This window comes from Paenibacillus germinis (assembly GCF_013141785.1).
GTDB classification, from domain to species: domain Bacteria; phylum Bacillota; class Bacilli; order Paenibacillales; family NBRC-103111; genus Paenibacillus_E; species Paenibacillus_E phytorum.
On record NZ_WHOC01000070.1, the window covers coordinates 1 to 57671 of the forward strand.

Here is a 57671-nt window from a genome sequence, read left to right on the forward strand (position 1 = left end):
CACCTTATGCGAACATGTATTCGTTTTTAATATTATATACCGAACACGTATTCGTTATGCAAGTGAATTTTATGGAAACGAACAAATTACCGAACGTAGGATAAATGTAAAATTTATGAAACTGTTTGGTAGGATTTGGCGTAGGTATTACAGAATCTTATGAGGATACGAAATGAGGAGGAAATTACTTGAAGAAGAAATTATTGATTGCTCTTGGTCTTACTGGAATTATCGCAACATCTCTTGCCGTTGGTGCATATGCGGCATCGGATATTAAACTTTTCGTGAATGGTAAAAAGACGACTGCGAGCATTGAAATTATTGATGGATCCAGTTATGTGCCATTGCGAGTTGTGGCTGAGGCTTTGGGGCAAGAGGTAAAGTGGGATGAGAACAAACGTGAAATTCATATTGGTAAAGAAGTTGATACCTCAGTCATTGGACTTTCAAGAAACAATCCAGCTCCATTAGGTACGAAAGTAGTTTTTAAAAAGGAATCCATCATTGATAATTATGAAGGTGAAGTAAGTGTAAATGAGATAATTCGTGGAGATGAAGCGTGGAGATTGATACATGCTACCAATTCATTCAATAAAGCACCGGATGATGGTAAAGAATTCATTTTAGCTAAAGCAACAGTTAAAATCACAAAAAATGAAAAATCTGATTCGAAGGTTGACCTTTCTAAAGTACATTTCACACTGGTATCAACACAAGGTAAAGACTACGAAGTTCAAATGGTGGTCGATCCTGAGCCGACCATTGGAACTAGTCTATATGTCGGTGCTGATCATACAGGATGGATTGCATTCCAAGTTGATAAATCCGATGTTGCCCCTTTAATTACTTATTCGAGAAAATATGACGGCACTGGTGGAGTTTGGTTTAAAACAAAATAAACAAAAAAATCCCCCGCCAGCTAATACGACCAGTGAGGGATTTAAAACATAGAGATGAGTGATAGTTTTGTCGCATTTTAATACTATTTTCCCAAATGTTAGTGTTTTAGCCTCCTATAATTCACTTGATCAGGTTATAAGGTTTGAAGAACTAGAAAGAAGTGAGTTTGATAAAGCAATTGCTGACCCATTTAATAGGTCAAACGTCGATAATGCAGCTCTTATTATTCACGAAACTTCTCACTATATAGATCATTTAGCTACACTAAATGGACAAAGATTTTTGTTAGAAACTTATAATGCTTACCACGGAATTTTATCAGGAGACGAACAAAATTATTGGCACGTTGCTAAATTGCATAAGGCTATTAAAAAGTTGAAATTTCAAGATTATTATAAGGAATTCACCACGGAATCATTAACTACAGGAAAAAGACATTCTGATTGGTCCTTTGCTAATACATTTGGTCAACGATTTGATGCGGATGGCATTTCCGACCCAAACAGACCTATTATTTTCAACAATTTTAAATACATGGATAATTTTGTTGCTAGGATTCCTTTATCAGTTGAAGCTCTTTGGGAGGCTAATGCTGTCGCAGCAGAAATCCAGCTTCACATGGCGTCAATAATGCAAATTAAAGACCAAGGAGAAAGGAAAGTTAGTGAAAAATTACTTGAAAACCGTTTTAAGGAGTGGATTTATACCCCTGAACTATTAACTTACTCCTGTGCAACCCAATTAGTCTCTGCGCGGCTTGGTCTCGAAGATATATATTTCGCTTTTGTCGTTACAAAGGCTCTTTCGAGTATTTGTCTAAATTTACCCGATATTTATTACCATCGTATTAAAATGCCACAATCTCTAGCCATCCCTGCAGCAAGAAAAAGAGGGCTTAAATACTCACAGGATCCGAGTATTATGTTCTATTTAATGGTTGTAAATATTCAAGAGTCTGGTGAAAACATTTTAGTCAATGGGAGAGTCGACACTGAAAAAGTATTAAGCATTAACGGACTACCTTCAAAAAAAGTTCTTGAGTCAGAAATTGAATCAGAAATTCATCAATTCGCTAGTAGGAAACAACTTATTGGAGATTTTATCATCCAATATCAGTCCCTTGTGGCAAATGGACTAGCATTGTTCCGAAAAATTGGTATAGACAGTTCAAATTCAAGCTTAGATTACATTGATGCTGCCAAGGATACTTTCAATTTATGTGGAATAGATGAATACATGAATGAAGATAGCGGCATTATACGACGGATTAATATTTATGAAGGTATAAAAGAGAGATTAGATAATTTTATACTTGCATGCGGGTACTGAAAAAAAATAGCTCAAAGAACATCGGAAACACTCCCGAAGTTAATTGACGCCGGGAGTGTTTCCTTTCCCATTATTTTTGGCAATATTAAGTTCTCTAAAATATGATGGTCATGTTTTTTTTAAACTCTCTTGATACTCCCAGCATATCATTGAGTTGTTTTATAATTGATATGTAATCCTTACCTGCATGACCATAAAAAAACTTAAGGTCTTGCAACAACTCTTTGTTAGTAGGAATCCCTACTCGCATGTTATTGTAAGATGCACACACCAGGGAAACCCTAGTTTGAGGCATGTACATTTTTTGAGTCGATCCAGGTTTCGAATAGTTTAACGGGCTGTTGAAATTTCTTTGTTAACAAAACACTAATGAAGTGTTCAATCATCAAAAATCCTCCATACCCACAAATAAGCGTTCACCAATAGAGTGAACGCCCAATTACTTCATTACTTTATTTGTTACTCCTAGGTGTTCTAGTTTCAGAATTAGTCGCCATTAAACTAGGTTGTTGTCCCTACAATGCAGCAATGAGGTTGCATCAGGTAGTGTAAACTTAGATCAAACGGAGAGATAATTATTTGGGATCATCTTCTTCCTGAATAGAACGCGCAACAGCCACCTTAGGTTCCAATAATTCTTCTATGGTTATTAATTGTTTAAGCTCTTTATACAATTGCTTCAAATGATGATCTGAAATATCTAAAATGGGCTCATACATAAATGAATTTAAATGAATATTCTCTGGAGTCATCAAATTAACTTTTTCAAGGATTTGAATACTATTAAAATCATTCTGAAAATCAATTTTATATCTTCCAAACAATTTTCCGGTTTGGCTACTTTTAATGCTAGAAACGAATTGAGTATCATTTATTTTTTTAATCATATATATTTCTGCATTTAATCTTATAGCGATTGATAGTACAACTTTATTTTCAAGATTAAGCCCCTGTTCTGTGTGCGTATCACACAAATTTTCAGCAACCTCGAAAATAATATCAATTATTCTTTTGTAATGATTATCTAATGTTAGGTTGTTCAAATCCTTAAATATGTCTTTAAAGATATCTTCAAGATTTTTTACTGTAAGTTTTCCAGTATCCTGTTTCATATGTAAAAGCGAAGTTAATTTATTGAAATTATCATTATCTCCAGTATATTCCGCAATATTACGTGCAAAGGTAATTGAAGCAATTAACTTTGCTTTGTTTTGGAGGTCCTTTTTCCATTCTTTTAAAGGACTGCTTAAGTATTTATATTTTACCTTCTCCAAAAACAATTCCTCAATGTTTTTTGAAGCCATATAAGAACTGGTGTATTTGTTATTACCAATGATTCTTTCCTGAACTGTTCGAAAGAAATCAAAGTTATGAGTCAGAATAATTGAAAAGAAATTTGTTACTCCAGATATCTCATTAAGATATTCTATAATTGCGTACTTATTTTTATAATCAAAAGAATCAGCAATATCATCAATAATAAACAAAGTACTTGTCCCTTGTTTTTTTCGTGATTCGATCTCAAAAATAATATTCAAAAGATAAAGTGCTCTTCCTTCTCCTTGGCTCAATATCCTAACCAACAAATCTTCATCTACGTTATTGGCATCTCCAAAAGTGTAATGAATACTAGGTGCTTCGTCTCGTAAAACTGTATCCTCTTTATTTTTCATACTTAATCTGTATGGTACATAAAATCTTCGATTAAAAATTTCAATTACTTTTTCCCACTCCGTCTTTTCACTTTTTGCTTCCTCTAATATTGCCTTTATTTCAATTTGCCCTTTTTTATATTCTTGTAAAAGTATTTGATATTGTTCTTTACAATTTTGCAAATAAGTTATCCATAGTTTCCTTTTGAAATTTATTAAATTTTCCAATTCCTGTAGAATTTCTTTATTCTCGAATAAATAATCTCTAAAATCTCTTAATTGAGCATTTGTTATTTTTTTATCAATCGCTTCAAAAATCGTTTTTAATCCTTCATCATTTAGTATTTTATCTTTTTCATTTAGTATCATTTTTGATAGTTCTTTTTCGTCCGTTACTTCTGTTTTAATTCCATTTAATTTAAGATTTAAAGTATGTTCAGCTAAGAAAAAACCATTTTCCTTGAGATTTTTATGTATAGTGGAAGCATTATAATGATTGAATCCTTTTTTTAGAAATGTCGAAGCTTTAAGTAATTCATCATATTTATCTATGTATTCCCTTATCTGATTTCTAACATCTCCTGTTTCTAGAAATGCTAAGACCTTTTCATCAAATATTCTAACATAAAGAATATGGGCTAATTGTGCTTTATTTTCATCATCATAGACCTTCTTTTCAATAGATTCTAATGCGTGTAAAAAGTTCTTTTTTTCTCCAAGAAAAGCATCAGAAATTTCTTCATCAATATCATTTTTCAGCCCCGACATTTTCTTTAATTCTTTGAGAAGCTTTTCTTTTTCAATATCAATTTTTTTATGAATTTCAATATACTTACGTCTTAACTCTTCATTTACTAATAGAGTTGCCATTTTATCTGATTTAAAGTTTTTTTCATATGATCTGATTACAAAAATTGATTGTGGATCAATTTCTTCATCATTAATATTTGATATTTTTCTACTTGGTACTCTATTTGTATAAATTAAATCTCTAGATTCAATTCCCTTACTATAATCATCAAAGACATTTGCAAAAGATGTTTTCATAACTCCATTTGGTGCATAAATAATGTGAGTTGAATTATTGTTTGTAAAGTCAAATTCTGATTCCAATTTACTGATTCCATAACAATTCATTAACAAAACTTTAATCCTGTCCATATTGTTCCCCCAATATTATATTGTAATGAAATCAATTCGCTTTTTGGAATTAATTACCTTCTTTTGAGTAAAGCAAAGAGACATGTTTCACTCAAAACATGCCCCTCTATACTGTTATTTATCTAGTTAGAGTTTCTTTTTATTAGAAATATCTCCTTTAGTATGTTGTATACACTCTCGATATCTTCATGGCTTTTATCAAAAAGTAATAATTGAATTTTTTCTATATCCTCTCTGTTTCCATACTTACTATTCTCCATTTCAAATAATTGTTTCGGATCAATCTCCAGAGCGGATGATACTTTCTCAATGGTTTCTAAAGTAATATTAACAGTGCCTCTCTCGATTCGTACCAGATGGGCTTGATCCATTGGAATAAATTCAGCTAATTGTTCTTGAGTAAGATTTTTTGCTTTTCGATAAAATCTTATTTTTTTACCCACATGCTGAAAAAGACTGGACATTTAACCACCTCACTACAAGAGTAGGCTTGTCCAACTCAGTAATGAAGATCAATACACTACATAATACCATTTGATTTTATGTGTTATAATACATAAAATGAATGTAAATACTACAAATGGGGAGATAGGACATGAGCACATTACTAAAACAGCATGTTATTGAAAATGTCCTTCAATATAAAATGCGAGGCAAGGTCGCATACCTTGGTCATGTCGCTGCTTCAGATGCTCTACAGATCACTTATGTGAAGCCATATGATCTTCCATCTGGAAAAGGGTATCAACGACCTGTGGACTCCAAAAGAGCCAATGATTTTGCCCTTTATTTATCTAAGGGAGATAATTCTTTATTCACACCGATTCTGCTTAATGCTGAATCAAAATGGGACTTCGTTCCTTATGATAAATATAGACCTTCGTACGGTAGGTTAATCTGCAAAGATAAAGCATCACTAATGGATGGACAGCACCGTTTAGGAGGAATCAAGAGATATATACAGGAAACCAATTCTGAAATAAGTATCCCTTTTCTTGCACTTCACTATTTAGACGAAGATGAAGAGATCCAACTCTTCGATACGATTAATACAAAAGCAAAGGGAATAGGTGTGTCTCTTAGTCGCTATTTACGAAGGCATTCTGATGATCTAAGCTGGGTTGCTACAGAGTTGATTTTAAGAAATGATAGTCCCTTCTACAATATTGGTACCATAACAGGAAAGAGAAATGCTGGACGTCATGTAACACTTCAAAATCTATATAAAGTCCTAGAGCTTCTTACAAAAGACATTCATGTCTCCAGCCTCACCAAGGAAGAAAAATTGATGCTTAGTTTATTTTACTTTAATGCCCTGAAGGAAAATTTCAATCAAGAATGGATGGACTATCAAGACCATCGCCTTACTCACATAGTTTGCTTAAATGCATTAGCTATTGCAGGTTCAGAGATTTTTTCTAACGTGGTTTCTACTGATAAAAAGCAAATAGACTATAATCGTATTTTGAAATATGTGAAAAGACTAAAAAGATTCGATTGGTCATCCCATGGTTTTCTCAAATATATCAAGGGTTTAAGTGGTTCAAAGACATTAGCTTCAGATCTAATCGCGCAAATGATACCAGAAAAAACAGACTAATTGGTCCTGCCAAATTAATAGTAGAAGAAATTCGCTTCCTAAATAAGCAAAGCATAAATAGCCTCTACCAGCCAAAAACCGGTATGAGGCTTCACTTTTTTTCGAGTATAGACTTTAAACTCATTATTACTTTTTGTGAAAACATTAATTTTTAAAATATCTTATATTAAAAAAGATCAGGAAAAAGTTCTCTAAGTTTGTCTTCTTTCTCAGTTTCATTACGAGTATCCTTAAACATGCTTTTCAATTGTTTTTGATCAATACTTACACTCTCATTCAGATCTTTTTTAAAATCCAAAACATTATGCACTATACTATTTTCTTCTCTCAAATGAGGGAAAACGCTTGATATTGTTAATGACTTATATTTATTTTCATAATGTAGAACTTGTCTTTTTAACATATCAATTTGGAGGACATACTGTTCGATCAAGGCTTCTTGCTTATTAAAGTTATTTGTCCGATTCTTCATTTCTTGATTTTCAATGTATAAATCACGTAATGTTTCCTCGATAGTGTAGAGCTCTTGAATGATCTTTTTCTTATTGTTACCATTCCTTTCGAAAACCTCTTCAATATTTGGAAGATAGATCTCTTCATTTTTCAATTCAGTTTCTTGAAAAAGAATGGGTTTATTTAGCTCATTAATGTATTCTGAAATTCTTCTTTTCCAAGTTTGTCGACCAATCCCAGTCTCCTTCTCCAACAAAAGAAATGATACTTTCTGGCCTTTCAATTTAGATTTTATCTGAAACGCCATTTCTTTTAGAGTTAGGTCGTCCACAACTTTAGGCCTTCCTTTAGTGTTCCCCATACTTATCCTCCTAAGATCCGCGAGTTAACCAAAGCAAGATGGTCCATCATTTGCACTAATTTTTGAGAAGCGGCTTTTAATTCTGAATCTCCTGTTTTCTGATGTGTTAAATTTTGTAGATCATAATACATATGCTTACTAAGTGTGAACATAAATTCAGTAGTTTCTTTAACTTTTTGATTTAATATGTCCGAGTAATTCTTCAACCAACTGACACCATCTTGAAAATCATTAACTGCCGGCTTAAATATATAATGAGTGCAGACTCTGCAATCCTCAGCACATCCTATCGGGAAGTCTGGTTCTGTATATGTGCAGAAACCATAATCAGTTGTACGAAATCCAGCAAGGTCCTCATACTCAAAGATCCTCCCTTTATCGACCATGGATCTAGTTTTGTTCAGTAAGAGATCCCCTGTTTTCTTGCTGAAGGTCTTTCCAATTTTATTCTGGGCCAATAAATAAACCTGAGATTGTACGTAATGATCAACATGTGAATAATAGTTTTGCTGTATTTCAAGATTTTCATGTCCAGCCATACGCGCAATTGATAACATGTTAAAACCTTGAAGAAACATATTCATTATGGCAAAGTGCCGCGTGTCACCAGAAGTAATTCTATCTATAGAATCATTTTCTATAAATTCGTTGTAAAAATCATCTATTAGCCTCTGAAGATATTTATCTATTAATCTATTCTGACTACCCTTACGTTGCCCTTTCGTTTGATAGGGCCTGATCATATACTTGACATAGGCATCAAAAGGAATTAGAAATTCAGAAATTATATTAAGACTTTCAAGTGCTTCGATATAACGATTAATGATCGAATACATTTCATAATTAATTTCTACAGTATCGGTCACATCAATTTTAAAAGGTGAATCAGCTTTTTTCTTTTCACGAGGTATGCAAATCCAATACGTTCCATCTTCTTTCTTTTCAACACAATGCTTTCGTAATTTTAGAAATTCGATGACTCTCATTGGTATTACATTCGTTAATTTCCACCAAATATAAACTGGGAAAAATCGAACTTGATCTTCACCAAACGAAATATTTTTAAAAAATTCATTTATGGATTCATCAAAAGTAATTATATCTTTAAATTCGGGTAAATCTCTATTTTTTCTAACAGGTTTTGGGATCGAGAAACAAACATTCTCAATATCAGTTGTTTTGGGATGATAATAAAATGAAAAGAAGTTTTTAATTATTGATGCATATTCATATGCAACATAAGAAGTTTGTTGTATCAAATAGCTTTCCAAATCTTCAATATTGTTAAATGCATTAGAAGCAAGCGCGGAATACCTTATTGTCTGAAGGATTCTATGACATGAAGAAACAACAGTGCCGCTCATTCTCTTTAGAAGAATATAGCCTTTCATTGCAAGATTTAATTCTTTAGAAACCTCCAAATCGAATTTAAAAATAATTTCTCTATCCTTATGATAGTCAGGTAGAAGCCATATCGGATCATCGAATGAAGATGAAACAATAAAACCATTTTCTTTTAAAAAATTAAAGTGCTCCTTAAAATCAGTCTCAGACATATCTTGGAAAAATAAATTTTCTACGGAGCTTAAAATATTAGTTTCGGACAACTCCTTAAGTCTCTTCTTGACAAACAAATCAATCACCTGCTTTAATTTTTATCTAAAAATAGCTTATCCTTAATTTCTAATACCCTCTTTCGAATATCGATAAGGTCAATAAAACTGTGTATATATGTTTCTCCATAAGATAAAACGGCTTCATTTAATAGAGTAAGGATTTTTTTTAGAAACTCTGAATCCCTTATAATGATGGCTTGGTGCTTGGATTCCTTTAAGGAATTAACCAATCGAAATATCTCATATTTCAACTGAATTAACAAATACACTTGAGGAATAAAATTTTCGCAATTATAACATGACCGTATATGCGTTTTCTCACAGTTTGGAAATGTAAAGCATTGCCCTTGAGAGTCCTTAGATGGCCGTTCACCTCGTAATATTTCACCAAACAAATCCTTAACTTCACTTTTTGAAAGTGAAGAAAGCTTAGAAATTAATGTTTCTCTGCTTTGATTGTTTTTACTAATGAAACCTGCCCAATCTTCTAATTGCCTTGGGGACAGGTCCTTGCGAATACCAGAGATTAGTTTTGACCGTTCTTCTAGAGAAGAAGGGCTGATATCCAGGTTTGAAAATATCAGCTGAATCATGAAATTAAAAAGCCAACCAAATTGTCCGCGATTAAATAAATTTAAAGAGACTCGATTAATTGAGCCATCCCTGTTAGTAGACTGCACATAAATTGAAGTTGTACTTTCCTTTTCATGGGATCGAGTGGCCATTGTATATGAGAGTGCTAATTCAGGGTCGGGAGCTTCCTCAACAATACTGTTAAAGAGATAGGTCATTGTAGAGCGAATCATAACAATACTTTTAAAATCCTTAAGTTTTTCGTTATATTTAAAAAAAGTGAGATGTTGGTATGTTGGAGTTTTTGCACTAGAATTTTGATTTATTAAAGTTTGCAATAAGAAAGAGTTTTGATTTCTCGATCTATGTATCTCGTTAATAAGGAAAGCAGTCCCTGCAGCTAAAACCATATCTAAAGGGACAAGAAAAGTAAGTAATGCTTTAGTTTTAGAAGCAGAAGAATGCCTTGTTTTAATATATACTTGATTAATCACTTGTTGGGCTTGTTCAATGCTAAGAACGTTTGTCAAAAACCAATCCATTTGTTTAACTTCCAATTCATCTGTACTTATGTCTGGGAGCTCGTTAACAATATCAGAAGGACGCCATGCATCCATTAAATGCATCATGGTAAACAACCACATATTTGAGTAATGTTGGCTCTTTATTGCTTCTGACGTATGAATTGAAACTTTTTTAACATAATCCACATATTCTAAATAAATTTCTGGTGTGTACATTTCCTTATCTGTAGACTTTTTGATTTTCGGAACGATAATGAATTGTTTTTCTCGTTTTATCCCCATCTCTCGAAAGGAGAAGTGGAAAAACCAATTTACAAGAGTCCTATGGCTAACACCTAATGAATCATTCTGTAGAAGACTCTTGACCTCTTCATCTGATAATTCAAAGCAATTTTGTGATAAATTCACTATGATTGTCTGATATGCTTTAAAAATTCTGTTGCATTCATTTATTATAAAATTTGGTCTTCCCTTTAATGATGCAATCCGAAATCGGGAAAACTTTATGTACATTTCTTTGGTCCTTGATAAATGAACCGGTGTTGAGATATCAACAATTTTTGTTAATAGCTCAGATATCATTTCCTGCTTGGACAATACTTTTGCTTGGATATTTTCATCATATGTTTGCAGATTATTCGATTTTCTTTTCGGCAATAAATTTAGTGCTTTAAGTCTAATATATTCATCCAAATCTACCTGCGGTATCAAATATTTCCTATTCTCATTAATTGCATTAGGAAAGTATCCATTTTTAACCATTGCGCTCACTGTAGTGTATTGTCTTATATTTAGATAAGTTGCTGCCTCACCTGAAGTGAACATCTTGCCGTTCAAGTTCCTTTTATTCAAATAGGATTCTACTTCTTCGGTTCGAATTAATATATAACGTTTTCCCTTGATGATATACAACTTTGTATTAACGATCTTTCCACTTTGTATAAGCTTCTCAATCATAGATCTACTAATGTTTGCGGTTCTACTGAAACTACTAATAGTGACGTATCCATCCGGCATACGGTAGTGCCTTTCTGCATTATCCCAAATAAAAGCAGATTTACTATTGCCCCTTTTAGGTGAGTGATTTTTTAAAGCATTAGCCAGTTCTTCCCGATCTAAGAGTTTTTTATCGTTAAATACTTTATATTGTATTTCCCCTTTTTGAACAAGAGACTTTATCCTTTTTAGAGAAATACGAAATTCTTGGCACATCTTAGTCAAAGAAAATAGATCCTTTTGGGAAGCCATTTCTTCCTTTAATTTCTCTATACTTTTAATCGGTATATAACTTTTGTTAAGCCAGCGAATTACTCCATCAAATTTCTTATTAGCGATCCAGTTATTAATGGTGCTTGTAGTTACGTTAAAGACTCTCACAGCATTTTCAACATCAATATAATTAACTTTTAAACTAATTATGAATTCTTCAAATTCATGAACGGATTCTTTGGGGATTATAAAAGAATTAAACTTGTTATAGGGACCGCTTTTTTTGTATGTATTTTTAAATCTTCCTTGATTTATCCAACGTACAATTTCCATACTTGGTACTTTAAAGCGTTCGGCCAACATTTTTGTATTAAAGAAATTCTCTGACGTTTCATCTGTATGAATATTAATTAATCCTTCATAATCTTGTTTCATTTTTTCAAGATTAGCTTTCGACAACAGATATGACTGTCCTCTAATAGATGAAACTCGATAATTTTTTGATATTTTTGAGATTATTTTACTAGGCAGTCCTAATAACTTTACTGTTTGAGGTAACGTAACCATTTCTTTTTCTTTCTCTAGTTCTTGAAGTAAGCGATTAATCTCGTTTAAAGGCAAGTAAAGTGATCCATAGCACTTTAATATTCCTGTAATCTTGTGTTCCTTTATCCACCGTTGGAGTGTTCCTGCGTTTATCTTTAATAATTGAAGTGTTTCTTCAACTCGAATATAAGAACACTCAATTTCTTTCATCTTATTTTCATATTCGATGACAGAAGATAGAGGAACTACCCTGAGTTCTCCGACAGGCAGTCCAGTAAGTTTAGTAACATCTTTAAATCTACCTTGTTTAATCCAGTCCTTTGCAAGGAAATCCGGGATATTAAGTCGTTTAGCAATCATTTTTCCTGATAAATATCCCTCTGGAGCACCTAAAAGATAATACTCCATCAGAAGCTTATTGTTTTCTCGAAAGTTATCCAAATCCCTTTTGGAAATAAACACTCTACACGTTTTGCCCGAACCATGCTTAACTGCATTCAATTTCCCTTGAGTTATAAAATAAGAGAGTGTGTTAACTGTTAATCCGAGATACTTGGAAGCCTGAGATTTTGTTAACATTTCCATGACATCAACTATCCTCGTTTCTTCGTTCCACGAGCCGCGGAATATATTCGCCATGCATGTGATTCATTCTCTCTTCAAGTTTTAATCGGAAACGCGAGGTTTTTTTGAGATAAGAGAGTGCTGAAAGCAATGAATCATCCCCCCTAGGTACAGATATGTCATATGGATTAGAAGCATTTTCAGCCAACATATTACTAAATATCCCTCTTCCAATATGGGTTGACCACTTCGAAACGTTTAGATGGTAAGCCAATAACTTATCATGAATGTTAGGGCTTTGTTTTAAAAGATTGATAAATTCCTTCTTGACCTTATCAAAATATTGTCTATAGCTTTTTGCTGACAGAGCTCTTCCATCTCGATTGACAAATAATGCACCTGAACCATCTACACACTTATATAGTTCTAAATGATCCCCATAGATGCTTTCAAACCAATCTTTTTTGATATAGACCTGCTGTTTCCTACTTTTCTTAACATAATTAGCGCCATCCAAATCTTTAATATCAGTTCGTAATTGCTTTTCTTGAATGCTCAATAATACAACATCGCCATCCACTCGATGTCGCACTCCTGCTCTTATTACATTTACCACTTCACCAACTCGTAGCCCTCCAAAAATCTGAAAGTAGAGTCCAAGAACAATGGGTTTAGCTAAAATGATTGCTGTTTCGAATAACAAAGGGAGATACCGTGATGGAAAGTTATGTTCAATTGATGTATTAATTTTAGAAGGAAATATAACGTTTCTAAAAGGGGAAATATGAACAACTTTCCCATATTCATTTAGATACGTTTCAAACTCAGAGGAAGAGACTTTCGGAAGACTCTCGTGCTTATTTAAATAACGATAAAAAGCGGAAAGAGTCCGCTCAACACCTTTTATGCTTTCTCTAGCATTTCCTCGCATGTTTAGATCATTTAAGTAGCGTTCACCATGAGCAATTTCCAGATCTACTAGCGAGTTAATATGTCTGTCATTTCTGTCTTCTAAAAGGTGGTTCAAAAATGCAACAACGTTGACTGTGTGTTTACGTTGCGTATTGTAGGAATTATAACGCCATTTTGAATAAATAAAATCTGTCAAAGGGTGAATGACATCTGTTTTATTGGTTACATCATAAACACAAATCATTGCAAGTTGTCTTTTACTATTTCGATCCCAGTTAACCCAAATGGAATCAGCTTTAAATTTATATTGAATTTGTCTTCCAAATTCAATAAGTTCAGTAGACATCGCTTGTCCCCCATTTCGACACAGACAATTAACTTATAACATTATTTAACAATAAACTAATATATTTGTACAGTAATTCGACGTTTTATATTATTAAGATCTCTATTTATGCTATAAATAAGTTGAATAAAAGTGTACAATCTTGAATTTTATCCATGTAAAAAAGAATGCCTATTTTATGGGCATTCTCAGTATTATTTATGTACAACTAGATATTAGTCCAATATTATATAGATACTCGCTACAATGCCTTCCATATGTCGTTCTTTCATTAACTCAAATAGCCCCTTACCTTGTCCTCCTACGAACATGGTTGGCATGATAACCGGGGTAGAATCGACGATGTCTCCAAGCCTCTGTTTACGCTGCGTCAAAGATTCAGCCAAATGATCTCTATCTGTGTAAAGGACATCAAAGACAACAAATGTTACGGGATGCGTGTTTATAGCGCGATTAATCCTTGCAGAATTACTCAACCGGCCACGATAAGAAAAATCATCAAATACCGGTCTGCCACCACGTAAAACAATGCCCTCACAGTCAAAAATCGCCGTATGAGCCTTGATTGCCGATGCTGCTTCCTTTAATTCGGGAAATTTACTAGAAATCAACATACCGTTACGTGTAAAAGCTTCAATGCGATTCCCCTGCTTATGTATGAGGATTCGCCATCCGTCCCATTTGGGTTCAAATATATAATTCTCGTCATCAAAAGCTTCTTTACCAATACTGACAATCATTGGTTTTATTGGCTCAAAGAGCATTTCTAACCACCCCATAACACCAGTGTGGCACTTTCGTATCCGATCTAAACAGCTTTCATCCGTTCACACCGGTTGCTTCTCTCATTTTCACATCCAACCACTGGAATGCTCTCCTAAGCTCATCTTTGGGTATATTCGCAAAGCGATCACCGATATTTACTTCATAACAACAAGTTGTCTCGCTGCTCTCTCTTACATAGTGGGTTAAGCCCACACCCGTCTCCTCATATAAGGCTACTAATATAGGTTCAAGCTTCTCTTTCGGCAGATCAACATGCACATGAAACATGTTAGTCATAGGTTCTAACGGTTTTGTCACAACGCCATGGCATTGATTATAGTATCCAGCAAGCACTTTGGCTTCTTGATAATACTGGTTCATTTTAGGCAATCTCCGTTTGAAATAATAGCTGCTACTTAAGATATACGGATAAAGGCTAATTAAATCGCCTCCGTATCGTCTTTTCCAAACTTTAGACTCTTTTGTAAAAGCTTCATTTCCTGCAAGTATGGCTCCTGCGATTCCGCCAATCCCTTTGTAAAAAGAAATATATACACTATCAAACAGCTCACAAATTTCTGCTGCTGTTCTTTGATAATAGGGTAGAATCTCGTACAATCTAGCTCCGTCTAGATGCAGTTTAATCCCTTTTTCACGACAATAAGTACAAATGGCAACAAGCTCCTCGTAGTCCGGCAGCTGTCCGCCAATTTCACGTTGAGGTAATTCTATCAATAGGCAAGCTATATCGTCCTTCATCTGAAGAACATCTTCCAGTCGGATCAATCTGTCCTTATCCCCAAGCAAAATAGTTTCAATATGATGCAATTCTTTTAAGCCATCTTCTTCATGTATTTCCAAGTGACTCAGCGGATGATAAGCCACTTTCTTACTACCTTTGCTGTCACACCAGATTCTTAAGGCAATTTGTTGGGCCATGGTCCCACTAGGGAAAAATACAGCTGTTTCTTTACCCAAGAAAGTAGCCATTTCCTCTTGAAAATTTTCGATAAGTTTACCTGAACCATAAACATCACTGTCCAGATTCCCATCACTATCATTCAAAACCTCTTTCAAAACCTGAATGTTTCTTTTACTATGGCTGCCTACTGGATAAATAGCTTTATTAAACGCTTCTAATAATACGTTATTCTTGCTCATTTGTATGATCCTCCATTGTCATTTTTTCACTTGGTGAAACAACAGCCGTGACTTATAATCAAACTAACCTGGTTGAAAAGGAGCATAACGATGAAAGAAATCATCATTGGAACAAAGGATCAATTCACATCATTTCCTGTAGAGGTTCAAGTAGAGGATACCCTGTACTTCCTTACGGAAATGGAAGGTATTTATACCCTACTGTCTAGTGTTTGTCCTCATGCCGGTTACACCGTTGACCTTGAAGATGGAGAGCTCGTGTGTCCGCTGCATGGATGGACGTTTGAAGTACATACTGGTCGTTGCCATAATGTGCCAAGTGCTAGACTTCACTCGTATGAAGTCATACTAAGAGACGGCACTCTATTAGCTCAGATGGGTTAATCTCTAAGTATATTTTACCAATGGACAAGCTATACTAACAGCTGTTATTTCTAGACGAACGGCATTAGGAGGCTATATGTCCACAAAAGCAAAGAGTGATAAGTCCGGAACTATGAAGTGGTGGCAGCTGTCCTTGCTTGGAGTTGCCTGTACGATTGGTACTGGTTACTTCTTAGGCTCTGGGATTGGTATCAAAATGGGCGGTGGATCCGTCATCCTCATGTTCATTCTTGCAGCCTTGGGCACTTATATTGTCTTTGATGTTTTGGCCCGAATGACGGAAGCGGATCCACAGCAAGGATCTTTTAGGGCATATGCCAAAAAAGCATTTGGACGCTGGGCAGGCTTCAGCAGCGGATGGGTCTATTGCAGCTCAGAGCTTTTAATTATGGGGAGTCAATTAACAGCTTTGTCCCTCTTTACCCGATTCTGGTTTCCAGCGATACCTATGTGGATTTTTGCAACGGTTTACGCCTTGATTGGACTGGGTGTTATTTTACTCGGGACAAAAGCATTCGAACGCACAGAGCATATTTTTGCCATTATCAAAGTATCCGCCATCGTTATGTTTCTCCTAATCGCAGGCGCCGCAGTCTTAGGATTTATCACGGGGGGAGCTCATCAACCGAGATTCCCAACTTCCAAAGAAACCTTTTTGCCAGCTGGGTTAATGGGCTCTTGGTCCTCTTTTATTTATGCTTTTTACGCCTTTGGCGGTATTGAAATTATGGGCTTATTGGCTACACAATTGAAGCGGCCCGAAGAGGCACCTAAAGCAGGGAACATCATGATCCTACTTTTAACGACGATCTATGTCGCATCTCTTATTCTTGCTTTAACCTTGATCCCCTTGAATGCCTTACAAGGAAAGGAAAGCCCGTTTCAGGTTGCTTTGGGAAATTATAATCTACCTTTTGTCCCACATGCGTTTAACGCGATCCTCATTATTGCTGGATTTTCGACGATGGTTGCTTCTTTATTTGCGGTGACAACTATCCTTATCACGTTAGCCCAAGATCACGATGCCCCCTCTATTTTCGCAAAAAAAACAACAGGGAAAAGACAAATGCCTTTATTCGCCATCGGTTTTACGACTGGAGGTATAACTGTAGCTGTGCTGATGGCACTCTTGTTGCCTGAAGAGCTCTATGAATATGTAACAACAGCCGCAGGGATTATGCTGCTCTTGAACTGGCTCTTCATCCTACTATCATCAGGACGCTTATTACAACTATCCGCATGGGGAAAGATCAAACGATATCTGGGCATGGCTCTCATCCTTACCGCTATAACGGGTACAGTCTTTCATGAAACGAGCCGACAAGGATTCTGGATAAGCCTCCTATTTGTCGTGATTATAGGCTTGGTTACATTAGGTATGAGTTTCAAATGGAAAAAGAGTTCCCAAGGAGCATCTTACAAATCGAAAAAACCACTAAATCCTAGCCACGATAATCGTGAAGGAGCGACTTAAGGTTATCCAAATAGGGCATGGAATGCTTTTATCCCAAAATGCAATCCAAAGACGATCAGGGATAGTCCTGATGCGATGGATATGATCGTGAGTGCGCGAGTCGTAAGAAATCTTCGAAACGTACTGGCTAACGATGCCATTAAAACATCCCACATACAAATCCCAGTGAACATAACACCCGTATACAATAATACGTGGTTTCTATCGAAATCAGCAATTGTTTCAGCTAAAACCGACCCATAGATACCAAGCCAGAAGAGGATGGATAAGGGACTAGTTATAGCCATGATAAAACCGGAGAAAACCGATTTCGTTAGCTTCTCTACGTTCCTATACCTATCTCCCTTAATTTCCCCTGTACCAATCAAACTCTCGATACCTGAGTAGAGCAAAATAAAACAACCAAATAACCAAAGGAACGTTTTCATAAAGGGTGTTGTCAGAAAATGAACAAGTCCGAAATAAATGAGTATCAATAACAGAGCATCAGCAACCATCGCCCCAATTCCTATTACCCAAGCATGAAGAAAACCTTGCTTAATCCCTTTGTCGAGCATTGCTGCATTAATGGGACCAATTGGTGCTGACAACGATAATCCTAAGAGAAAAAAACTAAGAATCGTATACACTTTCCTCACCCATTCATCGGTTTGTATGTACATGCTTCAAGGCTCGTATCATCCTATTCCTAGAGTAAGACTTGTATTACCTGCAAAATTAAATTTCAAAAAAGCATTTGACATTCACGCTACGTAAAGCAGTACAGTTAAGTTGTCAGGAGGTGAACAGATGGAATACACCGTGCAGCATCTAGGCAAATTGGCTGGGGTCAGTACCAGAACGCTTCGATATTATGATGAGATTGAACTTCTTAAGCCGGCAAGAATCAATTCGTCAGGATACCGAATCTATGGTCAAGCGGAAGTGGATAGATTACAACAAATACTGTTCTACAGAGAACTAGGGGTCAGTCTGGACAGTATTAAAGAAATTCTTACCGCCCCTTCCTTCAATGGAGCCAATGCCCTGAGAGAACACCATGAACAACTCCTCGACAAAAGAAAACAATTAGATTTACTGATTGCAAATGTTGAAAAAACAATTGCTTGTACCGAAGGGAGAATTACCATGACAGATACCGAGAAATTTGAAGGCTTCAAACAAAAGATGATTGATGATAACGAGGCAAAATACGGGAAAGAAATTCGCGAGAAGTATGACGATGATATCGTAGATAAGTCCAACCAAAAAATCAAAAACATGACACAAGAACAGCAGGACGAGGTAACGCGATTGGCGAATGAAGTACTAGCTGCATTGGCGGAAGCTTTCAAAAATGGGGACCCTGCCAGCGAACTGGCTCAAGCAGCCGCGGATTTGCATAAGCAGTGGTTAAGCTATTACTGGAGCGAGTATAGTAAAGAGGCACACGCTGGCCTAGCCCAAATGTATGTGGATGACGAACGGTTTAAGGCTTATTATGATGAAAAACAGCCCGGTACGGCTGAGTTTCTGAGAGATGCCATCCAGATCTACACAGGTTTGAAGAAGTAATCTATTGAATGGGACACTAGCACTTTTTCTATTATCTAAGTTAAACATCCAGTTCTTTTACAAGAAACTGAATATACTAGTATTGCACCAGTCACCAGCAGCGACCGTGCATGTCACTCCAACGAAAGAAGCACAGAACCCTTAATGGGCCTGTGCTTCTTTACATTCTTTTCGCATTCTATTCTATTTGGCGACTGTTCCTACATTTGGCTTCACGAGTGCCTTACTTTGCCATACACGACTCTTCCACCGTAGATACATGAGCAGACCTCTCACCCATTCATCTACCGCAAATGCGACCCACACGCCAAGCAGGCCCATTTTCATCACAATGCCAAGCCAATACGCAAGCGGCACTGCGATCCCCCACATGGATAGAATCCCCATGAACACAGGAAATCTCGCATCTCCAGCAGCACGAAGGGAGTTAATGACAACTAGATTAAATGTCCGACCAGGCTCTAAGATAACGGAGAGTATTAAAATACTAGAACCCATCGCAATAATTTCCGGATTGTCGGTGAATAACCCTATCAGATCCCTGCGGAAAATAGATGCAATTCCCACAACTACAAAGGTCACAAGAAGACTAATCCGCAAGCTGCGAATTAACTTATGATAGGCTGCCTTGAATGCCCCAGCACCTACCATATGACCCACAATGATTTCGGTCCCCATTCCTATTGCCATGGCCAGCGCCATAAAATAGTTGGTTATATTCATCATGTAGATATGCGTACTCAACGCCGCTTGACCGATGATATTAATAAAACTGACGATCATCATATGCTGAGACTGCCAAGACAGGTGCTCGCCGGCAGACGGTATGCCAATGCTCATGATTTGCTTCACAATACGGCTATCGAAGGTGACATAGTGCTTCAGACGAATCTGTACCGGAATACGGCGATATAAGATAACAATCAGAACAATAAGCCCAATAAGACGGCTTACCACAGTGGATACTGCGGCTCCAGTTACTCCCCACTCGGGAAAACCAAGGTTTCCAAAGATAAGAAGGCTGTTACCGGCTACATGGATCAGGTTCACTCCCAACGTAACAAACATGACGTCTCTCGTTTGACCATTAGAACGAAGCACAGATGAGATCGCATAGGACAACGCCTCAATCCATATAAAAGCGCCAATGATATTTAAATACCTTTTGGCGATCTCAATCTGCTCCGGCGCCAAATTCATTAGCCGCATCAGCGATTCACCAAATACAACCAATAAAATGCTAATGATAATTCCAAATATCAAATTTATCGTAATCGCGAGAGCTGAAATGCGGCTGGCTTCTTTCGCCCTACCGGCACCAAGATTTTGTGCGACTGCTACACTCGTTCCAATCCCAACGAAGCCAAACATCATAATGCAGAAAACGATGATTTCATTTGCTAAGCCGACTGCTCCAGTCACTTGATCCGAGATCAGACTGAGCATAAACACATCAGCCGTTCCCAGCATCATCCGCAGGACGGAATCAACGAATATCGGCCATGTAACCGCGAATAGACCAAGCTTTTTCCAAGAAGCTACCGATTCCATGTCTTTCAATCCCTACACTTTCTCCATTCAAATGCTATTAGTTTAGGATACGTAAGCGATTGCAGTCAAATGCTACTTACTCCCATTTTAAAATCAATGAATAAGAAGCGTTGGACTGCTCACAATAATGAAGGTTTTAAAATACAACCAAGGGACGTGGGCTAATGTCGAACCAACAAAAAAGTCAAAACAATCCACAAAACAAAGGTAAAAACAGCAACAAGAATAAAAACAACAGTAATAACGGCATTGATGATGCAAATAAACATCCAGGCAACTAAAAAACTCACAAAAAACCTTGGAAATCATAATGATTTCCAAGGTTTTTCATACATACCAATCTATTTAACGCTAACCCATGCACCACGGTTGTCCGCAGATTCGATTTCAGCCACTGCAATTTCAATGCTATCCATCGTACTGGACGGAGTCGCGATAGAAATACTTTCACCTGAAAGTAACGTCTCAATAAAATATTTAAGCTCGTTATAGTAGCCCATTTCCGCGGATAATTCTGGACTGAAGCCTTTTCCTTCATTCACATTTACTTGTAAGGAATTATCTTTGAAAACGATATTGCCTTTTTCAAAATTAACTCGGAACTGCATATCGAAGCCATAATCGCCTTCAAGAGTCCAATCTGCTTGAGCATTGATGACTTTGCCATCTTCATACAGATAGTTGGCAGAAACCACATCATATCCGCTGCCGGGAACGACATTTCGTGCCAAACAGGATACGGATTCAGGCTTACCGAACAACCAATTAATCATATCAATGTCATGAACGTGCATATCTAGCAAGGCTCCGCCGCTTTTCTCCTTCTCTATAAGCCATGGCCCCCAGGTCGGAGTTGCTCCCCCGCGGTAGAAATAACCACCAAGTGCCTGACCAAACGTGTTCTCTTCAACCACCTGCTTCAGATATACATAGGCCGGCCAGAATCTCAAGCATTGACCTATCATCAGCTGCTTTCCATTGGCTTCGGCTGCTTGAATCATATCTTTACATTCCGCAGCATTCAGCGCCATCGGTTTTTCACACAAAACATGAAGACCATGATTCAAACATTGAACCGCAATATCTCTGTGTAGATAAGTAGGAAGTGCAATATCCACGTAATCAAGCTGTTCCTTCTCCAGCATTTCGGTTACACTTGTATATTTATTGTAACGACCGAAGTCAATGCCAGATGAACCCGTATCGATGTTGCCTGCAGCCGCGCGACCTTCGAGCTTCTCATTGTCAATATCGCACAAAGCCACAACTTGAATGGGAACTCCTTCTGACTCCAGTCGAACGTAATTTTCCAGATGAGTTCTACCCATAAAGCCTAATCCAATTAATCCGATTCTTAGCATGTTGATTACTTCCTCCCTAGGATGGCGTCCATAGCACCCGATGTATTATAAATAATCTGTTCACCATGATGCGTATAACCTGGAATCATTTCGGCAATGACATAATCGTCATACCCGATAGCTTGAAGAGCTTTCATAACCTCTGGATAATTCACATCACCGGCAAGAAGATCAACAAAACCATGCAAGCCCCCTGCGGCGCGGCGGTAATCTTTGAAATGCACTTTTTTGATACGATTATTTAAAATGGAAATCCAATGCTCCGGATAACCGCTGTACAGGACATTTCCTACGTCAAAATAAGAACCTACATAAGGGGAATTAACTTTATCGATAAAATCCCTCATTTCAAGCGGCGAAAGTAGAAACTTGTTCCATACATTTTCTATACCGATGGAAACTTTCAAGGATTCAGCTAATTGAGAAAGCTCACTTATGCCTTCCAAAGCGTAGTCATAAGCTTGATCATATGGAACCACTTCAGAATCAGGAATGAAATCAACGCCAACAGCACCTGGCACAACCAGAATTGTATCTACGCCCAAAATAGCAGCGCTCTCCAATTGTTTCTTGACAATATCTTTCGCTTTCTGACGCGTTTGTGCATGTCCGCTTGTTAAAGAATATGACCAGTATAATCCACTGGCTAAACTCGAGAGCGCAATGCCCTGATCTTCTGCAATTTTACGGTATTCCTTGATTTCGCTTTCATTGCTTTCCAAACTTAATTGACCTGTCTCGTTCAAAGCCAGTTCGATACCGTCGAATCCAGCATCCTTGGCTACTGTGATACATTGTTCTACCTTCATGGAGCCTGGAAATGACCAAATATTAATCCCTTTTTTCATTGTTATCTCCTCCGTCTCTTCCCTTTATTATAAAAGAGCCACGCTCGATAAGATTTATCCAAAAAGCCGATTTATTTGCACTTTTGCAAAAACGGATATGGTAAAATGAGATTAAAAATGAGTTTGGAACAAGAACCACCCTGAGAGAGGACGAGCAGCATGGATTTCCCAAGTATACAACTACAGGAATCACTTACCATTCAAACCCTCTTTTCCTTTCATTATTTCGAGTATGCAAAGGGATTTGTATTTGACGGAGAACAGCATGACTTCTGGGAGATTCTTTACGTGGACAAAGGAGAAGTTGAAGTTCGAGCCGATGATCACATTCATACCCTACATCAAGGAAATATGATCTTTCACAAACCAGAGGAATTCCATACGGTTAGCGTTAAGCACGAGCATACACCGCCAAACCTTATTGTCATATGCTTCGAATGCACGTCTCCTGCCATGACTATTTTCGAGAAAAAGATTCTGGCATTAGGAGACCGGGAAAGAAATATCCTATCCCTCATTATCCAAGAAGGGTTTCAGGCGTTCCTCCCCCCTTTTGACAAACCAACCGTTCATCATTTGGAAAGAAACCCGCATGCGCCTTTTGCCAGCGAACAAATGATCAAATCCTATTTAGAGGTTTTGTTAATCACACTCATTCGGAATCAAGAGCAGGCTTCCACGCCAGATTCTATGAAATACAAGCAATCATCGCTTCAAAAAGAAAAAGCCGAACAACGAATCGTTCAGCAAATCATGGAATATTTGAAAGCCAATCTCTCTCAATCCTTCACGCAAGACCATTTATGCCAAACGTTTCACTTGGGTAAAAGTCGATTAAAGGAGCTTTTCCAATCTCAGATGCAGACCGGCGTCTTGGAAGCCTTCAAGTCCCTCAAAATTGAACAAGCCAAAACATTTATTAGAGATGGGCGTTATAATTTTACAGAGATTGCAGCCATGTTGGGGTACGCCAGCATTCACTATTTTTCAAGAGATTTCAAGAAAACCGTAGGTATGCCGCCTTCCGACTATGCAAAGTCCGTTAAAGCTCGTCTGTAGCGATGAATAGAAATAAGCACCCAGTAGGGTGCTTATTTTCTTATTTGGCTGGATGAATTTATTTGATTACTTTCAATAAGCGTTTAGCCGTTCCATTCTGCGTTTCGATTGTTTCATACACATTTACCGTGAAAGGATAGCTGAATTGATCCGTTGTAATATTCGTAGCATCCAGCAATTGTTTCCCACTGATTAATTTATTTACACCTGTGAAGGAAGCGTCCTTAGAACCGACAACACGTCCGGCGTTATCAACAATTTCAAACTTCAATTTCGAGAAGTTGTTGTCAACCACGACATTTTCTTTCTGTTTAATGTCCAAATCAAGCCGGAACTTGTACGTATACGTTAATTGAGCAGTCGTCTGTGTGCTCACTGTTACATCATTGAACGTCAAATCAAATGGATATAAGGAAATGGTAGAATCCGCTTCTTCCTTCTGTACATCCGTTTGCAGCGCTGCAATCGTTGTTGTAAAAGGTGCAGCAGCCACTGAATCGAGCAGTTTTAACGAGAAGCTAGTGCTCTCTTCGGTTTGCGGCACAATGTAGGAGTAGCTTACCACGTAGCTTAAACCAGGATTTAGCATCGTCGTTACATTCGTTTGACGGGAACCTTGATAAGTAACACCCTGTGCATTGACCAATTCCGATAGGAAAGCAGGAGTAGCTGTAGGTGTCGTACTCGTATTCGTTAATTTGAACTTAGCTACAGCAGTTTGGTAGCCTTCACCTGGATTCTCATGGAGATGAAGCTCCATAAGCGATACTTCTGTTGACTTATCAACAACTTTGGTCAAAGCATCAAATGTGATCGGCTGACCAATTGTGTAAGGCGCTGCAGCTGAATTCCCTTGCTCTTTCGGCCATGCGATAGCTAGTTTACCTGTTGCTAGCATTGTGGCTTGACCTCCACCTTTGGGTACAAACGAATCCGTCGATAGAACGAGAAGGTTAGACAATGTCACACCATTTTCCACTGGAATCGCAAAATGAATGTATTTCTTTTCGCCAGCCTCCAATGTCACCGGGTCTACTTCGGAACGTTTGCCTTCATAGCTCTTCTGCTCGGACTGTGCGTCTATTCGGAAAGCAGGAACCGTTTCCCGCCCCGCTCCAGGATTACTAGCCAACACCGTCACAACTGCCACGCGGCCTGATGCCGTATTTTGCATTGAAACTTCGACTGGTGAATACGTCAGTCCTGAATTAACCCCAGGTATAGTGAATGCTTGACCCCATGCTAAGTTTTCGAGGCTCTGCAAAGCCGTATTTCCCGTACCGCCATACCACACGGATTTAGTTGGCATTGCTAGCAGTGTAGTTTCCACCTTTGGATAAGAATAGATATCCACATTGACGAAAGATAACTGCTCAATTTGACCAATTTCCTTGCTATCAACGGTAGTCATATATACAAGTTCGCCGATTTCTTTGGGCTGCAAAGCTTCTTTATTGCTCGCACTTGGTTTCAATGTATACGAAACGCCACTAGCGGTTTGAACACGAAGCTCGTGTTCGGGAACTCTATTCTGTACGGCGCCTCCGTTATATAAGCGAACAGTAACCGCAAGTTGTGAACCTGACGCAGTTGGCGTCACAGCTGCACTTTTAATCGCGGCACGTATATCAGGTGTCAATCCGTAATTGACAGTTGGTGCAGAGACGACAGGCGTCGTCGAGTCTGCCGCCCATACGGCTGTGCCTCCTTGAACTATCATTGCTCCTAGCATGATAGCTGTCAGACTATATTTCCATGGTTTGTTTTTCATATAAGTACTCTCCTTATTGTGAAGTTTCGCTGATGTCTATTTAGCTGCTGGTGTTGTTGTCGCTTGCGGCCCCGCGCTAGCACTTGCAGTGTCTACTTTTTGTCCGTCTTTCAGAGTGTTCTGTCCGGCAGTAACCAATTTCTCGCCGTCTTTCACGCCTTCAATTACTTCTTGATACTCTCCATTAATGCGTCCCAATTTCACTTTCCGTTTCTGATATTGGTCACCTTGCTGAACATAGACGATGGTATCGGACTCTTCGCGAATGATGCTTAATGTAGGAATAGCAATTACTTGTTCTTCCGTTTCAGTCGTAAGCTGTACCATGAATCGATTACCAGGCTGAAGCAGATGATCGCTATTTGGAACTTCCAGTTCTAACGTATACGTTTTTGTCGCTGCACTCATAATAGGTGCTAAGTAGCTAATTTTAGCTGTTCCTTTTTTATCAGGCGAATCCGGATTATAGTAAATGAGTTCTTGCTTTCCTTTAACAAGTAGGAAATTCGTTTCCGTAAGCTCTGTTTTGATTTTGATCGGATCAATCTGTTGGACTTGCCCAACTTTCCCTGCAGCGGCAGCTACTGTTTGCCCAACCACGACATTGAAATCGGTAAGTATGCCGTTACCAGGTGCCTTTACTTGATAGTTCTCTAAAGAACGAGTCGCATCTTCTAAGTTTAGACTTGCGGACTCAGCCTGCGTTTGAATAGCCGAAATCGAATCGGAGTTATCAAAAGCTGAAAGCTTGCTTTGTGCAGCATCTAGATTCATCTGAGCGCTATCCAGTGCTTGTTTGGATTGATCCACTTGATGTTGAACGGCAATTCCTGCGTCATATTCATTACGAACTTTGTTATATTCCTGCTCAGCATTCTTGAGTGCCGTTTGCGATCTAGTTACATTGTCCGCCAAGTCCTTGCGGTTATTAACTTTACTATCCTTTGCTTGCTGCAAGGATTCTTGGGCACTTCTTACAGATAGCTCACTTTTCCTTTTGGCAGATAAGGCATCTTTATTATCAATAACGAAGAGGACTTCACCCTTCTCAACATACTCTCCTCGCTTTTTAAGTACTTCCGTTACTTCACCGCCCGCTTTCGATACTACATCAAGCGTCGTTCCTGCCGCTACATCAGCAACTTGTTCGATCGGATTGCTAATTTTTTGCTTCTTTATGACATCCGTTTTAATTGCCTTTGGTGCTAACTGTACCGTTGCAGCCCCTTTTGCGCCTGGGGCGGAACAGGCTGACGCTAAGACCGCTGCTGCGGTCAATAACACGATCACCCCCATCGAACGGGATTTGAATTTACGTTTCCGCGAACTATCGTTAATCATCTATGTGCCTCCTTATACATCTAACGTACTTATTGTTGTTTTTTCGTTTCCTTTTTTGCGATTGAACAAACGACCCATACGGTTCTTTATACTTTCAATCAATTCGTACACAATCGGTACGACAACTAGAGTCAATAGCGTAGAGGTAATCAAACCACCGATAACGACTACACCCAGTCCTTTACCGATTAATCCGCCTTCTCCAGAAATTCCAAGCGCAAGAGGTACCAATGCCATAATTGTAGCTCCAGCCGTCATAATAATGGGACGAAGTCTTACTTTCCCCGCTTCAATTAGAGCATGACGTACCGTGTATCCTTCTTCGCGCAGTTGTTGTGCACGATCAATTAGTACAATCGCATTCGTCACTACGATCCCAATAAGCATAAGGAAACCAATCATAGAGGTTACGGTTAACGGCTCTCTTGCTATGACAAGTCCTAGAAGACCCCCAATAACAGCAAGCGGTAGAGAGAACAAGATAGCGAATGGTGCACTTGCGTTTCCAAAGGCCAATACCATAATCAAGTAAACCACGAATATGGCGGCAGCCATCGCGATGAACAACTGCATGAAGCTTTCATTCACATCATCCGAAACACCACTTATTTTTGGTGTTACGCCTTCAGGCAACTGAATATCTTTCAAAGCTGCGCTAAGCTTGGCGCTCACACCTGTCTTATCTGCAGAATTGATTTTTGCTGTTACTTTCACAAGCTGCTGCTGTTCCTCACGTGCAAGTGATGCAGCGCCTTTTGTTTCACTGACCTTAGCTACTTCCTTTAATAAGACCCTTGAACCATTCGCTCCGGTCAATGGAATATTACCTAATTTTTCTAGTGTATCTTTATCTGATTTGTCTAACGATACCGTTGTTGTATAAACGATATTATCGAATTTCATGTCTCCTAGATTTTGCTTTTGAATCCACGTACGTGCGGTATCACGAACGGTCGATGAGCTTAATCCGTATGCTCTCGCTTTTTTCTGATCCACAGCAATTTCTATTTCTGTTTTGGCATCACTCAGGTTATCCTCAACTTCACTAAGCTCAGTGAATGTATTTAGCTTCTCTTTAACCAAACTGGCTGCTTTCTCTAATTGAAGCTGATCCTCACCTTGCAAGGTATAGGCAAAATCAGTGGATGAAACACCGAAATCCCCTTCCATGGCTTTAGGCTCTACTTCGGATCCGCTTGGCAGCTCAGAGAGTATATAAGCTTTCATTTCATCTTTTACTTGATTCGGATCTACTTTATCATTCACTTGGACAAAAATTTGCGAAGCATATGGCGTCCGTTCGTCATCTTTGCCTGCATAACCGACTAACGCTTCAACGAATTTGAAAACGGGCTCGCCATTGGAATCTTTCGTATCTAGCAAGACGGTTTCAATTTCTTTCGTTTTCGTATCTGTAGCTTCAAAAGATGTCGCATACGGCATTTTGATCTGGAAGTACATTGTTTTCGCTGGCTTCGTACTAGGCAAGAACGAAACCGATAGAAACGGTACCGTCGCCGCAATGGTTACCACAAGCATTAGCCCTGAAATCAACAATGTTTTAATCCGATTTTTCAAACTCCATGTCAATGCTTTTTCGTAAAATGTTGTTAGTTTAGTTGGCTTTGATTCATCATGATGCCCTTTACCCGGCTTACTACGAAGAACGAGCAATTTAGCGAGCATTGGAATAACCGTTAAAGCTACAATTAAGGAAGATAAAAGGGCACAAGCAATCGTTAAGGCAAAAGGTCTAAAGAACCCTCCCACAACACCCGTTACCAGAGCAAGTGGAGCAAAAACCCCTACAGTTGCCAAAGTTGAGGACGTAATAGCCATCGAAACCTGCTTCGTTGCCAAGGCGATGACGGATTCTTTGCGTTCTTGCGCTTTTTCCAATGAGGCATATATATTTTCAATAACAACAATAGAATCATCGACTACACGACCTACTGCGATAAAAATACCGCCGAGAGTCATCGTATTAAGCGTTAAGTCTAATGTCGACATCAATAACAATGTGATCAAAATGGAAAGTGGAATCGAGACGAGAACAATGAGTGTCATCCGGATGTTCCTCAAGAAAATGAGAATCATCAAGGAAGCCAATATCGCCCCTACAACTCCTTCACGTACAAGTCCTGTAATGGACTCTTTAATTTGATCTGCACTATCATAAGTATTTTTGAACGTAATGTTGGGCAGTGATGTTTCCCACTCATGAATAAGCTTCTCGATGGATCCTGAGAAATCAACCGCATTTGCACTGCCTGCTTTGTACAAAATCATACCAATAGCCGGCTTGCCATCCAGTCTACCATTGAAATCAGATTCCGTTATCGCCTTTACCTTGGAGACTTGATCTAGTGTTACGATATCTCCTTTAGGTGTGGTGATTTCGACCTTTTCCAATTCGTACAAGCTTGATAAATTGCCAGTGACACGAGTCATCTTATTGTTGCCGCTAATTTCTACACTACCGATCGGACTCTTCGTCGCGGCGGAAGTAATCGCATTGCTCACTAGAGCCGGTGACAATCCATATACATCAAGTGCAGCAGCATCCAGCTCAATATCGAGCGATGTGCTTCTGGCACCAATAACGTCCATATGGTCGATCCCTTTAATTCCTTCAAGACCTGGCTTGATTTTATCTTTAAAAGACTTGTCGAGCTCTGTTTGGCTTACCCCGTCCTTCGCATAAGCGACTAAGTAATTCGAAGGGAATGATGCCGCACCAAAAGTGGAGGCTTTAGGCGCACCTGCCGTTGCTGGAAGAGATACTTCAGCCAGCATGTCTTGAACGGCCTGCTTTTTCTTATCAATATCTACATTTTGCTTAAACATAATGATAATCATGGAGAAATTATCACTCGAAGTTGAAGACATGGAATCTAAGTCTTCAATATTCGCTAGCTTTTCTTCAATAGGAGCCGTAATTTCATCCATGACATCCTTTGGCGCTCCTGTATAGGTAGTTGTTACAGCAACTACTGGAAAAGAAACGTTTGGCATGTTCTCTACTTTAAGCTGCGTGGATGAATAAAATCCGCCTACAAAAAGCATGATCATGATAATGAATAATGCCGAGACATTCTTCATGGAAAACTGTGTTAATCGATTCATTCCTGTACTCCCCTCATTAACTGACTACGTTTAAGATACATTCTGAATATGAACCCAATATGAACAAACAAAAAAACTTGGCATGAGGCATCCAAGTTTTTCATTAATTTTCACATTTTTTTGGGTAAATAAGTCAATATCGGTAGAGTTACCAAGAATAAAGTTCCTTTACCTTGTTCGCTTTGAACCTCAACTGAACCTTCGTGCACATCGATAATTTTCCTGGCAATAGCAAGCCCGAGCCCGCTTCCACCATCACGCTGCCTTGACTGATCTACTTTGTAGAATCGATCAAATATTCGTCCTTGATCTTCCTCTGGAATCCCAATTCCATTATCTTGGATCCATACCTGTACACGATCTCTTAGTGGAACAAGTTTCACGTAAATGTGTCCATTAGGAGGTGTAAATTTGACTGCGTTTCCAATTAAATTCATCCAAACCTGACTTAATTGATCCGCATCCGCCGATATTTTCACTCTTGGTAAAGACAAATCCATATCAAGCTGTTTCTCTGACCACTGGGGCTCATAAAAAACAACAATTCTACGCAGCTGTTCATCCAAATCGTATGTGGTTGGGTGAAAAGGATGATGCTCCGATTCTAGAGAGGCCAGCTTCAATAAATTATCACTGAGGCGAGATAATCGCTCACTCTCACGTTCAATGATTTCCAAGTAACGTACACGCTCTGTCTCGTCAATTTCTGAACCCCTTAGTGCTTTGGAAAAGCCCCGAATCGACGTTAGAGGGGACTGGATCTCATGGGAAACGTTCGAAACAAAGTCTTGCCGCATTTGTTCCAACTGCTTCAGCTCCCCAGCCATATGATTAAAGCTTTGAGCTAGCTGCCCTAGTTCATCCTTTTGCTTCACAGAAACATGCACATTGAAATTGCCTCGAGCTAGCCGTTCCGTAGCCAGCGTCAGCTTCTTTAATGGATTTACCAGATAGCGAGATGCGATGAGAATGAGTAAACTACCGACAATAAGTACGATGAGAAGTACAGTAATGACAGCTGTCTGCACTTGACGACGAGCTACCTCGGAGAAGTTTGGATGAATGAAAAGGGCAAAAGTTTTACCATCAACTTGGAGAGGCAGTCCAACCTTAATCCGATTAAATGGATCTTTGGGCATCCCATAGTCTAGGCTTTTATAAATGCTGCCATGAAGAACATAGGACACTTCCGATGCTTCAATAAGAGGATTCCCTTTTTTGTCTAAAGTGATCGCCGTCGCCGGCTCTCCGTTTTCGTAAAATAAAGTCAAGAGGTAGTTATCATTTAAGCGGTTGCTTCCTGCCACAAAAGAATCAAGATTCTTCGGCTGAATGTCTTCACTCAACTTGACTAACTGCCGGCCTATCGCGAGCATATCTGCTTGAAATTCTGTGGTAATCAGATTTCTGAAAAAGACCGTTGCTAGTGGAAAGGCAACTGACACACTAACAACAACAATGGCTAGAAATGTCAGCACAACACGCAGATATAACGACTTTATCTTAATCATGCATTCACCTCGAGCCTATACCCAAGTCCACGAATGGTCGTAATACGAAATTCCTCCGTCAGTGGTTCGAACCGCTCTCGCAAACGTTTAATATGCACATCAACCGTTCGGTCATCACCTTCATAATCCATACCCCAGATCTGTTCAATAAGCTGCGTACGGGTGAAGATTTGTGCCGGATAACTGGAAAGCTTATAGAGAAGCTCGAACTCTTTTAAAGGAAGCGCCAATCGTTGATCCTGTAAACGCACTTCAAATGCTGTACGATCGATAATCACATTACCGAGATTGATCGTTTGAGAAGCGTTGATCCGATACCGTTTAAGCAGAGCTTTTACACGCATCACCAACTCTACGGGGTCAAAAGGCTTCACAAGATAGTCATCCGTGCCAAGCTGAAAACCTTTCACCTTGTGGACAGACTCGCTTTTGGCTGTCACCATAAGAAGGGGCAAATCTGCATATTGCGCCCTTAATTCGCGACAAAGTTCCCAACCGTCCATCAAAGGCATCATGACATCCAATACGACTAAATCCGCCGGTGTTGTTTCAAGCATGCTGAGCGCTTCTTGTCCATTGCTTGCCTGCATGACTGTTAAGCCTTCACCAGCCAAATAAACGCGAATCAGCTCTCTGATATCTGCGTCATCATCCACCACCATGATTCTGGTCACGAAACGCTCCGCCTTTCTTCAAACAAGGAAACTTATGATAAATAAGGAATTGGATCTTTTGAACCTGCTTCTTCAAAACCTTTCAACCGTAAACGGCAGCTATCACAAACGCCGCAAGCTTCCGCTTTTCCATTGTAGCAAGATGTAGTTAGCTCGTAAGGAACGCCGATCTTCAACCCTTCTTGCACAATTCGTGCCTTAGTCCAATCAATGAGCGGGGTTTCAATCGTGATCCCTTTCCCTTCCACACCGACCTTGGTCGCAAGGGCAATCACTTCTTCCACTTTATGAATAAATTCCGGACGACAATCCGGATATCCACTGTAATCGAGGGCATTCACTCCGATATATATGGCTTCTGAACCGGTCACTTCCGCGTAAGAGGTCGAAATCGAGAGGAAAAGCAAGTTGCGACCCGGTACATAAGTAACTGGAATTTCCTCGGCTCCTTCAGTCAAACCATCCACAACATTCGGAACATCGATGCTATCGTCTGTTAGAGCGCTGCCTCCGAAATCGCGTAAGAAATCAAGCTTGATGATTTTATGACGATGACCGACTCCATAATGCTCTGCAACTTGCTTGGCATTCTCGATTTCAATCTTATGACGCTGCCCATAGTCAAAAGAAATCGGGTATAGCTCGTATCCCGCTTCTTTGGCAAGTCCCATACACGTTGTACTATCTAATCCGCCACTTAGAATGATGACGGCTCTTTTCTTATTTTCGTTGCTTGCACTCATAATAGACACCTCTTTTTCTTCTTGTGAAAAATAGATAAATAAGTGATACGCGCTTTAAACGCCGCGCATTGCTGGATCCCAAATGATCTTATGCAGCTGCATGTTCAGCTTCACCTTGGACAAGCCTGCGTCAAGCATATGCTCGACGAGCTTGCGCGGCGGCATGGTTTCCCACACCGGGCTGAACATCGGCAGCGCCTTCGTCGGGTGCTGCTCAAGCACTTCCACCGCAGTGCGGAAGTCGTGCTCGCTGCCGATGACGAACTTCAACTCGTCCTGCTCGCGAAGCAGGGCGAAGTTGCTCATGACCATCTGCTCCATCTCGCCAGAGTCGGGCAGCTTAAAGTCCATGATGTAGCGCACCTTCGGCGATGCGACACGCTCAACGAACAGTGCGAGATCTATCGCGCCGTTCGTCTCGATATGCAGGTCATCGACCTGCTCCAGCTCTGCGAGCGCTTCAATTAACGCGAGCGACTTCTCGCCGTACAGGAGCGGCTCGCCGCCGGTAAGGCAAATATGCCGGGAGTGGTACGTCTCTACCTTGCTGATAATTTCAGCAATGGTCATGACGTTCTCCGCTTCCGCGGGCGGGTAGCTGTACTTGGTGTCACACCAGGTACAGCGCAGGTTGCAACCAAAAAGACGGACGAAGACCGTCGGGAACCCGGCACGGGTCCCTTCGCCTTCAACCGTCTCGAAGATCTCGACCATCGGAATGCGGATATCTCGCATTACACATCCTCCTCCATCATCGAGCGTGTGATGGCCGCATAACTAGTCGGCGTTTCCCACAGCCGGATTTCTTCCAGCATGATCGCTGGATAAAGTTGTTCATCAAGCAAAGCTTGATGAATTTCCTCATACATCCAGACGACCATATTTTCAGCGGTTGTATTCATAGCAGGCAGCACATCATTCAAATATTTATGGTCCAATCGGTCAACGACACGTTCTTTTGCAATACGTTTAATATCACCAAAATCTATAGCGATCCCCCGGCTATCCACTTTTCCGCGCATAATAACTTGCAGCTTATAGGTATGTCCGTGCAGATTTTTACATTTTCCTTCATAACAATGCAAATGATGCGCACTGTCAAACGTAAATTCTTTGGAAATCAAAACGGATTTGTGATGATATTTTAATTGGTTCTCTTGGATGTCACGCCCCAACATTTGCACATCTCTGGGGATATCGTAGCTCATATCTATCACCTCATAATTATGAAAAAAACAGTACTCTACATTCTATCACGAAGAGACCGTTTTTCACAATCAATCTTGCTGTTTTCGTCTTCCCTTTTGAGACCAGTCCAAATGACCGCGAATCTCCTGAATCCGTTCATTCTCATTACGTAAATCCGATTCAATTAGAGCAGTAAGACTTTCAATTTGATCGACCACGGTATCGGGAAGCTCAACCTCTTCAAGTGATTTTACAATGTAGAGCAAACATTGCAGCGTCTCATCCATAAGGCTCTTCTTATTGCCGGTTAAGACGACTTCTGAGAGAAAAATAAGGTGGCTCAGCTCTTTTTGCGTCATTTTCAAGAGGAACATCCCCTTTCTTGCTTCCATTATCCAACATTTTCCGACATCGCGAAAGACTCTCTTGACAACTTAAACTATAACATTTATGATTACAGTAATTGTTATTACTTGATTTACTGAGTGTAAATTTTTTCAAATGATAAAACCGAATGCTTTTAATCAATGGACACACACTAAAAAGAAATTTTATCCTTGGAGGGAAACCTAATGAGTACAGAAGTTAAATCCGAAGTTTTGAAAGTGTTAGAAGACCGTCATTCCGTAAAGCAATATCAAGTTGGTCACAAAATGCCAAAAGCTGATTTGGAACAGCTTTTGACGTCCACGTCACAGGCACCATCTTCATGGAATCTTCAACACTGGAAGTTTCTCGTTATTGAAGATCAAGCTCAAAAAGAGAAATTGCTTCCTATCGCATATGGACAAAAGCAAATCGTAGAAAGCTCCGTTGTTATCGCTATTCTAGGCGATCTTGAAGCTAATAAAAACGTAGAACTCGCTTTTGGTCCAGCAGTTGAAGCTGGCCACATGCCAAAAGAAGTTTATGACACTCTTGCCGCTCAAATCGAACGCGCATATCAATATCCACAAGTTGCTCGTGACGAAGCTATTCGTAACGCATCCTTAGCAGCTATGCAGCTTATGATTGCTGCAAAAGCAATGGGCTATGACACTTGCCCTATGGGTGGTTATGATGCTGCTAAATTCGTTGAAGCTTTCAACGTTCCAGCACGCTATGTACCTGTTATGCTGATTAGCGTAGGTTTGGCTGCTTCCCCTGCAAGATCCGCAGGTCGTCTTCCTTTGGATCAAATCATCGTTTCCAACACTTTTTAATTAAACTGAAAGGCATGACTTCCATTTAAGGAAGTTCATGCCTTTTTTATTTGGTGCTAACTCAATGATACTGATCCGTTTCGAACCATATTTCATCAATTAGCTTATTTCTATACAGCATGGATACATTAAACGTTTCGTACTCTTTTTCTTTATCCAACTCTTCAAGCAATAATGTCGCAATTAGCTCTCGATCATCCGAATCCCCTGGCTCGCGGAAATCAATGAATCCTGTTAGCTGGCGAGAACTAATATCCACCGTAGCAGTACCAATAGGCAAACCACCGTAGGATTGCTGATAAATTTCATACGTGAGTGTATCGCCATCATCTCTTGCCAAATTAATCGTATAATCCTCGGGAAAAAGAGGACTCGTATCTGCTTCTATGTCATCAACCAAATCTAATAAATCAATGTGCGTTAATTCCACCGTATCTACGGTTTCCCCATTATAAATCATGTTAAAAATAAACGTATCCGTTTCATCCTCATTGAAATCTTCGACAATCAGCTCTGACACCCTGTCCATTTCCTCATCAAAAGGATCGAATCTCCATGCTATATCGCCAATCACATCAGTACCATACATATGAAGCGTAATTTCAGCAATGAGCTCCGATTCTTTATCATAAACATGATAATCCACACGGTTTCTACTTTCACCAACAATTACAAGCTCATAGCCCTGTTGATTCTTCCGTTCCTGGATCATCTCCATTTTATCTGGAGCATTCTCTGAGTCAATGTCATCGAATCGAGTTTCGTCCCTCACCCATTCATAATCAACCTCATCGTCATGTTCATGACGGGGGTATGAATGCGATTCCCCTTCGATCATAGTAGGTTGTAAAGCATGGTCTGTCGCGATAACGAAATCATAATCACTGTAACTAACTAAAACCTCGCACTCCTCAATATCCAGTGCATCAATGACACTCTGAATGTATGACTGAACGAAATCATACACCTTCTGTTTGTCCACGATCGTAATGGACTGCTGCTCCAGATGAATCGAGCCTTTAAGTCGATCCGATTCCCTGTAGACTAGCGTTAACGTACCGACAAACTCCCCATTGTACTCAATATCGCAGACTTCTCCGCCTGCCGTTTTCAGGTCGGGTCTAAGCATAATATCGGCCACGACTTTCCTCGCCTCCTCTACAGTTCTTATGATTCTTCTGTAGATTGTCCCAACATCGTCCAAAATATGAGTATTCAGGATAAATGAAAAAGGACAGTTCCTAGCGTCATGGTAAATGACATGGAACTATCCTATTTCTATTTACTAAGATCATTTAAGCGTTGGCGTTCGGCTTCTATGGTTGTGAGTCGTTGACCAACTATGTTTACCAGGCGTGGATATTGTCTTAGCACATTTGAATAAATTGTCTTTGATACAGAAGACTTTCCTGCACGATGAGCAATGTCTCCCAATGCTACATCTACCTTCCACTCCCCAATCTCATGATCAGGAGAAACGATACTACGAAAGGAGTGGAATGATTCTTTTGCCTTTTTGAATCCAGTTTCTGCCTCTCTATAGAGGTGATCAGCTTGTTTCATACGAACTTGTGCAAGCATATAATGCGCATCAGGGAAATCTGACTGATAATCCAAAGCTTTCATACAGTACGCGGCAGTCTGCTCCCAGTCCTTCCGTTGGTAATAAATATCCATAAGATATTTATAGATATCAAGCAGCCTTCCAAATAGAGGGTGAGGTATTGCTCTTCGTTCTGCTTCGATCAGAGCCTCCACAGCATCTGTTTCTTTACCTGCTCCCAGAAGTTCTCTACCATGATAGAACCACCATGCTGGATTATCCGCATCTTCCTCAATCATTGTTCGCAACAAGTTTAGGTTCCGATCAATTTTCTGCTTGCTTGCCATTACATCTGGCTCATAACCATCGTGGAACACTCTAACCTTTACTTTGTGACGAGCGGCTTCATTGTTATATATACCCGATTCAGTCCCTACCTGTTCATGAACCCTACCCCAGTAACGAAGCCCACGGCCCAGAGGAAATAACCTAGTCTGTGAAAAATTATGTTTCACATTATTTTGAATCAGATTGATTTGCCACAAACATAAAATAGTTGGTACTACTGAATCATGATAGATACCAGCCACCTCTCTGACAGCATCTCTATCTTCATTCACTAAGTACTCGTCCGCATCGATCCAAAAAACCCAATCCGTATGCATATGCAGCAATCCTGTATTGCGAGCCGCGGCAAAATCATTCGTCCACTCATAAGGAATGATCGTAACATTGTGATACTCCGATGCAAGTTCCGCTGTGCGGTCCGTGGAACAATCGATAAGTACAATATGATCGACTGCGCCTTGAAGTGAGTCTAAACAACGCTGGATGGTATCCTCCATATTATACGAGATGATGCCTGCCGTAATGCTGACCTTCCTCACATGAAGCAAACCTTCGATGTCGACACGTTCATCGCCTGGAGGAACTGCCTTGAGAGCATCCAACACTGGAGCGACCCAAGTTGCTTCCGGATCAAGCAGCCATGCACGTTGAAATGCTTTATTTCCAGCGTCTCCGTAGCCTTGATGCATTAGGGCCTCCCCTAGAAAGACCCAGTTTTGTGCTTCCAAAGGGTTTCCCCTTATTAGATCCTTCGCAGCCAACTCTGCTTCCTTGTATCTTTGCTGCTTTAAGTCTTCAATAATAGAAACTTCGTCTGATAGCATGCGTCACCTTATTAGTATATCGGATATGTAAAAGGAATTTTATAAATAATTTCATCTCTATGATTCAGCGTTACCACAGTTGTTCCTGTTCCGCTCTCTGCAGGCGCAGTTACCGTGCTATAACTTCCAAACATGCCGTATATGCTGAAAGGTTCGGTAACAGCAACTTCATTTTTATTAACCCCATAACCAAATAATTTGGTTGATATGAATCCTACAGTTTCACTGTCGTTTTCAGTCACATAAGGGACTACTTTTATTTCTAAGTTATCTTTAATCGTTATGTGGTTGGTTAAATCTTTCGCTGTAACTGTAACGTTGATTGTTGAATTTTCTTCTGTGCCAGCCGATGCGTTGAATGATAATTTTTGTGCATAATCTATACCATAGGTTAATCCAGTTACTGACTCATAATTCTGATACACAGAGAAAGTCACATTCGGATTAGGGTTAGGAAATAATAAGGTTGGCAGATTTAAATTTAACTCACTCCCAGAGATTAGATTCATATTATGTAAACGATCTTTAGGAACTACCCGAAATGTGCGATATTCTCTAACTTCATTTCCATAATCGGCAAAAATGACATGAGTGTGAACAACTTCATCCGGCAAAAATGTAGCTTCTGACCCGGATATTGTTACTCTTCCTGACTCCGACTCTTCGTTGAAAACAACGTTCTGACCATCTGGGAAATAGTCACGAAGGTCAACCTTCATGGTTGATTCGCTGTCCAAGTAGATCGTTTCGGGATTCTCAATGTGGAACGGAATCTTTCCTCTTGTCATACCGCCGTGATGGTCAATAACCAAGACATCAAGGTCAAAATCGCCACTTTTTAAAGGAAGTAAATGATAACCATATGGATACGGAGGGATACTATCGCTGTATTCCTCTACATACTGAATGTTCTCGTTATTTTTATCTATGACAATAACATCCAGCTCATCAGTCTCTTGATCTTCTCCTTCATATCGAATGTCGGTATCTTCAAAGTAATTATCTATGGCTTGTGAAATCATGTAGTCTGGAATCTCTTCACCAACGAACCCTTGAATCCTATCAGTAGTTTCAATTGGAAAAGGTGGGGTATTTTCTACTTCATACTCGATTGGACTGTCCACAATAACGGACTTAGGGCTTACGTTGCGCAATAGACTCTTTACCTGATCTTGAGACTGATATTGATCTGGGGATTGCTTCATTACGTTAAAAACGTTGGAAATATCGAACCTATATTCGTCTGCTTTCCCCGTATTGGGAACAACTATGACCTCAAAAGTGTCCGAGAAATCGGTATACTCTGACTCAGACCCTGGTTCGTACTTCCTGCCAGTTACCATAAAAGTAGCTTTACCAATACGAACAGCATCTGCCTTTACTTCATAAATACCATTCAAACCAGCGGAATAGCTCCCCTTTGCAATTGCCATTTCATTCTCATTTTGAATAATCTCTATATCATTTGTATCGTATAATGCAAGTAAATCAATATACTTCGTTCCATTCTGAGGTATAACAATCGTCTGTATTTTATCCACTGGAGTTGCGGTAGGAGGTACAGAAGATGTTGCATACCCCTGCTGAGCAGGAGCCACCATAAAAGGCACAGCCAAAATCGCCGTACTAGCAATTGCCCCTATTATTTTCTCTTTTTTACTAAAAGCTTTCTTCTTTTTCCCCATCTGTACACCACCGTTATCAATTTTCTTTCTCTTATTCTACCATACGTCATAATATGGAAGAACCCCCTAAAACGACAAAAATCCTCAAAAATCGAGGATTTTATCGAATTTTTATATTATAAACAGTATTTCAAAATAGCCTCACGGACACCCTCGTCATTATTAGATGAAGTCACCGCATCCGCTGCTTCTTTCACACCCTCTGGCGAATTCTCCACAGCGATGCCGAGCCCGGCGAATGCCATCATTTCCAGATCATTATAGTAGTTCCCGATAGCCATGATCTCACTAGGATCAATTTCTAATGTAGCAGCCAAAGCTTTCAAAGCGTTGCCCTTATTGGCTTTTGCACTCATCACATCAATAAAGAGGTCGCCACTACGAATCATCCGCATATGACCGTATAGTTTCTGTTCTTCCCATTCCTTTTGAACGCGATCCAATTCATGCTGGCTAAAAAGTGTGAATTTCACTATTGGAAGCCCAAGCTCTGATACATTAGTCACAAGTTTGGGGTTGATCAGAAACTTTTGGTACATCTGTTTTTCGTACTCACTGATCCGTTCAATATACATGTTAAAAGAGGTACATACATCGAAATGAATGCCTTCTCTCCGCACATAATCCAACATAGGCTCAATTTCAGAAATCGTAAAAGCAAACTCATTGACCAACGTCTGACCCCGCTCATCCGCGTGAACAGTCGCCGCGCCATTATGCGTAATCATCGTTCCCTCAAGCCCGAGCTGTTGAAGAATTGGCAATGTGCTAGCTGGAGCTCTTCCGGTACATAGCACAATGTGGCACCCTTGATCATGTACCTCCTGAATCGTTTCAATCGTGCGTTCTGATAATTCATGCTCATCATTTAATAGAGTTCCGTCTACATCCAGTGCTATTAATCGATATTTCAAGGTTTTCTCTCTCCCTTGTACTTCGCCTTTTTATCGATTTATTGTACCATAGGAACATTGTGTATTCATCGATTTACATAAAAAAAAGACAGCTATCCGAAGATAACTGCCCCAATTATTGAACCCTATGAACTCCCACTGATTTATTGACATTGCCAATGATTTGGACAGGAATGTCCTCCTTTTTCACAACACCGTTGCGGTAACGAATTTGAAAATGAATGGTTTGCAGTCCTTTAGGCAAGCCCTCCGCGAATGACTGGAATTTTGCATCAAATAGTTCTCCGCTAAAAAAGGTCGCATCCCCTCCCGCTGCAACTAAATGCTCAGTCACATAAAGCGCATGCCCATCTAACCCTGTCGTATCGATCCAAGCTGTCACTTCGTCCACAGGCGCAGGTGAACTCTTGCTAGAAACTATGAATATTTCCCCAGAGTAGAAGTCCTTAGGTGCCGAAACCGTTTGGTGTCCACTCTTTTCATGCAAAATCAACCAGCTGTCTGTATAGGTTACATCCGAATGAATCGTCAAGGGCATCGCAGCAATTATTTTGACTACGCTATTTGATAGACGTCCATCTGATACGGTTAACGACACCTTATACATACCAGGCTTTAGGAAGTGATGAGAAATATCCTTAGTGGAAAAAGTGGTAGTCCCCCCGTCAGGCTGCTCTACTTTCCACGCATAGGTTAGAACATCACCATCTGGGTCGAAAGAGTTATTCACACTTATCACTATATCCCCCTCCCAAACCGGCTTTGGAGTCCAGTCAAATTCGGCTACAGGCGCTCGATTGATATAAAACCATGTCTGCGCTGAATAATCTGACCAAGTAACCCCATCAAATACTCTTACTCTGACGCGGAGTTTTTGACCAGCTGGAAGTTCCTGGTTAACCATCCAACTCCCCACATTAGAAACAGACCCTTGGTAGAACTGCCCTGAGTCCAGCAACAGCACATCGTTAGCCTCATTGGTAATTTGCATTTGGAAATAAGTAAAGGTTGTACCCGGATCTGGATCGGTTTGGCTCCATTCAAAGGTAGGCCGAAGCTCTGAGAAAATGGTAGGCGCAGCTTGCGTCCCATTTGGAATCGTCATACTGGCTATTGGAGGTCTATTCGTTGTGAACCAACCAGAGTTTGACCATTCTGACCAATATCTCTCATCGTGAACTCTTACCTGAACTTGGAAAGGGCCATTTTGATCTTGGATATACGGAAGATAAAACCACTCTGTAGCATGAGTATTCCAAGTAGTAGCGTTTGTATAGTAATCGCAGTCGTTCCATGAATTACTTTCGCTTTCATAACTACAGAAGTGTGCATAGTTACCATATCTTTGAGCATCGTACACATACCCATATTGACTGTACTGAACTTGAACGCCATTAGCGTCTAAAATACGGTATTGAAATGTACGGTATTCCGTAGGTATATCTGGATCATTCTGATTCCAAGAAGGTTTCAAAACTCCTTCAGAAATAGGTGTAGGATTGGCTTGGGTTCCGTTAGGGAAAGTCAAGGTAGCCGTAGGAGGGAACCCTAAAGCAAAATACCTTTCCGACCATCCAGACCATTCTCCTTGTTCATCCTGTACCCTAATTCTAACCCTGTAAGTTTGATTGGAGTACACAGTCATTGGATAGTTATAGCTTAATGAAACTGTATGACCATCACTGAGCACATTAGAGACTTTTGCAATATTAGGGTTATTCATACTAAACCATTGCCATTGCGGATTATTATAATAATTATAGTAGTATTGTTGCACGTCTATCTCCGAACGTACAATTCGGCTATCAGCATCGTAATCAACCGCATTCCAAGTAAATAAAGGATTGTTCCCTGCTGATCCAGATGGATTATTCATATCCGTACTCGTATGACTCGTGATATCAACGAAAGGCGCATGATTCGCTGGTGGTGCGTCTAGCCACAATATAGCTTCTGCCCAATCAGACCAAGCACCGTATTCATCTTTAACTGCTACCCTGAACGTATAAGCCCCCATTTCTTTTACTCTCGTTAATTTTCCATTTACAGTTGTACCGTCTGGCTTTATGTACTCGTATCTTCGCTCAATAATTCCTCGAGAAGCCGAATAATCAATGCCAGTTGGTTCCGTAGAATAAGTCCAGTTGTTTAACCAACGATCAGGATCATAGCTCTGATCATCATAAGTTACGTTATAATAAATATCTTGATTTACATTCAAGACCCCTATAGGTCTACGATGGATCAATACATTTCTAGAATACGGGTCAGATTCAGACAGGTACTCAGCAAAGGCAGAATTCGGATATTTAAAGCCAATAGGCGTAGGGTCATCTGCACCAATAAAGGTTAATTTATAAATCCCTACCTTATCCAGTGTTTTTATTGGATCTCCATTAAATGTTTGATTATTGTAAGCAGAAAGGCCACTTCTACCATCCCCCGAATCTAAAAATTTCGTAGAGTTCGTATGCTCGTACTTCCATTTATCCTTACTAATCAAATGATCATCACTTTCAGGATCCACAAACTCCGTAGAGTACGTCAGTTCTTCCCCCGCAATGCCGGAATCGCTAATTTTGTTGTTATCTATAATCGGCACTTTGACATAGAAATTACGGAAATGAGAACCATATCCGCCTATGAAAAATCCATAAGTACCTTCTGTTAATGCAAGATCGGTTACTTCCATAATAGGAACTGTACCCATCCGTACCTTTATTTTTCCACCTCTAACACTAACCTTCATGTTGTTAAAAGATGTCGTAGACAACCAGACTGGAGTTGACTGTAACTCGGTACGCACACCACCAACGAGCTTCGATATGCTTATTTTGTTTGTTGTAAACTCTAATCGATACATCGTATTGTTATTAGTTGCCCTGAAAATTAAACCCGAAGGAGCATTCACATTCGTATTCACACTTGATTGTAAGAAATCGAACACGTAATCTGCGTCTGCAATACTCGTATCCTTCTTCATGGTTTGACCAATTTCCGCTAAAGCGTAGCTAGAAGGACTAGTCGTTCCACCATTTATCTTATAGTAGTAGAATTTACGTTCAGATTGACTATCATCTTCATCATAGTGAGAAACATAGCTGCCTACACTGCAAGAACCACAAGACGTCCATTGAAAGTTCCATCTTCTCAACTTATAGTGCTCTTCTTGAAGAACGACTTGAAACTCTCCATCTGCACTTAATCCTGCCGAGGATACCGTATATCTAAACCTCTCTTGAAGAGTTTGTTCGTGAGAGTAGGTATTAGTTGGTCTAGTTCCTTTGGTTGTATATGAAGCGAGTTGGTTTGCATACTTATCGGCAACTACGATTTTGTTCATACCATCAACGATATAAACATATCCATCCGCCGATACAGAATAATTCACATCAACTAAGGTTGAACTATCACTATCTGAACCGTCCCCTCGTATTACGCTGCCATCCTCATACCTAGAACGATTATTAAAGTAGATATCTTTGTATATTTCTAATTTTTTAGTAACACCTGTTTGTTTATTATAAGAAACAAAGTACTCACTAATCGTTCCTGCTCGGTTACTATTAGAACCCCAACTCCCTGAACTATATGCATCCGTAGTTAAATTCATTGGTTGTTCACGATATAGATATACTTCTGAGTCCTCATAAATGCCCGTTAGAATAGGCGCTGGTATTACTGTATTCGCAGGTACTTCTAAACCAGTCTCTACATCAAGCCAAGTAGTCACTACACACCAACATCCGTAGGAGTAGGTACCTCCAAGTGACACCTTAGTTCCATCATTGTTAAGTTTCAAGTTAGCATGAGGTGATCTTACTCCACTTTCACTAGAAGAACAGTCACCAGAACAGCCATCATAGTTGTATTGACCAGAACGTTTCCAAGATACTGTACCATCAGCAGTTTTACGATAGATCGTCCATGTCTCAATATAATCATTATCATTATAATTGTAGGCATTGTAGTCTACTGAATAAGCTCCACCTTTAGCATCATAAGCTAGAAACTTTCCTGGGTTATCCGGTGTAGGCTTATTAGGGATATACTTTTGTTGAACATAATCGTAAGTATTTCCCAGCCCTCCATCTATCCTAGTATTAGTCCCGTCAAAAAATGGAATGGAACCAATAGAACCAACTCCATATCTGTTACCCAGAAATTGTGTATTAAATAACTGAGGAACAGGGAAGGTATGCCAAGCGTTATAGGTTGTTTTTTGGTACTGTTCAGGAGTAATCGTTAGTCCAGTGGCAGGGCCATTGAAAGGCTGTTTACCATAATGAGATGTTAAACCATTGGTAGCCGTGTTGTAAGTAAATCCAATATCCCTCACTTTATTCAAATTAGGATTAGTTAAAGATGAACCTTGCCACTGTTCCCCATAGGCCATTAGCATTTCATTTTCCAATGTTGTATGAAACAAAGGAGGTTCTGGATTCGCACTTGTAACAGTGAATGAAACTTCGGGAGAATCATTTTTGATATCAACCACATAGCTTCTAGTATTCGTTAAACCCCAATCCTCCTTTGTTTTTACCGTTAATTTATACTTACCTACCTTAGGAGCTGTAAGAAGAGCCGGCCCACCAACGGATATCGGTATATTTAAAGGCATATGATCGTTGAAAATTCCGTCGTCATTGCTATCGTACACATATGTAATTGACGTTTCTACAATTACATCTCCATCGGAACTGTAAGACAAATCCCTGAACTGAACATTTCCTCTTACGGCAAAAATAGGTAAGTTGATGACAGCTACTGGAGGCTTATCTTCTACAACGTTAATGTTTTTAATTGCTATGTTTTCTGGTAAGTTGCGTACTCCGTAATTGTCCTTTACTTCTAAGGTTACAGTCTCTATACCAACATTGGGATAAACGGGGAGATTATTCGTCCAGAAATACTCCGTTATCGTTCTGTTTTTAGCTGGTTTGCTGCAAGCTCCATTAATCGCATTAGCTGCAAGAGGGCGGTTTTGTACGACACGGTTTGGTACGTTAATACAGGGTACAGGCTCAGGACGCATGATAGTTATTGTTGCATCTTTTTGTGTACATGCTCCCTTATCATCACACATTTTCGCTGTTATCGTATGGTCGCCGGCTGTTGATGCCGTTAGCCACGTAAGCTTATCCTCACCCTTCAGATAACCCATAGAAGGAAAGCTCTTGATCCAAGTACTTGAGCTGCTTGGGAACAACCACTCGAAAGTTACGATATCATCGTCAGGATCGTAGTGGTTAGGGGCAATTTCGGGCAACAACCTCACGTTTAATTTATCACCGACAATGGAATCGGATAAGGGAATCCTGCTATAGTAATCAGCACCAGCAAACCATCCAATCTCAAATTGAGGTGGTCTATTCGGAGGTCTTGGACCAACTGTAAACTTGCCTTCATAAAAATATGAAGTTCCTCCACAACTATCCTCAAGCTTGTATTCAATAATCACTTCGCCGCTTGTAATATTGCCTGGATAACCCGTAAATCCCATCATCCCATAAGCAAAAATGGACATATCACTCACAGAAGTACTACTTAGCGAACTCCAACCGTACTGAATATATGCACCCGTAGTTTGGGATAAAATGAACCTTCCTTGAACAGGCGTACAACCAGAAGGAATCGTCCAGTCTGCTTTAATAAGGTTGGAATCTTTCCAAGGAATTGAGGGCTTATCTGCTGAGGTAGTTCCGCTAAAGTTTCCACCGTTTGGTGTACAACTGGCTTGGGGAGTGATGATTTGAGTAAGTATGTTATTGCTGGAACTTGCTTCGGGGATATCATCGTTGGAATCTAGATTCATGGTGATACTCTTCATGCTACTGAATGTATACGGTACTAATTCAGTTATCGTCTGACCTGCACCTAAACCTGAAGAATAAGTGAATGTCTTGAACACCGTGCCATCCGCAGCTAGAGTCACACTAAAGGAATCACCACTTGGAATAGCAACGCCGATATTTTTAAATTTGATCGTAATATTTACGCTTACGTTTTGTGGCACACAGGCTCCGGCATCAATTGATACGTAGGCTAGATCTGCTTTAATTGGTGCGGTGTAAGACACATCAATAGATAACTGGTACTTATAAGTTGTACCACTCCAAAGTCCAATAGCGTACATAGCATAGTTTCGAAGCATCCCCGCAGAACCGTCAGAGTCAGGTTTATCAACAATTTGATCACTGGGAACCAATCCGTCCAATAACATCATTGTACGGATCATACCCGTTCCTGGGATGTCACCTTTACCGTAAGCTAAAGGTCTCGCACCATAATCATCACTCGGCTTTTCAGCCCCAATTATTGCTATACTACTTTGGTCCAGTTTGTCAGGATCAGTAATATCTGCACCAAGATCACCCACACTAACCTTAGATTGATCTAAGTACCATGTAGTGGCCCGAGACACTTCATATGCTGTGGTAACAGCATAGCCCTCTATTTCTTTAGCGTAATCAGCTACTTTATCGCCGCTAGCACCATTAGTGCTGTATAGGGGTGATTGAAAGGAGTAACGTAAGTCAGGTCCAAAAGTGCCAGAGTCACCATAATTAAAATTGTCAACTAATGTGTATCTTTTTCGTCCCCACAATGGGATAGTTCCCGGATACGGGGAAGGGTTTCCACTAGCACCATCGAACTCAACCGGAATAGTCTTTGATCCCTTGTGTTCCCATATTTTACCGTCCGGTTGACGATAAATTTGGTGCATTGGGAATGTCTGAGACTTGCCATAAACGGTGGTACTCCCACCAGCTAAACTATTCAAAGTTATAGTGGTTGCTGTAAATGAGGTACTCCCACCAGAACCACCTTGATTATTTAAAGTAACCCCAGTAATCGTCCCACCAACAAGTGAACTGACATCCTTAGTGAATGTCTTAGTTGCGGAGGAAGAATACTGGGCAGCAATAGATGATATGCTATAAGTTCCTTGTTCAAAATTATAATACAAAGTAATAGATGAGGCGGCTTTGACACCTCCTGGGTCAAAGAATGGTAATACTAATTCCATAAATAATAGAAACGACATTGCCCTGTGAACAAATTTACGCAATATGATCACATCCCTATTTAATTGCTAATATTGTTTTAGTATTTAAAATATTAAACACAATTCCAAGATTAGCAATTCGATTAGGAAGTGCGTAGGCTACATAGCCCTCGTTAGTTTGAGGTTTATTAAATTCCATCCAACGGCTTAAGGCTTGCTCAGTAAGAAGAAGCTCATCAGAAGTATCTAATTGTGTCAAAACTTGTGTTGGCAACATATCAGGCGCACCAACACCAGCTTCTGTAGCTACTACAGTGAAGTTTGCAAAGATTACCTTGTTGTCTGTTTTGCTGGTGGACTTACCCCAAGTGCGCATATCGATTAGCTTCATGAATGGATCATCTAGGTCAGCAGGATCTGCTACGATAAGCTTGTTCAACTTTACGGTAACACCCTCAGCATAATTCCAAGTGGTGCCAATCTCCTTCACTCTCAAACCAAGCATTGTACCCACATTGCTACCAGTCGCAGCAATCTCAGCTGAACTTGCAGCATACTTATCTACTGGTAATTTCTCACCTTTTTTGGCCGACAAGATACGCTCAATAATCGTAATCGCCTGCGCTCGAGTACTAGTGCCATAAGGTGCTAAATCTGTCGTACTAACACCATGAATCAACCCTAATTTAACAGAATCAAGCATTGACCCCTTCAGTTCTTTATCCACACTCCGAGCACTTAACATAGCCATTTCAAAACGTTGAAGTGGCTCATTATATCTTTCCGGAAATTCCACTGGAATAATACTTAACTCCTTCAGCCTTTTAACATAAGGCACGTACCAATCATTTCCCTCAACCTTTTCTACTTTTTCTCCTGCTGCGGAAGATAACATTTTGATAAACTCTGCACGGCTAATCGGTAACTCTGGCTTAAAGCTTCCATCGTCATAGCCATCAACGTATTTCTTTTCCACTGCAGTTTGAATAGACTGTTCGGCCCAATGCTGAGATGTGTCCGTGAACTTGATGGGACTTTGTGCTGAGGAACTAATCGCATCATACCCAATGGATGCTGCGCATAGTACCGTACATAAAATAATTGAAAACCTTTTTCTCATAATAATCCTCTCTTTCTACTGGTCACTCATTATAAAAAAAACCGCCCAGCAATCGCCTAGCACACAGCGACACATGGGCGGTTCTTCCGCACACATTCCATATTCTTCTTGTTTGAAAATACCATAAACTAGTAGTTTTGTAAATCTCTAATTTTTAAAGATGCTACTTTTCCGCTTCGTTATCCCCTTCCTTGAAATTAAAGTTTTTTTGGATAATTGTTGCAAATGCATTGACAGTATAATTGAGAATGGTTATCATTTAAATTAGTAAATGAAAATGAATATCATTATCAATACAGCCTTATTCAGATTGGAGTGTGTTAGAAAGTGGGACTTTTGTTTGAAATGGTTAAAAAAAGTGAAAGTCACCGAGATCAAGAGTTAACATTTTCTCAAAAGAATACGAAATCCATGAATGTACAAGAACTATCGACACTATTTGATTTAGAAACCAGAGAACTTTGTAAGCCGGAAGATGAAATCATAACAATTAGGGGGGAATTAGGATGAGTAAAATAATTATAGTGTTTGCAAGCATGACAGGTAATACGGAAGAGATGGCTGATGCGATTGCAGAAGGATTGAAAGAGGCAGGCATTGAACCTGTTGTAAAGAACGTTATCGATACGAACGCTGAGGAAATTACCCACTATGACGGCATCATACTTGGCAGTTACACATGGGGCGACGGAGATTTAGCAGACGACTTCCTCGACTTTTACGATGAGATGGATGACATTCAGTTAGATGGAAAAAAGGCGGCAGTGTTCGGATCATGTGATTCTTCCTATTCCGAATATGGGGCTGCTGTTGATACATTAGTGACGAAGCTGAAGGAACTTGGAGCGGAAGTTACTCTGGAAGGATTAAAGATTGAACTGTCTCCTTCAAAGGATGACAAAGCACTATGCCGACAATTCGGCAAACAGTTCTTGCAATCGTTGGGCGTATAGTCCATCGAATGTAAATTTACAATGAACATACAAAATAAGTATAAGGTTGCATTACCGCCGCTACTTGCCGATTACCAACTCGAGAGTTGGATACGTGATTACTTTTCCGAACATAGCCACACATCTCCCCAAGACTCGGATTGGAAACAATTAACCCAATATGCGGCCTATCACGCTATTAACGAGTGGTATTCCCTGCATCCTAAATCCAGAACTCAGCGAATGCTGACGGAATGGTTTGAACGACGATGGACCAATAAAGTACATAAGTTCGGTTCGTCAGAGTTTTATGGAGATGTCAAACACATTGTGACCGCTCATCTATATGGTTTCCTATCGGACACCGGTAGTTCGGAACGCCCCCTTATGCTGTTCGAAAATATGAACGTTTGGGTCAAAGACCTTGATATTAGGCTATCGATGATCGTTCAGGTCATGGAGCCATTCAAGAGTTCATTCGTTATCCATAAATATATGATAAATCCGAGTCAAGCGGAGATGGAACTATTCATCCATATGACAGTCATATTCTGCTATGAGGCGTTCGGTCAGCTTCCAGAACATCTGAATATCTTTCAGTTGATGAGTGGCGAACGGTATAACATATCTACACTGGACTGCGATCTGAGCAAATCGATAGATTATCTTCGACTTGTGAAAGAGGTTTATACGGAAAGCCGCACTTGTTCGTGCTGTGCCACCACATCCAATACTTGACGAATTATCATGTAACAAGTAGGAGGAGCTTCATGGATTCAAATCAGTTATGGCACTCAACCTATGATATGCTTCCGCTCGGTTTTTCAACGTTAGCGACTTCGGATGATGGGATATTATTTGCCGGTACAATAGGTTCAGGCGTGTATCAATTCTCCGCCCTTCGCTCGTGGGAACGTGTTTCCCAAGGTTTCCCTGAAGGAATCCAGATCAATCGGCTTGATTGGGTAGATGCTCAATTATTCGCGTCAACAAGCCATGGGCTGTATCGATTGGATGATGATGTTTGGCAAGCAACTTCATTACGCGCCCCCTGCTATCGCATACTTAGTTGGGGAGATCAGTTCGTATTAACGGATAGTGGATTGATGTGTGGAAGTAATGGGAATTGGCTGCCGTTCGCTTTTCCTGGGAAGAAAGTATTCGATCTAATGGTCACACCGCATTTTCTTTTTCTTGGCTACGAAGAAGGCATCGCCTATTATGATTTGTTTATGAGCGAATGGTGGAGTATCTCCATGGATCAGCCGATTAAGAGCTTGGCGGTATACAATCAGATGGTTCTGGGAACAACAGCCAATGGTGGTTTGGTACTGGGAAATAAAAATGGCGGTTTTCAACAAATACGGTTTGAAGGCATGTACATCTATCGCTTGGTAACCACTAACAGAGATGTCTACGCGTGCGCGAACACAGGTATTTATAAAATATCTGATTTAAAAGGGCGTATCATGCTTCGCTCGATGAGCATACAAGCGGCTGTGACGGACCTTCTGATATGGAACAATATGATGTTTATTTCCACGCTGAACTCAGGTATTCGGTATAGTACGTTGAATAGATCAGGTTTTCAAAGCAATTTGTAATGCCAATTATATAGGGCCTGTGAGCCTGTTTGTTTCTTGTTTGAAACGGCAGATCATAGGCTCTTTTTGCTATAACTATTGTCATAAGTCTGCTAGATTTAGAATAAGTAGTAATAGAGAAGAAAAGGAGGACCGCTTGTATGCTAACTTTAAAATCATGGACAAGTTTTTTTAATAGGGAATCGCCCGATATATATACAACCGTTAAAGTCCGTGCGCCTCGCGATTTTTTTAATCGGGCAGAAGTTTTTATTGAAGATATCCAATACACAACAAATGAAGATCTACTTGGTATGAATATAACGTTCCTCGTAAAACTATTATTTGATAATTTTCTTGATCACGTACGCCAAGATAAAGATTTGTACGATTACCTGTTGGACTTGAGAGAAACCTACAGTCATTTTTTAAGTACGAATACTAGCGTACTAAATAACAATCTGCGAGATATAAATAGAGTAGCGAAATTTCAATGGAGTTTATCTAACGTGGCTAATATGACCGGTGCAAGAGATTTTTTGACCCTTAACATAGACATCCATCCAAGAGAAGTCAACCGAATTGCCGTATTTTTCGATGATTGGGATTGTAAATACGAGATTCCATTGGATATGGACCTGAATGAGCTTCTGTCGTTGCTCTTGATTGAATTCATCACAGAACTAAGGAACGGACTTGCTGAGGAGACAAAAAAGGAGATTATTGCATCCATCTTAAAGAAGTGGGAAGAGCGTTAGCAAGATTCAAAATAAAACACGCACAATCCGTTCTAGAATCCGGGACTGTGCGTGCTATTAGTTATTAACTTTAAGTGGCATTTTGCAAAGCAAGAAGTTCATCTTTACTCAACTCTCTCACTTGCCCCAATTCTAAACTTGGATCTAAAGCAAGCGGCCCCATCGAAATTCGTTTCAAATATACGACTTTTTTGCCTACGGCTTGAAACATCCGTTTCACTTGATGGAATTTGCCCTCCATGATCGTTAGCTCGATTTCCGAGGGCTCATCTTCAGACTCTTTGCCGGTCTTCAAAATTTTCAAAATACCCGGAAGCGTTTCATAGCCATCGTCCAATGTAACTCCTTGGGAGAATGCTTCGCGGTCCGATTCGCTTACCTCCCACTCCACTTTAGCAAAGTAGGTTTTGGGTACATGCTTGCGTGGAGAAAGAAGATTATGGGCCAATTTCCCATCGTTCGTTAGCAAAAGGAAGCCTTCTGTATCCTTGTCCAGGCGTCCAACAGGGAAAACCTCGAATGGCGCATATGCCTTATCCAAAAGATCCACCACCGTGCGGTCGCGATTGTCTTCTGTGGCAGAGACGACCCCCTGCGGTTTATTCATCATGAGGTAAACGAATTCACGGTACAACACCGGTTCACCGTTTACAGTGATGATATCGGTATCGGGGTTCACCTGCATACCGCTGTCTTTGACTTTCACACCGTTGACGAAAATCGCGCCTTCTTTGGCGAGGCGTTTGAGTTCAGAGCGTGTGCCGATGCCCACATGGGCGAGTATTTTATCGAGCCTTTGTGTTTGTTTCATGACCGATTAGGTCCACCTCCAGCCGGGCGGGTATTCGTTCTTCAGCATCCCGTCGTGCCATTTGCCCCAGCCGACGGGATGGTCTTCAATGCAGACCAGGCAGTAGCCTTTGGCTGCCTTGGTTACTTCCGGGTCGCGGATGATCTCGCTCTCCGCGACTTCGAGCGTCTCGCCCTTCAGGTACCGAAGGGCTCGCTCGTCCCTCGAAGCCAAGCTCAGCGCTCGCTTGGCTTCGCGCATGCGCAGTCCCATGGCTAGCGCATGGGACGGTTCGAACCGGCCGCGGTGCAGCGAGCCGATGTACCAGCCCGGCCGCACGACTTTCAGTCCGTGCAGTTCGGGCAAACCTGCCGGCGACGCATACGCGTGCTCGCCGTAACACACGAGCCGCTCGGCGGCGAAGGGCTCGCTGCGCAGCAGCTCGACCGAGAACGCCTCCAGCGGCTCCAAGCTCACAGCCGCGCGAGTCGACGTCTCCGCGCGCCCCTTCCGCAGCGCCTCACGGCCGCTGCGCTTCCCCGATGCCGACACAACGTCGGCAGCTCTCCCTGCATCTCGTGCATCTCCTGCACTCCCTGCATCTCCCTCAACAGTTGCCCCGTCCCGCCGCAACACAGCAACAAAGTGCCCCTCGCCCCGCAAACGATGCGGCCAAAGCCGAGCAGTCCCAGCCACAGCCTCCCGAGCGCGGTCAGAAAACTCCTCCTCACACCAAGGCGCCCGCAGCCAATCTGGCCTTCCAGCACCAAAACCCTCTACCGGAACCACATCAAACGCCGGATGCTTGTCCAAGAACTCCGCAATCTGTGCTTCATTCTCCTCCGGTGAAAATGTACAGGTCGAATATACAATCATTCCACCGGGTGCAAGCATTTGGGCAGCCTGACCCAGCAGCTCTCTCTGCATACTAGCAAATTCCTGAACTGAATGACGCTCCCACTGATGCATCATCTCTTCTTCTTTACGGAACATCCCTTCACCCGAGCAAGGAGCATCAATTAATATTTTATCAAAATAGCCTTGGAAGACCTTTAACATCCGCTCCGGCTTCTCATTCAAAACAATAGCGTTTCTAACACCCAAAAGCTCAAGGTTTTTAACTAGTGCCTTCACACGATCGGAATGAATATCATTAACAACAAGAACCCCTTCGCTTTGAAGCTTAGCGGCTATTTGCGTTGATTTCCCTCCAGGCGCAGCACATAAATCGAGTACACGTTCCCCTGGGCGTACTTGAAGCAATTCTACAGGCGCCATCGCGCTTGGCTCTTGAATATAGTAAAGCCCAGCATGATAATAGGGATGCTTCCCCGGACGTTCACCTTCTTCATAATAAAATCCCTCGGAAGCCCAAGGCACTGCGCTTAGCGCAAACGGACTCTTCGCCAAAAAATCCGCCTTTTCCACCTTCACTGTGTTCACCCTTAAACCAAACGTTCTCGGTTGGTCATACGATTTCAGAAATTGCTCAAATTCATTTTCACCCAATAAATCAATCATTTTTTCTCTAAAAAGGGCAGGCAGCTGCTTCGTCATCCGGACATCTTCTCTTTCATCTTTTAATATCGGTATTATAGCTGACTTGTCACCAAACAGCCAATAATTTTCAAAATATCAACAGGATATGCTATACTTTTTATAGAAAATAGTAGAAAGTAAACATTATAAAGAGGTGCATTCATGAAGAAGCTGCTTATTTATCTAGGCATTGTTCTTGTTTTATTTGGAGGCTTATATTTCGTTAATCAACAGTCTACCAAATCTTCGGACAAAGCTAATGCAGGCAATCCATATGGCGTTGCCGCATCCAAATTAAATCCAGAAACAGTGAAACAATTAACGGATCCGAATTACCAGAACCTCATTCTACCGAAGGATTTGGATCAAAGATTAAAGAACAAAGAAACATTTTTCCAATATTATTACGCTTCGACCTGTCCACATTGTAAAGTAACGACCCCAGTTCTTGTTCCGATACAAAAAGAGCTAGGTATTGATGTTAAACAGTTCAACTTGGAGGAATTCAAGGATGGCTGGCAGAAATATAAAATCGAATCCACACCTACTCTCGTCTACTACAAAAATGGTGTAGAAGTTGAAAGAATTGTTGGCGGTGTTCCGGAATCCGGTTCAACCGGTGGTAATACTCCTGAAACATTCAAAGCCTTTTTCCAAAAGTATAAAGGTTAATCCTAAGTTAAAAGCAGCGGAGATCCCGCTGCTTTTTGTTATTCATCTAACGCGAGGGATGAAGCATTTCTCTATTTTCGCCTCAAAAACTTAACTACTCGCACTAGTATAATGGCGTAAAGCGATCTTCCATAAAGCCCTCGTCAATCCGAAACAAACCATTGCAATCCCAACACTCCAAACGACTTGCCATCCACTGATTCGACCAATGAGCGCTGCTGCTGGGAATGTCGTTATGAAAGCAATCGGAAATATATAGGTTAATGTGAATCGTAATAATCCTTTATAGACCGAAACTGGAAACCGTGCCGTTTCAAAGAACGAACTAAATAAATAGGACAAGTTATCTACTTTAACAGCCCAGAAAGAGAACATCATCATGCCCATCCAAAGCGAATAGACCACAACCAAAGATGCAAGGAAAACAATGACAAAGCGAATAAGCTCCACAACACTAGGAACAGCGTTCAGCTCCACGAGTGCGTAAGCCGTCAAGCCCAAGCCAAGAATAATATCGGCTAATCGCCAGAAAACCAGATGTCTAAAACTAATGTAAAATTGGCTGTCAACTGGTTTCGTAAGGATGAAATCCAAAGTCCCTTTACGGATATGACTGACGAGACGAGACATATTCGGCTGAAGGATAAACTCAATAAATCCATGTACAGCATTGAAAATACCTAGAAGCACCAACACCTCATAGAAACCCCAGCCGCCAATCTCCTGTGTTCGATAAAAGTATACTTGAACGGTCAAGATCGCCATGAAGAGCCAAAATACAGTGGATAGGAGATTTGCGGCAAAATTAGCTCTATACTCGAATTCTTCGACTAAACATGCCCTCATAAACTCCCTAAATAGTCGTATGTACTTGATCACTTCGCACCGCCCTTCCTCATCCGCCCACAGCGCCATACTTCTTCATGCCTTGTCTCCACAACAAACGAAACGTAACAAGAAGGACAATTAACCAAGTAAGCTGTATCGCAAAGTTCTGAATGATGGCTGATGAGCCAAGCTCAAGCTTGCCTGTTAGCAGCTCAACTGGAAACCCGACGGTTCCATAGAAAGGAAGCCATACTGCCATTTTTTCAACCCAAGAAGGAAACATACTCAGTGGGGCTAATCGTCCAGCAAGAAACAAATGAACACCCTCATACAAACTATAAATCGCATTCGCTCTATTCGTCCAAAAAGCCATCAGACCAAACTCGAAACCAATTAGAAAGCGGATTGCAGAGGAAAGTACGATAGCGAAGAAAGAGAGTGCAATTATTTCCAAGGAAATAGTCAACCTAAACATAGGGACAAACGCGGCAGCTATCGCCCATGCAGGTATTAGCAAAACAGCAAAAAACAACTTATATACGAGGTTTTGAGAGATACTCCAGTGAACCGGATGGAAGGGTCGTACGATCTTAGTTGAGAGCGACCCGTCCTGAATGCTGGCATCCAGCTCCCACACATCCCATGTACTCGTCAATCGATCTACAAGCAGTACTCCCAGGAAATACACCATATAATCATGAGCTGTATAGCCACCAATGGAATTGTTATCGCTTATCGAGAGCCAAACAGCCATACTGACAAGCGGTTGAATGAATGCCCCTATCATCCAAATGAGCGATTCACTCCGGTAGGCAAACATAACAGCCCATTCAACTCGAAGCAGCATGCAATATTTTTGCCAAAATAAAGCTAACGCCTTCATGGTCCTTAACTTCCCCCTTCGGTCCCCGCTTCAAAGGCTTGTGCGATCACCGATTCCATGGAAGGATCTTCAATGGTCAAATCCAATACCGTCAAATGGGTTAATAATCGAGCTGAAAGTTCAGAAACTTGCTCTCTCGGCACATCTATTTCCACATTTGGAAACGCATAATGAAATAACGTCCCTAACCCTTGGGTTACATCGATTAGCTCTGACTCCTTAACCCGCTTAGCCAATTGAAGACGAATACGCTTATTAGGCGCATACTTGTCAACCAGTTGGGAAATAGCACCATCGTAAAGGAGTCGACCTTTTCCAATCACCAACACTCGCTCACATAATGCCGTAACATCCGCCATATAGTGGCTTGTCAGTAAAATGGTTGCCTTATATTTACGGCTGTAATCCTGAATGAATCGGCGCATCACTTCCTGCATATTCACATCGAGGCCAATCGTCGGCTCATCTAGAAATACAATGCGTGGGCGATGCAGCAGCGCTGCTGCCAACTCACACTTCATCCGCTCCCCCAACGAAAGCTGTCTAACTGGTTTGCGGATAACTTCTTCCAACTGGAGCAACTGCACTAAGTCTCCTAAGGTTTCTTCATATTCCCGATCAGGTATCTCATAGATGACTTTATTAACAAGAAACGTTTCCGCTGCGGGTATGTCCCAGATAAGCTGACTTTTCTGTCCCATGACTAGCGAAATTTGTTTCTTAAATTCTTTTTTTTGTTGAAAAGGAACAAAACCGCCCACATTCACTTCACCACCTGAAGGAT

General features: G+C 40.4%; 45 protein-coding genes (1 of these 45 running past the window's edge). 13 read left to right on the forward strand and 32 right to left on the reverse strand.

What is annotated here, in order from left to right:
* The first annotated feature begins 188 nt into the window (after positions 1-188).
* Together GC102_RS13385 and GC102_RS13390 are read left to right on the forward strand one after the other, a co-directional pair.
* Positions 189-899: a stalk domain-containing protein gene (locus tag GC102_RS13385; protein ID WP_171689988.1), complete on the forward strand. Its 711-nt coding sequence runs from the start codon at positions 189-191 to the stop codon at positions 897-899.
* A 67-nt stretch (positions 900-966) separates the two neighbouring features.
* Positions 967-2229: a hypothetical protein gene (locus GC102_RS13390; protein ID WP_171689989.1), complete on the forward strand. Its 1263-nt coding sequence runs from the start codon at positions 967-969 to the stop codon at positions 2227-2229.
* Positions 2230-2804: 575 nt separating this feature from the next.
* Here GC102_RS13390 and GC102_RS13395 read toward each other — a convergent pair.
* Both GC102_RS13395 and GC102_RS13400 read right to left on the reverse strand, forming a co-directional pair.
* Complete coding sequence (locus tag GC102_RS13395) at positions 2805-5042, reverse strand: AAA family ATPase (protein WP_171689990.1); 2238 nt, start codon at positions 5040-5042, stop codon at positions 2805-2807.
* 122 nt (positions 5043-5164) lie between these two features.
* Positions 5165-5506 carry a helix-turn-helix domain-containing protein gene (locus GC102_RS13400; RefSeq protein WP_171689991.1) on the reverse strand — a complete coding sequence of 114 codons (342 nt, stop codon included), beginning with the start codon at positions 5504-5506 and terminating at the stop codon, positions 5165-5167.
* Positions 5507-5637: 131 nt separating this feature from the next.
* On the opposite strand from GC102_RS13400, the gene GC102_RS13405 reads away from it, so the two are divergent.
* On the forward strand, positions 5638-6642 hold the full coding sequence (locus GC102_RS13405; protein ID WP_171689992.1) for a DGQHR domain-containing protein: 1005 nt from the start codon (positions 5638-5640) through the stop codon (positions 6640-6642).
* 166 nt (positions 6643-6808) lie between these two features.
* Here GC102_RS13405 and GC102_RS13410 read toward each other — a convergent pair whose 3' ends face one another.
* The 6 genes from GC102_RS13410 to GC102_RS13435 form a co-directional block, all read right to left on the reverse strand.
* The gene (locus tag GC102_RS13410) at positions 6809-7456 is read right to left on the reverse strand and encodes a hypothetical protein (protein WP_171689993.1); all 648 of its coding nucleotides are present in this window, start codon (positions 7454-7456) and stop codon (positions 6809-6811) included.
* A 2-nt stretch (positions 7457-7458) separates the two neighbouring features.
* Positions 7459-9090 (reverse strand): site-specific integrase, encoded by a 1632-nt coding sequence (locus GC102_RS13415; protein ID WP_171689994.1) that lies wholly within the window; start codon positions 9088-9090, stop codon positions 7459-7461.
* 14 nt (positions 9091-9104) lie between these two features.
* On the reverse strand, positions 9105-12509 hold the full coding sequence (locus tag GC102_RS13420) for a helix-turn-helix domain-containing protein (RefSeq protein WP_171689995.1): 3405 nt from the start codon (positions 12507-12509) through the stop codon (positions 9105-9107).
* Positions 12510-12513: 4 nt separating this feature from the next.
* On the reverse strand, positions 12514-13746 hold the full coding sequence (locus GC102_RS13425) for a site-specific integrase (protein ID WP_171689996.1): 1233 nt from the start codon (positions 13744-13746) through the stop codon (positions 12514-12516).
* Between the two features lie 215 nt (positions 13747-13961).
* Positions 13962-14510, reverse strand: a complete 549-nt coding sequence (locus tag GC102_RS13430; protein WP_171689997.1) for an ATP-dependent DNA ligase — start codon at positions 14508-14510, stop codon at positions 13962-13964.
* A gap of 55 nt (positions 14511-14565) precedes the next feature.
* Positions 14566-15672: a threonine aldolase family protein gene (locus GC102_RS13435; RefSeq protein ID WP_171689998.1), complete on the reverse strand. Its 1107-nt coding sequence runs from the start codon at positions 15670-15672 to the stop codon at positions 14566-14568.
* Between the two features lie 90 nt (positions 15673-15762).
* Between GC102_RS13435 and GC102_RS13440 the strand changes: the two genes are divergently transcribed.
* Positions 15763-16056, forward strand: coding sequence for a Rieske (2Fe-2S) protein (locus GC102_RS13440; RefSeq protein ID WP_171689999.1), 294 nt, complete (start codon positions 15763-15765; stop codon positions 16054-16056).
* A 76-nt stretch (positions 16057-16132) separates the two neighbouring features.
* Entirely contained in the window at positions 16133-17530 is a 1398-nt protein-coding gene (locus tag GC102_RS13445; protein ID WP_171690000.1) for an amino acid permease, read from the forward strand.
* Between the two features lie 2 nt (positions 17531-17532).
* Here the strand turns inward: GC102_RS13445 and GC102_RS13450 are convergent, their stop codons facing one another.
* Positions 17533-18159, reverse strand: coding sequence for a LysE family transporter (locus GC102_RS13450; protein ID WP_171690152.1), 627 nt, complete (start codon positions 18157-18159; stop codon positions 17533-17535).
* A gap of 160 nt (positions 18160-18319) precedes the next feature.
* On the opposite strand from GC102_RS13450, the gene GC102_RS13455 reads away from it, so the two are divergent.
* Positions 18320-19084, forward strand: coding sequence for a MerR family transcriptional regulator (locus GC102_RS13455; RefSeq protein WP_171690001.1), 765 nt, complete (start codon positions 18320-18322; stop codon positions 19082-19084).
* 183 nt (positions 19085-19267) lie between these two features.
* Here GC102_RS13455 and GC102_RS13460 read toward each other — a convergent pair whose 3' ends face one another.
* The 3 genes from GC102_RS13460 to GC102_RS13470 all read right to left on the reverse strand — a co-directional run bounded on the left by GC102_RS13460 (position 19268) and on the right by GC102_RS13470 (position 22844).
* A complete protein-coding gene (locus tag GC102_RS13460; RefSeq protein WP_171690153.1) occupies positions 19268-20635 on the reverse strand; it encodes an MATE family efflux transporter in 1368 nt (455 codons plus the stop codon).
* Between the two features lie 341 nt (positions 20636-20976).
* On the reverse strand, positions 20977-21996 hold the full coding sequence (locus GC102_RS13465; RefSeq protein WP_171690002.1) for a Gfo/Idh/MocA family protein: 1020 nt from the start codon (positions 21994-21996) through the stop codon (positions 20977-20979).
* 5 nt (positions 21997-22001) lie between these two features.
* Positions 22002-22844 carry a sugar phosphate isomerase/epimerase family protein gene (locus tag GC102_RS13470; protein ID WP_171690003.1) on the reverse strand — a complete coding sequence of 281 codons (843 nt, stop codon included), beginning with the start codon at positions 22842-22844 and terminating at the stop codon, positions 22002-22004.
* 159 nt (positions 22845-23003) lie between these two features.
* Here GC102_RS13470 and GC102_RS13475 point away from each other — a divergent pair, with 159 nt between their 5' ends.
* Positions 23004-23903 carry an AraC family transcriptional regulator gene (locus tag GC102_RS13475; RefSeq protein WP_171690004.1) on the forward strand — a complete coding sequence of 300 codons (900 nt, stop codon included), beginning with the start codon at positions 23004-23006 and terminating at the stop codon, positions 23901-23903.
* Between the two features lie 58 nt (positions 23904-23961).
* Here the strand turns inward: GC102_RS13475 and GC102_RS13480 are convergent, their stop codons facing one another.
* From GC102_RS13480 to GC102_RS13520, 9 genes are all read right to left on the reverse strand, one after another.
* The gene (locus GC102_RS13480) at positions 23962-25674 is read right to left on the reverse strand and encodes a hypothetical protein (RefSeq protein WP_171690005.1); all 1713 of its coding nucleotides are present in this window, start codon (positions 25672-25674) and stop codon (positions 23962-23964) included.
* Positions 25675-25710: 36 nt separating this feature from the next.
* On the reverse strand, positions 25711-27015 hold the full coding sequence (locus tag GC102_RS13485) for an efflux RND transporter periplasmic adaptor subunit (RefSeq protein ID WP_171690006.1): 1305 nt from the start codon (positions 27013-27015) through the stop codon (positions 25711-25713).
* Positions 27016-27027: 12 nt separating this feature from the next.
* Positions 27028-30141, reverse strand: coding sequence for an efflux RND transporter permease subunit (locus tag GC102_RS13490; RefSeq protein ID WP_171690007.1), 3114 nt, complete (start codon positions 30139-30141; stop codon positions 27028-27030).
* A gap of 110 nt (positions 30142-30251) precedes the next feature.
* Positions 30252-31652, reverse strand: coding sequence for a sensor histidine kinase (locus tag GC102_RS13495; RefSeq protein WP_171690008.1), 1401 nt, complete (start codon positions 31650-31652; stop codon positions 30252-30254).
* Positions 31649-32326 carry a response regulator transcription factor gene (locus GC102_RS13500; protein WP_171690009.1) on the reverse strand — a complete coding sequence of 226 codons (678 nt, stop codon included), beginning with the start codon at positions 32324-32326 and terminating at the stop codon, positions 31649-31651. The genes GC102_RS13495 and GC102_RS13500 overlap by 4 nt, the downstream gene beginning before the upstream one ends.
* A 32-nt stretch (positions 32327-32358) precedes the next feature.
* A complete protein-coding gene (gene queC, locus GC102_RS13505) occupies positions 32359-33069 on the reverse strand; it encodes a 7-cyano-7-deazaguanine synthase QueC (protein ID WP_171690010.1) in 711 nt (236 codons plus the stop codon).
* A 54-nt stretch (positions 33070-33123) separates the two neighbouring features.
* Positions 33124-33804: a 7-carboxy-7-deazaguanine synthase QueE gene (locus GC102_RS13510; protein ID WP_171690011.1), complete on the reverse strand. Its 681-nt coding sequence runs from the start codon at positions 33802-33804 to the stop codon at positions 33124-33126.
* Entirely contained in the window at positions 33804-34277 is a 474-nt protein-coding gene (gene queD / locus GC102_RS13515; protein ID WP_171690012.1) for a 6-carboxytetrahydropterin synthase QueD, read from the reverse strand. Before queD ends, GC102_RS13510 begins: the two co-directional genes overlap by 1 nt.
* Before the next feature lie 69 nt (positions 34278-34346).
* A complete protein-coding gene (locus GC102_RS13520; RefSeq protein ID WP_246320912.1) occupies positions 34347-34616 on the reverse strand; it encodes a hypothetical protein in 270 nt (89 codons plus the stop codon).
* Between the two features lie 213 nt (positions 34617-34829).
* Between GC102_RS13520 and GC102_RS13525 the strand changes: the two genes are divergently transcribed.
* Positions 34830-35459 (forward strand): nitroreductase family protein, encoded by a 630-nt coding sequence (locus GC102_RS13525; RefSeq protein ID WP_171690014.1) that lies wholly within the window; start codon positions 34830-34832, stop codon positions 35457-35459.
* Between the two features lie 61 nt (positions 35460-35520).
* On the opposite strand, the gene GC102_RS13530 is transcribed toward GC102_RS13525, so the two are convergent.
* The 6 genes from GC102_RS13530 to GC102_RS13555 form a co-directional block, all read right to left on the reverse strand.
* A complete protein-coding gene (locus GC102_RS13530; RefSeq protein WP_171690015.1) occupies positions 35521-36600 on the reverse strand; it encodes a hypothetical protein in 1080 nt (359 codons plus the stop codon).
* Between the two features lie 137 nt (positions 36601-36737).
* Entirely contained in the window at positions 36738-38039 is a 1302-nt protein-coding gene (locus GC102_RS13535) for a glycosyltransferase (RefSeq protein WP_171690016.1), read from the reverse strand.
* Positions 38040-38185: 146 nt separating this feature from the next.
* On the reverse strand, positions 38186-39859 hold the full coding sequence (locus GC102_RS13540; RefSeq protein WP_171690017.1) for a hypothetical protein: 1674 nt from the start codon (positions 39857-39859) through the stop codon (positions 38186-38188).
* Between the two features lie 116 nt (positions 39860-39975).
* A complete protein-coding gene (locus GC102_RS13545) occupies positions 39976-40773 on the reverse strand; it encodes a Cof-type HAD-IIB family hydrolase (protein ID WP_171690018.1) in 798 nt (265 codons plus the stop codon).
* Between the two features lie 115 nt (positions 40774-40888).
* On the reverse strand, positions 40889-47845 hold the full coding sequence (locus tag GC102_RS13550; RefSeq protein WP_171690019.1) for a glycoside hydrolase family 78 protein: 6957 nt from the start codon (positions 47843-47845) through the stop codon (positions 40889-40891).
* Between the two features lie 13 nt (positions 47846-47858).
* A complete protein-coding gene (locus GC102_RS13555; RefSeq protein WP_171690020.1) occupies positions 47859-48902 on the reverse strand; it encodes an S-layer homology domain-containing protein in 1044 nt (347 codons plus the stop codon).
* A gap of 506 nt (positions 48903-49408) precedes the next feature.
* Between GC102_RS13555 and GC102_RS13560 the strand changes: the two genes are divergently transcribed.
* From GC102_RS13560 to GC102_RS13575, 4 genes are all read left to right on the forward strand, one after another.
* On the forward strand, positions 49409-49855 hold the full coding sequence (locus GC102_RS13560) for a flavodoxin (protein ID WP_171690021.1): 447 nt from the start codon (positions 49409-49411) through the stop codon (positions 49853-49855).
* A gap of 21 nt (positions 49856-49876) precedes the next feature.
* Complete coding sequence (locus tag GC102_RS13565; RefSeq protein WP_171690022.1) at positions 49877-50572, forward strand: hypothetical protein; 696 nt, start codon at positions 49877-49879, stop codon at positions 50570-50572.
* Between the two features lie 32 nt (positions 50573-50604).
* A complete protein-coding gene (locus GC102_RS13570; protein WP_171690023.1) occupies positions 50605-51438 on the forward strand; it encodes a hypothetical protein in 834 nt (277 codons plus the stop codon).
* Between the two features lie 140 nt (positions 51439-51578).
* On the forward strand, positions 51579-52175 hold the full coding sequence (locus GC102_RS13575; RefSeq protein ID WP_171690024.1) for a hypothetical protein: 597 nt from the start codon (positions 51579-51581) through the stop codon (positions 52173-52175).
* A gap of 70 nt (positions 52176-52245) precedes the next feature.
* Here the strand turns inward: GC102_RS13575 and GC102_RS13580 are convergent, their stop codons facing one another.
* Positions 52246-52986: a pseudouridine synthase gene (locus tag GC102_RS13580; RefSeq protein WP_171690025.1), complete on the reverse strand. Its 741-nt coding sequence runs from the start codon at positions 52984-52986 to the stop codon at positions 52246-52248.
* Positions 52987-52992: 6 nt separating this feature from the next.
* Positions 52993-54522: an RsmB/NOP family class I SAM-dependent RNA methyltransferase gene (locus GC102_RS13585; RefSeq protein ID WP_171690026.1), complete on the reverse strand. Its 1530-nt coding sequence runs from the start codon at positions 54520-54522 to the stop codon at positions 52993-52995.
* Between the two features lie 144 nt (positions 54523-54666).
* Here GC102_RS13585 and GC102_RS13590 point away from each other — a divergent pair, with 144 nt between their 5' ends.
* The gene (locus GC102_RS13590; RefSeq protein ID WP_171690027.1) at positions 54667-55176 is read left to right on the forward strand and encodes a thioredoxin family protein; all 510 of its coding nucleotides are present in this window, start codon (positions 54667-54669) and stop codon (positions 55174-55176) included.
* A 90-nt stretch (positions 55177-55266) separates the two neighbouring features.
* On the opposite strand, the gene GC102_RS13595 is transcribed toward GC102_RS13590, so the two are convergent.
* The 3 genes in view from GC102_RS13595 to GC102_RS13605 are tightly spaced (at most 16 nt apart) and all read right to left on the reverse strand, a layout consistent with a single transcriptional unit that may run on beyond the window.
* Complete coding sequence (locus GC102_RS13595) at positions 55267-56055, reverse strand: ABC transporter permease (RefSeq protein WP_171690028.1); 789 nt, start codon at positions 56053-56055, stop codon at positions 55267-55269.
* Positions 56056-56071: 16 nt separating this feature from the next.
* Complete coding sequence (locus GC102_RS13600) at positions 56072-56887, reverse strand: ABC transporter permease (protein ID WP_171640368.1); 816 nt, start codon at positions 56885-56887, stop codon at positions 56072-56074.
* 5 nt (positions 56888-56892) lie between these two features.
* Positions 56893-57671, reverse strand: the 3' portion of a protein-coding gene (locus GC102_RS13605; protein ID WP_171640366.1) for an ABC transporter ATP-binding protein. It continues 217 nt past the right edge of the window; the window shows 779 of its 996 coding nt (coding positions 218-996); the start codon falls outside the window, past its right edge — the gene reads right to left on this strand; its stop codon occupies positions 56893-56895.

Coding starts and splice junctions, on each gene's coding strand:
- GC102_RS13395 (WP_171689990.1), bottom strand. CDS start 5,042: ATGGACAGGATTAAAGTTTTGTTAATGAATTGTTATGGAATCAGTAAA.
- GC102_RS13400 (WP_171689991.1), bottom strand. CDS start 5,506: ATGTCCAGTCTTTTTCAGCATGTGGGTAAAAAAATAAGATTTTATCGA.
- GC102_RS13405 (WP_171689992.1), top strand. CDS start 5,638: ATGAGCACATTACTAAAACAGCATGTTATTGAAAATGTCCTTCAATAT.
- GC102_RS13410 (WP_171689993.1), bottom strand. CDS start 7,456: ATGGGGAACACTAAAGGAAGGCCTAAAGTTGTGGACGACCTAACTCTA.
- GC102_RS13420 (WP_171689995.1), bottom strand. CDS start 12,509: ATGGAAATGTTAACAAAATCTCAGGCTTCCAAGTATCTCGGATTAACA.
- GC102_RS13425 (WP_171689996.1), bottom strand. CDS start 13,746: ATGTCTACTGAACTTATTGAATTTGGAAGACAAATTCAATATAAATTT.
- GC102_RS13430 (WP_171689997.1), bottom strand. CDS start 14,510: ATGCTCTTTGAGCCAATAAAACCAATGATTGTCAGTATTGGTAAAGAA.
- GC102_RS13435 (WP_171689998.1), bottom strand. CDS start 15,672: ATGAGCAAGAATAACGTATTATTAGAAGCGTTTAATAAAGCTATTTAT.
- GC102_RS13440 (WP_171689999.1), top strand. CDS start 15,763: ATGAAAGAAATCATCATTGGAACAAAGGATCAATTCACATCATTTCCT.
- GC102_RS13445 (WP_171690000.1), top strand. CDS start 16,133: ATGTCCACAAAAGCAAAGAGTGATAAGTCCGGAACTATGAAGTGGTGG.
- GC102_RS13455 (WP_171690001.1), top strand. CDS start 18,320: ATGGAATACACCGTGCAGCATCTAGGCAAATTGGCTGGGGTCAGTACC.
- GC102_RS13460 (WP_171690153.1), bottom strand. CDS start 20,635: ATGGAATCGGTAGCTTCTTGGAAAAAGCTTGGTCTATTCGCGGTTACA.
- GC102_RS13465 (WP_171690002.1), bottom strand. CDS start 21,996: ATGCTAAGAATCGGATTAATTGGATTAGGCTTTATGGGTAGAACTCAT.
- GC102_RS13470 (WP_171690003.1), bottom strand. CDS start 22,844: ATGAAAAAAGGGATTAATATTTGGTCATTTCCAGGCTCCATGAAGGTA.
- GC102_RS13475 (WP_171690004.1), top strand. CDS start 23,004: ATGGATTTCCCAAGTATACAACTACAGGAATCACTTACCATTCAAACC.
- GC102_RS13480 (WP_171690005.1), bottom strand. CDS start 25,674: ATGAAAAACAAACCATGGAAATATAGTCTGACAGCTATCATGCTAGGA.
- GC102_RS13485 (WP_171690006.1), bottom strand. CDS start 27,015: ATGATTAACGATAGTTCGCGGAAACGTAAATTCAAATCCCGTTCGATG.
- GC102_RS13490 (WP_171690007.1), bottom strand. CDS start 30,141: ATGAATCGATTAACACAGTTTTCCATGAAGAATGTCTCGGCATTATTC.
- GC102_RS13495 (WP_171690008.1), bottom strand. CDS start 31,652: ATGATTAAGATAAAGTCGTTATATCTGCGTGTTGTGCTGACATTTCTA.
- queC (WP_171690010.1), bottom strand. CDS start 33,069: ATGAGTGCAAGCAACGAAAATAAGAAAAGAGCCGTCATCATTCTAAGT.
- GC102_RS13510 (WP_171690011.1), bottom strand. CDS start 33,804: ATGCGAGATATCCGCATTCCGATGGTCGAGATCTTCGAGACGGTTGAA.
- queD (WP_171690012.1), bottom strand. CDS start 34,277: ATGAGCTACGATATCCCCAGAGATGTGCAAATGTTGGGGCGTGACATC.
- GC102_RS13520 (WP_246320912.1), bottom strand. CDS start 34,616: ATGACGCAAAAAGAGCTGAGCCACCTTATTTTTCTCTCAGAAGTCGTC.
- GC102_RS13525 (WP_171690014.1), top strand. CDS start 34,830: ATGAGTACAGAAGTTAAATCCGAAGTTTTGAAAGTGTTAGAAGACCGT.
- GC102_RS13535 (WP_171690016.1), bottom strand. CDS start 38,039: ATGCATCAAGGCTACGGAGACGCTGGAAATAAAGCATTTCAACGTGCA.
- GC102_RS13540 (WP_171690017.1), bottom strand. CDS start 39,859: ATGGGGAAAAAGAAGAAAGCTTTTAGTAAAAAAGAGAAAATAATAGGG.
- GC102_RS13555 (WP_171690020.1), bottom strand. CDS start 48,902: ATGAGAAAAAGGTTTTCAATTATTTTATGTACGGTACTATGCGCAGCA.
- GC102_RS13560 (WP_171690021.1), top strand. CDS start 49,409: ATGAGTAAAATAATTATAGTGTTTGCAAGCATGACAGGTAATACGGAA.
- GC102_RS13565 (WP_171690022.1), top strand. CDS start 49,877: ATGAACATACAAAATAAGTATAAGGTTGCATTACCGCCGCTACTTGCC.
- GC102_RS13570 (WP_171690023.1), top strand. CDS start 50,605: ATGGATTCAAATCAGTTATGGCACTCAACCTATGATATGCTTCCGCTC.
- GC102_RS13575 (WP_171690024.1), top strand. CDS start 51,579: ATGCTAACTTTAAAATCATGGACAAGTTTTTTTAATAGGGAATCGCCC.
- GC102_RS13580 (WP_171690025.1), bottom strand. CDS start 52,986: ATGAAACAAACACAAAGGCTCGATAAAATACTCGCCCATGTGGGCATC.
- GC102_RS13585 (WP_171690026.1), bottom strand. CDS start 54,522: ATGACGAAGCAGCTGCCTGCCCTTTTTAGAGAAAAAATGATTGATTTA.
- GC102_RS13590 (WP_171690027.1), top strand. CDS start 54,667: ATGAAGAAGCTGCTTATTTATCTAGGCATTGTTCTTGTTTTATTTGGA.
- GC102_RS13600 (WP_171640368.1), bottom strand. CDS start 56,887: ATGAAGGCGTTAGCTTTATTTTGGCAAAAATATTGCATGCTGCTTCGA.